General features: G+C 48.7%; 55 protein-coding genes (2 of these 55 running past the window's edge). 50 read left to right on the top strand and 5 right to left on the bottom strand.

What is annotated here, in order from left to right:
• The 11 genes from gyrA to ACT6RZ_RS11910 all read left to right on the top strand — a co-directional run.
• Positions 1-1,022, top strand: the final stretch of a protein-coding gene (gene gyrA, locus ACT6RZ_RS11960) for a DNA gyrase subunit A (protein ID WP_444702325.1). 1,549 nt of this gene lie to the left of the window's left edge; only the last 1,022 of its 2,571 coding nucleotides appear in the window; its start codon lies off the left edge, out of view; its stop codon occupies positions 1,020-1,022.
• Between the two features lie 8 nt (positions 1,023-1,030).
• Entirely contained in the window at positions 1,031-2,110 is a 1,080-nt protein-coding gene (gene serC, locus ACT6RZ_RS11955) for a 3-phosphoserine/phosphohydroxythreonine transaminase (protein ID WP_444702324.1), read from the top strand.
• Between the two features lie 23 nt (positions 2,111-2,133).
• Positions 2,134-3,216: a prephenate dehydratase gene (gene pheA, locus ACT6RZ_RS11950; RefSeq protein WP_444702323.1), complete on the top strand. Its 1,083-nt coding sequence runs from the start codon at positions 2,134-2,136 to the stop codon at positions 3,214-3,216.
• A gap of 26 nt (positions 3,217-3,242) precedes the next feature.
• Entirely contained in the window at positions 3,243-4,364 is a 1,122-nt protein-coding gene (gene hisC / locus ACT6RZ_RS11945) for a histidinol-phosphate transaminase (RefSeq protein ID WP_444702322.1), read from the top strand.
• Positions 4,361-5,443: a 3-deoxy-7-phosphoheptulonate synthase gene (locus ACT6RZ_RS11940; protein ID WP_444702321.1), complete on the top strand. Its 1,083-nt coding sequence runs from the start codon at positions 4,361-4,363 to the stop codon at positions 5,441-5,443. The genes hisC and ACT6RZ_RS11940 overlap by 4 nt, the downstream gene beginning before the upstream one ends.
• Before the next feature lie 298 nt (positions 5,444-5,741).
• Entirely contained in the window at positions 5,742-6,683 is a 942-nt protein-coding gene (gene pqqB, locus ACT6RZ_RS11935; protein WP_444702320.1) for a pyrroloquinoline quinone biosynthesis protein PqqB, read from the top strand.
• A gap of 9 nt (positions 6,684-6,692) precedes the next feature.
• Positions 6,693-7,457 carry a pyrroloquinoline-quinone synthase PqqC gene (gene pqqC, locus ACT6RZ_RS11930; RefSeq protein ID WP_379055577.1) on the top strand — a complete coding sequence of 255 codons (765 nt, stop codon included), beginning with the start codon at positions 6,693-6,695 and terminating at the stop codon, positions 7,455-7,457.
• 29 nt (positions 7,458-7,486) lie between these two features.
• Positions 7,487-7,771 (top strand): pyrroloquinoline quinone biosynthesis peptide chaperone PqqD, encoded by a 285-nt coding sequence (gene pqqD / locus ACT6RZ_RS11925; protein WP_444702319.1) that lies wholly within the window; start codon positions 7,487-7,489, stop codon positions 7,769-7,771.
• A 17-nt stretch (positions 7,772-7,788) separates the two neighbouring features.
• Positions 7,789-8,970, top strand: coding sequence for a pyrroloquinoline quinone biosynthesis protein PqqE (gene pqqE / locus ACT6RZ_RS11920; RefSeq protein WP_444702318.1), 1,182 nt, complete (start codon positions 7,789-7,791; stop codon positions 8,968-8,970).
• A 154-nt stretch (positions 8,971-9,124) separates the two neighbouring features.
• Positions 9,125-10,312 carry a multidrug effflux MFS transporter gene (locus ACT6RZ_RS11915; RefSeq protein ID WP_444702317.1) on the top strand — a complete coding sequence of 396 codons (1,188 nt, stop codon included), beginning with the start codon at positions 9,125-9,127 and terminating at the stop codon, positions 10,310-10,312.
• Between the two features lie 148 nt (positions 10,313-10,460).
• Positions 10,461-11,156, top strand: coding sequence for a hypothetical protein (locus ACT6RZ_RS11910; RefSeq protein ID WP_444702316.1), 696 nt, complete (start codon positions 10,461-10,463; stop codon positions 11,154-11,156).
• A gap of 56 nt (positions 11,157-11,212) precedes the next feature.
• Here the strand turns inward: ACT6RZ_RS11910 and ACT6RZ_RS11905 are convergent, their stop codons facing one another.
• Together ACT6RZ_RS11905 and ppsA are read right to left on the bottom strand one after the other, a co-directional pair.
• Complete coding sequence (locus tag ACT6RZ_RS11905; protein WP_444702315.1) at positions 11,213-12,016, bottom strand: pyruvate, water dikinase regulatory protein; 804 nt, start codon at positions 12,014-12,016, stop codon at positions 11,213-11,215.
• A 33-nt stretch (positions 12,017-12,049) separates the two neighbouring features.
• Entirely contained in the window at positions 12,050-14,422 is a 2,373-nt protein-coding gene (gene ppsA / locus ACT6RZ_RS11900; RefSeq protein WP_444702314.1) for a phosphoenolpyruvate synthase, read from the bottom strand.
• 199 nt (positions 14,423-14,621) lie between these two features.
• Here ppsA and ACT6RZ_RS11895 point away from each other — a divergent pair, with 199 nt between their 5' ends.
• From ACT6RZ_RS11895 to ACT6RZ_RS11855, 9 genes are all read left to right on the top strand, one after another.
• Positions 14,622-15,596, top strand: coding sequence for a beta-ribofuranosylaminobenzene 5'-phosphate synthase family protein (locus tag ACT6RZ_RS11895; RefSeq protein ID WP_444702313.1), 975 nt, complete (start codon positions 14,622-14,624; stop codon positions 15,594-15,596).
• Between the two features lie 139 nt (positions 15,597-15,735).
• Complete coding sequence (locus ACT6RZ_RS11890; protein WP_444702312.1) at positions 15,736-16,629, top strand: NAD(P)-dependent methylenetetrahydromethanopterin dehydrogenase; 894 nt, start codon at positions 15,736-15,738, stop codon at positions 16,627-16,629.
• Positions 16,630-16,637: 8 nt separating this feature from the next.
• The gene (locus ACT6RZ_RS11885) at positions 16,638-17,795 is read left to right on the top strand and encodes an ATP-grasp domain-containing protein (protein WP_444702311.1); all 1,158 of its coding nucleotides are present in this window, start codon (positions 16,638-16,640) and stop codon (positions 17,793-17,795) included.
• Complete coding sequence (gene mch / locus ACT6RZ_RS11880) at positions 17,761-18,735, top strand: methenyltetrahydromethanopterin cyclohydrolase (protein ID WP_444702310.1); 975 nt, start codon at positions 17,761-17,763, stop codon at positions 18,733-18,735. The genes ACT6RZ_RS11885 and mch overlap by 35 nt, the downstream gene beginning before the upstream one ends.
• A 107-nt stretch (positions 18,736-18,842) precedes the next feature.
• Positions 18,843-19,748, top strand: a complete 906-nt coding sequence (locus ACT6RZ_RS11875; RefSeq protein ID WP_444702309.1) for an ATP-grasp domain-containing protein — start codon at positions 18,843-18,845, stop codon at positions 19,746-19,748.
• 22 nt (positions 19,749-19,770) lie between these two features.
• Positions 19,771-20,604 carry a triphosphoribosyl-dephospho-CoA synthase gene (locus ACT6RZ_RS11870; RefSeq protein WP_444702308.1) on the top strand — a complete coding sequence of 278 codons (834 nt, stop codon included), beginning with the start codon at positions 19,771-19,773 and terminating at the stop codon, positions 20,602-20,604.
• Between the two features lie 141 nt (positions 20,605-20,745).
• A complete protein-coding gene (locus tag ACT6RZ_RS11865; protein ID WP_442586379.1) occupies positions 20,746-21,120 on the top strand; it encodes a 4a-hydroxytetrahydrobiopterin dehydratase in 375 nt (124 codons plus the stop codon).
• A 44-nt stretch (positions 21,121-21,164) separates the two neighbouring features.
• Entirely contained in the window at positions 21,165-22,142 is a 978-nt protein-coding gene (gene miaA, locus ACT6RZ_RS11860) for a tRNA (adenosine(37)-N6)-dimethylallyltransferase MiaA (RefSeq protein ID WP_444702307.1), read from the top strand.
• Positions 22,143-22,190: 48 nt separating this feature from the next.
• Positions 22,191-23,213, top strand: a complete 1,023-nt coding sequence (locus tag ACT6RZ_RS11855) for an acyltransferase (RefSeq protein ID WP_444702306.1) — start codon at positions 22,191-22,193, stop codon at positions 23,211-23,213.
• Positions 23,214-23,224: 11 nt separating this feature from the next.
• On the opposite strand, the gene ACT6RZ_RS11850 is transcribed toward ACT6RZ_RS11855, so the two are convergent.
• Positions 23,225-24,532 (bottom strand): undecaprenyl-phosphate glucose phosphotransferase, encoded by a 1,308-nt coding sequence (locus ACT6RZ_RS11850; protein ID WP_444702332.1) that lies wholly within the window; start codon positions 24,530-24,532, stop codon positions 23,225-23,227.
• Between the two features lie 310 nt (positions 24,533-24,842).
• Between ACT6RZ_RS11850 and epsL the strand changes: the two genes are divergently transcribed.
• From epsL to ACT6RZ_RS11705, 29 genes are all read left to right on the top strand, one after another.
• Positions 24,843-26,108: an XrtB/PEP-CTERM-associated polysaccharide biosynthesis outer membrane protein EpsL gene (epsL, locus tag ACT6RZ_RS11845; RefSeq protein WP_444702305.1), complete on the top strand. Its 1,266-nt coding sequence runs from the start codon at positions 24,843-24,845 to the stop codon at positions 26,106-26,108.
• 101 nt (positions 26,109-26,209) lie between these two features.
• The gene (locus tag ACT6RZ_RS11840) at positions 26,210-27,238 is read left to right on the top strand and encodes an SLBB domain-containing protein (protein WP_444702304.1); all 1,029 of its coding nucleotides are present in this window, start codon (positions 26,210-26,212) and stop codon (positions 27,236-27,238) included.
• Between the two features lie 46 nt (positions 27,239-27,284).
• Complete coding sequence (gene epsF, locus ACT6RZ_RS11835) at positions 27,285-28,667, top strand: chain length determinant protein EpsF (RefSeq protein ID WP_444702303.1); 1,383 nt, start codon at positions 27,285-27,287, stop codon at positions 28,665-28,667.
• 16 nt (positions 28,668-28,683) lie between these two features.
• Positions 28,684-29,556, top strand: coding sequence for a polysaccharide biosynthesis tyrosine autokinase (locus tag ACT6RZ_RS11830; RefSeq protein ID WP_444702302.1), 873 nt, complete (start codon positions 28,684-28,686; stop codon positions 29,554-29,556).
• Complete coding sequence (gene xrtB, locus ACT6RZ_RS11825; protein ID WP_444702301.1) at positions 29,557-30,429, top strand: exosortase B; 873 nt, start codon at positions 29,557-29,559, stop codon at positions 30,427-30,429.
• Between the two features lie 2 nt (positions 30,430-30,431).
• Complete coding sequence (gene epsI, locus ACT6RZ_RS11820; protein ID WP_444702300.1) at positions 30,432-31,139, top strand: exosortase-associated protein EpsI, B-type; 708 nt, start codon at positions 30,432-30,434, stop codon at positions 31,137-31,139.
• A gap of 1 nt (position 31,140) precedes the next feature.
• The gene (locus tag ACT6RZ_RS11815) at positions 31,141-32,298 is read left to right on the top strand and encodes an O-antigen ligase family protein (protein WP_444702299.1); all 1,158 of its coding nucleotides are present in this window, start codon (positions 31,141-31,143) and stop codon (positions 32,296-32,298) included.
• A 79-nt stretch (positions 32,299-32,377) separates the two neighbouring features.
• The gene (locus tag ACT6RZ_RS11810) at positions 32,378-32,767 is read left to right on the top strand and encodes an acyltransferase (RefSeq protein WP_444702298.1); all 390 of its coding nucleotides are present in this window, start codon (positions 32,378-32,380) and stop codon (positions 32,765-32,767) included.
• Positions 32,768-33,637, top strand: coding sequence for a glycosyltransferase family 2 protein (locus ACT6RZ_RS11805; RefSeq protein ID WP_444702297.1), 870 nt, complete (start codon positions 32,768-32,770; stop codon positions 33,635-33,637).
• 5 nt (positions 33,638-33,642) lie between these two features.
• Positions 33,643-34,716, top strand: coding sequence for an esterase-like activity of phytase family protein (locus tag ACT6RZ_RS11800; protein WP_444702296.1), 1,074 nt, complete (start codon positions 33,643-33,645; stop codon positions 34,714-34,716).
• A 59-nt stretch (positions 34,717-34,775) separates the two neighbouring features.
• Positions 34,776-35,549 carry a glycosyltransferase family 25 protein gene (locus tag ACT6RZ_RS11795; protein WP_444702295.1) on the top strand — a complete coding sequence of 258 codons (774 nt, stop codon included), beginning with the start codon at positions 34,776-34,778 and terminating at the stop codon, positions 35,547-35,549.
• Positions 35,550-35,569: 20 nt separating this feature from the next.
• Positions 35,570-36,760 (top strand): glycosyltransferase, encoded by a 1,191-nt coding sequence (locus ACT6RZ_RS11790; RefSeq protein ID WP_444702294.1) that lies wholly within the window; start codon positions 35,570-35,572, stop codon positions 36,758-36,760.
• Complete coding sequence (locus tag ACT6RZ_RS11785) at positions 36,757-38,676, top strand: heparinase II/III domain-containing protein (RefSeq protein WP_444702293.1); 1,920 nt, start codon at positions 36,757-36,759, stop codon at positions 38,674-38,676. The genes ACT6RZ_RS11790 and ACT6RZ_RS11785 overlap by 4 nt, the downstream gene beginning before the upstream one ends.
• A 25-nt stretch (positions 38,677-38,701) precedes the next feature.
• Positions 38,702-39,148, top strand: a complete 447-nt coding sequence (locus tag ACT6RZ_RS11780) for a hypothetical protein (RefSeq protein ID WP_444702292.1) — start codon at positions 38,702-38,704, stop codon at positions 39,146-39,148.
• Positions 39,145-39,618 carry a glycosyltransferase gene (locus ACT6RZ_RS11775; RefSeq protein ID WP_444702291.1) on the top strand — a complete coding sequence of 158 codons (474 nt, stop codon included), beginning with the start codon at positions 39,145-39,147 and terminating at the stop codon, positions 39,616-39,618. Before ACT6RZ_RS11780 ends, ACT6RZ_RS11775 begins: the two co-directional genes overlap by 4 nt.
• Before the next feature lie 83 nt (positions 39,619-39,701).
• Positions 39,702-40,868, top strand: a complete 1,167-nt coding sequence (locus ACT6RZ_RS11770; RefSeq protein ID WP_444702290.1) for a nucleotide sugar dehydrogenase — start codon at positions 39,702-39,704, stop codon at positions 40,866-40,868.
• Positions 40,869-40,894: 26 nt separating this feature from the next.
• Complete coding sequence (locus tag ACT6RZ_RS11765; protein ID WP_444702289.1) at positions 40,895-42,340, top strand: lipopolysaccharide biosynthesis protein; 1,446 nt, start codon at positions 40,895-40,897, stop codon at positions 42,338-42,340.
• Between the two features lie 13 nt (positions 42,341-42,353).
• Positions 42,354-43,346, top strand: coding sequence for a polysaccharide pyruvyl transferase family protein (locus ACT6RZ_RS11760; RefSeq protein WP_444702288.1), 993 nt, complete (start codon positions 42,354-42,356; stop codon positions 43,344-43,346).
• A gap of 31 nt (positions 43,347-43,377) precedes the next feature.
• Entirely contained in the window at positions 43,378-44,346 is a 969-nt protein-coding gene (galE, locus tag ACT6RZ_RS11755) for a UDP-glucose 4-epimerase GalE (protein ID WP_444702287.1), read from the top strand.
• Positions 44,347-44,494: 148 nt separating this feature from the next.
• Positions 44,495-45,592: a polysaccharide pyruvyl transferase family protein gene (locus ACT6RZ_RS11750; RefSeq protein WP_444702286.1), complete on the top strand. Its 1,098-nt coding sequence runs from the start codon at positions 44,495-44,497 to the stop codon at positions 45,590-45,592.
• A gap of 70 nt (positions 45,593-45,662) precedes the next feature.
• Entirely contained in the window at positions 45,663-47,081 is a 1,419-nt protein-coding gene (locus tag ACT6RZ_RS11745; RefSeq protein ID WP_444702285.1) for a Coenzyme F420 hydrogenase/dehydrogenase, beta subunit C-terminal domain, read from the top strand.
• 137 nt (positions 47,082-47,218) lie between these two features.
• Positions 47,219-48,631, top strand: coding sequence for a mannose-1-phosphate guanylyltransferase/mannose-6-phosphate isomerase (locus ACT6RZ_RS11740; protein ID WP_444702284.1), 1,413 nt, complete (start codon positions 47,219-47,221; stop codon positions 48,629-48,631).
• Positions 48,618-50,066 carry a phosphomannomutase gene (locus tag ACT6RZ_RS11735; protein WP_444702283.1) on the top strand — a complete coding sequence of 483 codons (1,449 nt, stop codon included), beginning with the start codon at positions 48,618-48,620 and terminating at the stop codon, positions 50,064-50,066. The genes ACT6RZ_RS11740 and ACT6RZ_RS11735 overlap by 14 nt, the downstream gene beginning before the upstream one ends.
• Positions 50,067-50,186: 120 nt before the next feature.
• A complete protein-coding gene (gene rfbB, locus ACT6RZ_RS11730; protein WP_444702282.1) occupies positions 50,187-51,242 on the top strand; it encodes a dTDP-glucose 4,6-dehydratase in 1,056 nt (351 codons plus the stop codon).
• A complete protein-coding gene (rfbD, locus tag ACT6RZ_RS11725) occupies positions 51,239-52,126 on the top strand; it encodes a dTDP-4-dehydrorhamnose reductase (RefSeq protein WP_444702281.1) in 888 nt (295 codons plus the stop codon). Before rfbB ends, rfbD begins: the two co-directional genes overlap by 4 nt.
• A 36-nt stretch (positions 52,127-52,162) precedes the next feature.
• Positions 52,163-53,050: a glucose-1-phosphate thymidylyltransferase RfbA gene (rfbA, locus tag ACT6RZ_RS11720; protein ID WP_444702280.1), complete on the top strand. Its 888-nt coding sequence runs from the start codon at positions 52,163-52,165 to the stop codon at positions 53,048-53,050.
• The gene (rfbC, locus tag ACT6RZ_RS11715) at positions 53,044-53,601 is read left to right on the top strand and encodes a dTDP-4-dehydrorhamnose 3,5-epimerase (RefSeq protein WP_444702331.1); all 558 of its coding nucleotides are present in this window, start codon (positions 53,044-53,046) and stop codon (positions 53,599-53,601) included. The genes rfbA and rfbC overlap by 7 nt, the downstream gene beginning before the upstream one ends.
• A 261-nt stretch (positions 53,602-53,862) precedes the next feature.
• On the top strand, positions 53,863-54,441 hold the full coding sequence (locus ACT6RZ_RS11710; RefSeq protein ID WP_444702279.1) for an FxDxF family PEP-CTERM protein: 579 nt from the start codon (positions 53,863-53,865) through the stop codon (positions 54,439-54,441).
• 37 nt (positions 54,442-54,478) lie between these two features.
• On the top strand, positions 54,479-54,976 hold the full coding sequence (locus ACT6RZ_RS11705; RefSeq protein ID WP_444702278.1) for an FxDxF family PEP-CTERM protein: 498 nt from the start codon (positions 54,479-54,481) through the stop codon (positions 54,974-54,976).
• A gap of 79 nt (positions 54,977-55,055) precedes the next feature.
• Here ACT6RZ_RS11705 and dapC read toward each other — a convergent pair whose 3' ends face one another.
• A complete protein-coding gene (gene dapC / locus ACT6RZ_RS11700) occupies positions 55,056-56,246 on the bottom strand; it encodes a succinyldiaminopimelate transaminase (RefSeq protein WP_444702277.1) in 1,191 nt (396 codons plus the stop codon).
• A 15-nt stretch (positions 56,247-56,261) separates the two neighbouring features.
• On the opposite strand from dapC, the gene ACT6RZ_RS11695 reads away from it, so the two are divergent.
• Positions 56,262-57,164, top strand: coding sequence for a DMT family transporter (locus tag ACT6RZ_RS11695; RefSeq protein WP_444702276.1), 903 nt, complete (start codon positions 56,262-56,264; stop codon positions 57,162-57,164).
• Between the two features lie 4 nt (positions 57,165-57,168).
• Here ACT6RZ_RS11695 and ACT6RZ_RS11690 read toward each other — a convergent pair whose 3' ends face one another.
• A protein-coding gene (locus ACT6RZ_RS11690) for an O-linked N-acetylglucosamine transferase, SPINDLY family protein (RefSeq protein ID WP_444702275.1) crosses the window boundary here: on the bottom strand, positions 57,169-57,671 show its final stretch. 1,270 nt of this gene lie beyond the right edge of the window; only the last 503 of its 1,773 coding nucleotides appear in the window; the start codon falls outside the window, past its right edge; the stop codon is at positions 57,169-57,171.

Below are 57,671 nucleotides of genomic sequence, written 5' to 3'. Positions count from 1 at the left end.
TCGGCGACAAGCGCCGTTCCGAGATCGAGCATAATACGCAGGACTTGTCGCTGGAAGACCTGATCACGCCGCAGGATGTGGTAGTGACTCTGTCACATACCGGCTACGTGAAATCACAGCCTCTGGATGAGTATAGGGCCCAGCGCCGTGGAGGCCGTGGTAAACAGGCCGCAGCGACCAAGGAAGATGACTTCATCGACAAGATGTTTGTGGCGAATACGCATGACTACATCCTGTGCTTCAGCAGCCGTGGCCGTGTCTACTGGCTTAAGGTATATGAAGTGCCGCAAGGTAGCCGCGTCAGCCGCGGTAAACCTATCGTGAACCTGTTCCCGCTGGAAGAAGGCGAGAAGATCAATGCCATCCTGCCGGTGAAAGAATTCGACGAGAACCATTTCGTGTTTATGGCGACCTCTATGGGTACGGTGAAGAAAACCGCGCTGACCGAGTTCTCCAATCCGCGTAAATCCGGCATCATCGCCATCAATCTTGATGATAATGACTACCTGGTCGGCGCCGAAGTGACCAATGGCAAGAATGACATCGTGCTGGTTTCCAATGGCGGTAAAGCCGTCTGGTTCACCGAGGATGATGTGCGTCCTATGGGCCGCGCGACCCGTGGTGTGCGCGGGATGAAACTGGCCACCAAACAGCGGGTACTTTCCTTGCTGATCGCCGAGAATGACCAGCAATCGGTGTTGGTCGCGACTGAAAACGGTTACGGCAAACGTACCGTGCTGTCAGAGTTCCGTCACTCCGGCCGTGGTACGCAGGGTGTGAAAGCCATTGCCATCAGCGAACGTAATGGCCTGGCGGTTGCAGCCAGACTGGTCACTGCGGATGACGAGATCATGCTGATCACTACCGGTGGCGTATTGATCCGTACCCGCGTCAAGGAGATCCGCGATATGGGCCGTGCCGCACAAGGCGTGACGCTGATCAACCTGGGTGAGGGTGAAAAACTTTCTGGTCTGGAAAAAATCGTAGAGACCGACGACGTTGAAGACGAAAACGAAGAATAACTTGAGACATGACTAAGATTTATAATTTTTCTGCAGGCCCGGCAGTGTTGCCGAAATCCGTACTCGAACGTGCCCAGGCTGAAATGCTGGACTGGCATGGCAGCGGCATGAGCGTGATGGAAATGTCACACCGTGGCAAAGAGTTCACCAGCATCCTGGAAAAGGCAGAAGCCGATTTGCGCCAGTTGCTGGCGATCCCGGCCAATTATAAAGTGCTGTTCTTACAGGGTGGTGCCATTGCAGAGAATGCCATCATTCCCATGAACCTGCTCAATGGCAAATCGGCCGACTACGTAGTCACCGGCTCCTGGAGCAAACGCAGCGTGAAAGATGCCAAAGCCTACGGCCAGATCAATATCGCCGCCTCGGCTGAAGCAGATGATTTCACGCATGTGCCGGCATTTGCTGACTGGCAGTTGAATCGTGATGCCGCTTACGTGCACTATTGCACCAACGAAACCATCAACGGTGTCGAGTTTCTGGAGGTGCCGGAAACGCACGGTGTGCCTATTGTCGCCGATATGTCTTCGCATATCCTTTCACGTCCTATCGATGTCTCTAAATATGGCGTGATCTATGGCGGAGCACAAAAGAATATCGGCCCGGCCGGCCTGTGCCTGGTGATCGTGCGTGAAGACCTGCTGGAACAGGCTTCACCGCTCACGCCAGCGGTATTCCACTGGAAGACCCAGGCAGAAAACCAGAGCATGATCAATACACCGCCTACTTACAGCATTTATATTGCCGGGCTGGTATTTGAATGGTTGCTGGCACAGGGCGGGGTAGAGGCGATTGAGAAACTCAATATCGCCAAGGCCAAACTGCTATATGACTATGTGGATCAAACCGATTTTTACTATAACCCTATCCAGCCAGCTTACCGCTCGCGTATGAATATCCCGTTCCGCTTGCGTGACGAGAGCCTGAACGATGCTTTCCTGAAACAGGCCGGCGCACGTGGTTTGTTGCAGTTGAAAGGCCACCGTTCGGTCGGCGGTATGCGCGCCAGTATTTATAATGCCATGCCTATAGAGGGCGTACAGGCACTGGTCACATTCATGCAGGAATTCGAAAATAATAATTCTTAATTAACATTAAGTATAAGTTTTAAATGTCTGATTTATTAAAACAATTTAGAGATAAAATTGATGCCATCGATGCGCAGGTCCTGGCATTGGTGAACGAACGCGCGAAACTGGCACGCGAAATCGGGCATTTAAAGAATGATGGTGTCATCTATAGACCTGAGCGTGAGGCGCAGATCATACGCCGCATGCAAAGCGAGAATGACGGCCCACTGTCAGCTGAAGCGGTGAGCCATATTTTCCGTGCCGTGATGTCCAATTGCCGCGCACTGGAAAAAGAACTGGCGATCGCGTTTTTAGGGCCATTGGGCACTTACAGCGAAGAAGCCGCACTCAAACAGTTTGGCGAAGGCCGCCAGGCAGTGGTGTGTGCCAGTATAGATGAAGTGTTCCGCACGGTGGAAGCAGGCCAGGCAGACTATGGCATAGTGCCGGTGGAGAACTCGACCGAGGGCGCCGTCGGCATCACGCTGGATCTGTTGCTGGCGAGTGCCTTGCAGGTGGTCGGTGAAGTGACTTTGCCTGTACATCACTGCTTGTTGTCTGCACAACAGGATATCACACAGATATCGCACGTTTTCGGTCATGCGCAGTCACTGTCGCAATGCCATGAGTGGCTGAACAAGATACTGCCTAACGTTGAACGCGAGGCCGTGGTCAGCAATGCCCGTGCTGCGCAGATGATACATGAGCTGGTTGCCAGTCAGGGCACGTTCGCCGCGGCCATCGCCAGCAAACGTGCCGCTGAATTATTCGACCTGCATATCCTGGCCGAAAATATAGAAGATGACCCGAAAAACACTACGCGCTTTCTGGTGCTGGGTAGCCATGCGGTCGCCCCGTCAGGGCAGGATAAGACCTCATTGGTCATGAGTGCCCACAATAAGCCGGGGGCGATATTGCAGTTGCTGGAGCCACTGTCACGCCATGGTGTGAGCATGACCAAGCTGGAATCCAGGCCTTCGCGTCAAAACCTGTGGAACTACGTCTTCTTTGTTGATATTGAGGGCCATCAGCAAGCGCCTAATGTGCAAGCCGCACTGGCTGAGCTGGCTGACCGCTCGACTTTTCTCAAAGTGCTGGGTTCATACCCGACTGCTATTATTTAACCATCCCATCTTTAACTGTACACACTATGTCTGATGCATCACGCCTGTCTGAGTTGTCACAATTAGCTCCTGCCAATATCCGCGCCATTGCGCCGTATCAGGGTGGCAAGCCTATCAGCGAACTGGCGCGTGAAATGGGCCTGAACGAAGCAGATATCGTCAAACTGGCTTCTAACGAGAACCCGTTAGGCATGAGCCCCAAAGCGCAAATGGCGCTGGAAGAAGCTATTTACGAGATCGCGCGCTACCCGGATGGCAACAGTTTTGCCTTGCGCGATGCAGTCAGCCACAAGTATGCGGTGCAACCTGAGCAGATCGTGTTTGGTAACGGTTCCAATGACATCCTGGAACTGGCTGCGCGGGCCTTTCTGACCGCAGGCGATGAAGTGATCTATTCGCAGCATGCGTTTGCGGTCTACCCGCTGGTGACGCAGGCCGCTGGTGCGACTGGCGTAGTGGTGCCTGCGATCGAGTTTGCGCATGATCTGGCCGGATTTTTAACAGCCATCACGCCCAAAACCAAACTGATCTTTGTCGCCAACCCGAATAACCCGACCGGCACCCTGATCGCCAAGGCCGAGTTAAAAGACTTTTTACAAAAAGTGCCCAGGCATATCGTGGTGGTGCTGGATGAAGCTTATGATGAGTATCTGTCTGCCGACGATAAATCCGAAGCGATCGGCTGGCTGAGTACATTTGATCATCTGATCATCTCACGAACCTTCTCCAAGGCTTATGGCCTGGCCGGGTTGCGCGTAGGCTTTGGTTTGATGCATGCCGCATTGGCCGATCTGATGAATCGTGTACGCCAGCCTTTTAACGTCAATAGCCTGGCGCAAGTAGCGGCGACGGTATCGTTGCAGGATGAGGATTTCGTGTCGCGCAGTTATGCCGCCAACCAGGCCGGCATGACACAAATCACGCAAGGTTTAACCAAACTGGGCTTGAGCTTTATTCCCTCGTTTGGCAACTTTGTCAGCTTTAAAGTGACCAATGCAGGCGCTGTCAACCAGGCTTTGTTAAAGCAGGGCGTGATAGTGCGGCCAGTGGCCAATTATGAAATGCCGGATTACCTGCGCGTAAGCATAGGTTTATTTAGTGAGAATGCACGTTTTCTGCAAGTGCTGGAACAGATTTTACAGTCATGAACGCTTACGAAAAATTAGCCACCGACGATGTACGGGTGCTTGAGATCAAACCACTGGTCACACCAGCGGAGCTATTGTCACGCCTGCAGGAAAGCACAGTCAGCACCCAGAACATCCTGAAAACACGTACTGCCATCCATCACATACTGCATCAGGGCGATGACCGCCTGGTGGTGATCGTCGGGCCGTGCTCAATCCATGACACTGAGGCTGGCATGGAATACGCCAAACGTCTGCTGGAAGTGCGCAACCGCCTGGGCAATGAGTTGCTGATCGTGATGCGGGTGTATTTTGAAAAACCGCGCACCACCGTCGGCTGGAAAGGCTTGATTAACGACCCGCACCTGGATGGCACTTACGACATCAATGCCGGGCTGGAAAAAGCGCGGCGCTTTCTGCTGGAGGTCAACGAGATCGGCATGCCGGCAGCGACAGAGTTCCTCGATGTGGTCTCGCCGCAATACACCGCCGACCTGGTCAGCTGGGGCGCCATAGGCGCACGCACCACCGAATCGCAGATACACCGCGAACTGGCTTCGGGCTTGTCCTGCCCGGTCGGTTTCAAGAACGGCACCGATGGTGGCGCCAAGGTCGCCATAGATGCGATCAAAACGGCTGCCAGCCCGCATCATTTCCTGTCCCTGACCAAAGAAGGCACGTCTGGCATTTTTGCTACCAGGGGTAACGAAGATTGTCATGTGATCTTGCGCGGCGGCAAATTGCCCAACTACGATGCGCAAAGTGTCGCTGAAGTATGCCAGCAGTTGGCCGATGCAGGTTTGGCGCCGGTATTGATGGTGGATTGCAGTCATGGCAATAGTCAGAAGCTGTACAAGAATCAGATGGCAGTGGTGGCCGATGTTTGCGGGCAGATCGCCAATGGCGATAGCCGCATCATAGGCGTGATGCTGGAATCACACCTCAACGAAGGCCGCCAGGACCATACCCCGGGCTGCAGCCTCAATTACGGCCAGTCTATCACCGATGCCTGCCTGGGTTGGGATGACTCGGTGGTAGTGCTGGAAGCTCTGGCTGCCGCGGTGAAGGCACGCCGCGAGAAGCTGCTAGAGCAGGAGTAAACGGCCATCAGGTCATGCAAAAACCGCACTCTAGCCAGTGCGGTTTTTTGTTTTATGGCCTGCAGGGTAGCTGCTGGAAAACCGGGCTCATGAAAATCATGAGCAGGGAATCATTGTCAGTAGCAGGGTGTTCTTGCAACCCATGCGTATGATGCCAGTCATACCAGAATAGCAGTGGCGAAGTGGCTACAGTTGGTCTTCGACGTCACGGCTGTCACTTGAAGAGTTGTCAACGACCATCAGGTAATTATTGTATGATGACCTGCTAGGTCTATAACCATTAAAACAAGAAGCGATTATGTATATACACGTGTTGGGTGCTGGTGCTGGCGGGGGTTTCCCGCAATGGAACTGTAACTGTGAGAACTGCGATGGCTTGCGTAAAGGCACGATCAAGGCCACCCGGCGTACACAGTCTTCTATCTGTGTCTCAAGCAATGGCGTTGACTGGGTGTTATTTAATACCTCGCCAGATATCCTGCAACAGATACAGGAATTCCCGGCCCTGCAACCTGGCCGCGCCATACGCGACAGCGGCATACAGGGCATTATTCTGATCGATGCGCAGATAGACCATACCACCGGCCTGTTCATGCTGCGTGAAGGCCAGGTGAAACGCGAGATCTACTGTACCAAGATGGTGTATGAAGACCTCACCAGCGGTAACCAGATCCTGAATATCCTGGGACATTACTGCGGCGTCAATCATCACGAGATCGCTATTGACGGCAATGATGTCAGCCACGCCAGCAGCTTTGAGATACCCAATGTGCCTAACCTGCGGTTTACAGCGGTGGCACTCAAGAGTGCCGCGCCACCATATTCCCCACACCGCAATGACCCGCATCCGGGCGACACCATAGGCGTGTTGATAGAAGAGATCTCTACCGGCAAGAAATGCTGGTATTCGCCTGGCCTGGCCGAGATAGAGCCGCACTTGCCGCCGCTGATGAACCAGGCTGACTGCATCATGGTCGATGGCACTTTCTGGACCAATACCGAGATGCTGGACATGGGCTTGATGAGCAAGACTGCGCGCAGTATCGGCCATAATCCGCAATCCGGGCCAGGCGGCATGATAGAAGAGCTGGATAAATTCGGCAGCGAAAAATCAGTGCGTAAGGTACTGATACATATCAACAATACCAACCCGATTTTAAGGGAAGATTCCGCCGAGCGCGCGATCCTCAACGATCACCAGATCGAAGTCGCGTATGACGGTATGGATATCATTCTTTAGGAGAGCTAGATGAACGCAGTGACGCAGGCAAAACTACCCTGGACCCGTGAGGAGTTCGAAGCCAAACTACGTGAAAAAGGTCAGGGCTACCATATCTATCATCCTTTCCATGTGATGATGTATGAGGGCAAGCTGACCAAAGAGCAATTGCAATGCTGGGTGGCCAACCGTTTTTATTACCAGATCGCTATTCCTATGAAGGACGCCGCGATCTTATCCAACTGCCCGGATAAAGAAGTGCGTAAACAATGGATAGTGCGCATCACCGACCACGACGGCGTAGATGACCAGATCGGCGGCATAGAGGCCTGGATCAAGCTGGGCGAAGCCGTAGGCTTGACGCGAGAACAAGTGACCAGCCTGGAGCTGGTATCACCAGGTGTACGTTTTGCGGTGGATGCTTATATCAATTTCGCCAAGCAGCGTAGCTGGCAGGAGAGTGTCTGCTCCAGCCTGACCGAACTGTTCGCACCGCATATCCACCAGCAGCGCATCAGTTCCTGGCCCAGCATGTACCCCTGGGTGAAAGAAGAGGGTCTGATGTATTTTAAAAAACGTCTGACCGAGGCCAGGCGTGATGTGGAGCAGGGCTTGAGTGTCACTCTGGATTACTTTAGCACCTCGCGCGAAATGCAGTTGAAAGCGCTGGATATCCTGCAATTCAAGCTGAATATCTTGTGGGTGATCGCCGACTCAATCATGCTGGCCTCGACCGAGATCAAAACCGAAGGCCGCGATTATCTGCGTCAGCCAGTGATCAAGATAGAAGACTGACTTTAATCAGCAACTTTGAAAGTTTAATGATGGAAAACAATATTCAACACGCCGATATCTATGCGATCGCTTTTCACCACCGCTTTCAATGGGAAGAAGCGCAGCAGAGCTATGTCATCCTGTTTCCCGAGGGCATGGTCAAACTGCATGGCGGCGCTGGCGAGATTCTGAAACGCGTGGATGGCAAGGCCAGTGTGGGTGATATCGTGGCTGAGCTGAAAACGGCTTTTCCTGACGCAGAAGGTATAGAAGCCGATATTCTCGGCATGTTTGACCTGGCAGTAGGTAAAGCCTGGTTACGCAAGGTGAATTGATCCGCAAGGAGAGCAGCATGGCACAATTAAACAATGGCGTGGCAGCAAATGTGACACAGAAGCAACCGCTATGGTTGTTGGCAGAAGTGACTTACCGTTGCCCGCTGCACTGTGCTTTCTGCTACAACCCGACCGATTATGACAAACACACCAAAAACGAGCTGAGCACAGAGCAGTGGATCAGTGCCCTGCGCGATGCGCGTAAAATGGGCGCCATCCAGCTAGGTATCTCTGGTGGTGAGCCTTTGTTACGCGACGATATTGAAGAGATCGTTGCCGAAGCACACAAGCTGGGCTATTACAGCAACCTGATCACTTCCGGCGTCGGCCTTACCGAGAAACGCATACAGGCGTTCAAAGAGGGTGGCCTGGACCATATCCAGCTCTCCATGCACGACGTGACCGAAGACATCAGCAACTTTATCACCGATACGCGCACTTTCGAATTGAAGAAGAAAGTGGCGGCCATGATCAAGGCGCATGGTTATCCTATGGTGCTGAATGTGGTGATACACCGCTACAACATCGACCAGGTGGGCAAGATACTGGAGATGGCAGAAGCACTGGGGGCCGATTATGTCGAACTGGCGAATACCCAGTATTACGGCTGGAGTCTGGTCAACCGCGACCAGCTGATGCCCACCCGTGAACAACTGAACCGCGCCGAAGCTGCCACCAACGCCTTCAGGGAACGTGTAGGCAATAAAATGAAAGTGTTTTTCGTGGTGCCGGATTATTTTGCCGACCGGCCGAAAAAATGCATGAACGGCTGGGGCGAGGTGTTCATGATTGTCACTGCCAATGGCGATGTCTTGCCGTGCCACTCTGCCCGGGTGTTGCCAGGCATGACTTTCCCCAATGTGCGTGAGAATGGCCTGGAATGGGCTTGGAAAGAGTCGCCGGCATTTACCAAATACCGTGGCAAGGACTGGATGAAAGAACCTTGCCGTAGCTGCGATGAGCAGGATAATGATCTGGGTGGTTGCCGCTGCCAGTCCTATCTGCTGAGCGGCGATGCAGAAATGGCCGACCCGGTATGTACCAAGTCGCCTAATCGCCACTTGATCGACGAGGCTTTGCTCAGCTCGCAAAACCCGCTGGTGCGCGAGCAACCGATCATTTTCCGCACCGACAAGAACTCGAAAAAATATGTGGCGGGTGACAAGGAAAGAGTGGAGCAATTTCACGCCTTGCCCTGACCGTAGCAGGCATATGCTTTATAATCAGCAGGCGCAGTTTGCGCCTGCTGTTTTTTATCGTGTCATATTGATAGCCGTTATTTTCCTGGCCTCATTTAACCCATGCCTTTTTTGACATATCCCTTTTTGACATATCGTTAGTGAAAGAGTCTTAGTGCAGCATTCGGTATTACTGGTCTATGTATTGGCAGCCCTGGCTGCACTGGCGCCTTTCGCCATCGATACTTATCTGCCGGCCTTTCACGTCATGGCGGATTCATTGCAGGCCGACCCGCTTGCCATACAGCAGAGCCTGACCTTTTACCTGCTGCCTTATGCGGTGATGACTTTGTGTCACGGGGCAGTGTCGGATGCGGTAGGGCGCATCACGACCATCAAGTGGGGGCTGGGTATTTTTGTACTGGCCAGCATAGGTTGCGCGTTTGCGCCCAATGTAGAGACCTTGTGGCTGTTCCGTGCCTTGCAGGGCATGAGTGGCGGGGCAGGCAACACGGTGGCCCGAGCCATGGTGCGCGATTTATTTGATGGCCCGCAAGCACAGCGTGTGATGGCCACCATGCAGATGCTGTTTGGCATTGCGCCCGCCATCGCGCCTATTCTGGGCGGCGTGCTGCTGGGCATACACTGGCAGGCTATTTTTATTTTCCTGGCTTTGTATGCCGCCTTGTCATTATGGGCGGCGGTGCGCTACCTGCCTGAAACGGTACCTGCCGCGCAACGGGTGCGATTTTCAGTGCAGAACATCACCCAAACTTACGGCAAGATGCTGGGCAACCGCCAGTTTCTGATCCTGACTGCCTGCGTAGGCCTGAACTTTTCCGCTTTTTTTATCTATGTGCTCGCCAGCCCGGTGTTTCTGGTCGAGCATTTGCATTTAAGTAGCCAGCAATTCGGTTTCTTGTTCGTTCCTACCGTTGCCGGCATGATGACAGGCTCGTGGCTGGCGCGGCATACCGCCGGTAAATTGTCGCCTGCCACTACCATACGCTGGGCATTTGCCTGGATGGTGCTGGTTGCCAGCATCAATGTAGTCATACAGGCGATTTATGCCGGCGAACCCTTGTGGTGGATGGCGATATTGCCTATCGCCTTATTCAATGTGGGCATGGCGACGGTGGTGCCTATACTGTCGATCGCAGCGCTGGATTTTTACCCAAAATCACGCGGCACTGCCGCCTCGGCCCAGGCGTTTATACAGATGGTGTGTTCTACACTGAGTTCAGCCGTGGTGGTGCCTCTGGTGTGGCATTCGACCCTGAGCATGTCTAAGGCCATGCTGGGGATGACGCTGGTCAGCGCGCTGCTGATGCTCATGATACACCGCCGCTTTAAATCGGCCTGACTACACCTGCCGTGCACTCAAACTGTGCAAATGTCGCGCCTTTACTGATTTAATCGCGTATTTGAATTCCTACATGCTGCCTTAAGATACTAGTGTAAATAACTGTTCAAACAACAGTATCAACTAGAAAAGCAGATGGGAGTCACCTATGGAAATATCCAGAGAAGAAGAAGCACTAAAGGCCTACGTGAAACTGCTGACCGGGCAGGGTGTCAGCGCACGCATGCTGATACAGCGTGAATTCACCATTATCCGCCTGAGTGCATTTTTAAAAGATATCCCCTGTGCCGGCAACGAATACCGCCAGGCCGTAGACCGTTTTATCGCCAGTATAGATACCGCCGAGATCCCTATGGTGTTGCCGGTGGTGCGCGAGTTTTTCTCTTTCTGGGTGCGCGACATCAAAGCGATCGCTGCCATGAGCCAGGCCAAGGTCTTTAACGGCAATGTGCCTACGGTGACCACCACGCAAGATGAACTTTTCAAACAGTGGTATGACCTGGACAAGACTTTAATGTCCAGCGCCGAGAAAGCTGTGATGGAGGCTTTTCTGAGTGCTTCCGAGAGCAAAGGTTTTGACCAGGCGGCGTTTAAAGAGCGCATGCGCATGGCCAAGTGCCTGTTGGTAGCGCTGCGCCAGGTACCGCACAAGCAATCGCATAGTTACCGTCAAATGGTGGACAGGAATCTGCCACTATTCAATGCGCTGGGTACCCAGCATGCATTTCTGAGTGTTGCGCGTGAGTTTTATTATTTCTGGCGTGGTGATATGTTGAAACCACAACAGGCGCCAGCACACGGCAAATCGCAGCTTAAGACACCAGCGATGGCGATGGCTGCCTAAATAGCCAGCCAGCCTGCGTCCTGTCCAGGACGCATAAGCACATAAAACCGCCAGCCTTAGCGCTGGCGTATTTTTTGCAGGATCAGCGCAGAAAGCTCTTCGATAGAGCGGCTGGTAGAGTCGGCCCAGGTGATGCCATAGCGGCGCATCATGTTTTCGGCCATTTCAATCTCTTTACGGCAGTTATCCAGCGAAGCATAGAAGCTGTCCGGGCGACGCTCGCTACGCACCGAATGCAGGCGCTCTGGCTTAATGGTCAGGCCAAAGATCTTGTCTATGTTTTTTTCTACTGCAGCAGGAAATGAACCGCGCTCAAAATCTTCCGGGATCAAGGGGTAGTTGGCGGCTTTGATGCCGAACTGCATGGCCAGGTAGATGCTGGTCGGCGTCTTGCCACAGCGCGAAACGCCTATCAGGATCACCTCGGCTTCATCAAGCCCGGTATTGGTCATGCCATCATCGTGGTTGAGCGTGAAATTGATCGCTTCCATGCGCTCATGGTAGCTGTTACCCATAGAGCTGTAAGCGATGCTGGCACCTGTCAGCGGCTCCTGGTTGAGCTCAGAGCCCAACGGATAGATAAAGCGGTGGAACAGATCGATAAAATAGGCATTGGCCTGTTTCAGGCGGTTCCTGTGCTCGCCGTTACCGACCGACATGATCACGATAGGGCGTATGCCGTCCTGATCTGCCACTTTCTGGATATGCTCGAAGCCAGCCTGTACCTTTTCATCATTATCGGTGAAGGGCAGGCGGGTGGTGGTAAATTTGGTATTAGGAAAATGCTCCAGCAGCTTGCTCAAGGCACCCGCAGTGATCCCCGTACCATCAGAAATAATAAATACAGAACGGTGATTCATGCGATTGCCTTGAGTTTAAGAGCTTAAAAAGATTTATTTCTTGGTCAGGCGCTGCCAGGTCGCAACCACGGTGTCCGGGTTCAGCGACACAGACTGTATGCCTTCAGCGACCAGCCATTCAGCAAAGTCTTCATGGTCAGAAGGGCCCTGGCCGCAGATACCCACGTACTTGCCCAAACGGTTACAGGTGCTGATGGCCATTTTCAGCAACACTTTGACCGCGTCATTACGCTCGTCGAAGCCATCTGCCAGAATGCCGGAATCGCGGTCCATGCCTAATGTCAGCTGTGTCAGGTCATTGGAACCGATGGAATAGCCATCGAAGTATTCCAGGAACTGTTCAGCCAGCAGGGCATTGGATGGGATCTCGCACATCATGATCAGGCGCAGGCCGTTCTCACCACGTTTGAGACCATTTGCCGCCATGATCTCTGTCACAGCTTTGGCTTCATCCAGTGTACGCACGAACGGGATCATCAACTCAACGTTGACCAGGCCCAGTTCATCACGGACTTTCTTCATCGCCTGGCATTCCATGGCAAAGCACTCTTTAAAGTCTTCTGCCATATAACGCGCTGCGCCACGGAAACCTATCATCGGGTTTTCTTCATCCGGCTCGTAAATGTCGCCACCTACCAGCTTTTTGTACTCGTTAGACTTGAAGTCTGATGTACGCACGATCACCGGTTTCGGGTAGAACGCAGCAGCAATCGTTGCCACGCCTTCAGCTACTTTATCAATGTAGAACTGTTTAGGGCTGGCGTAACCACGTGCACGGTTGTGTATCGTGGTCTGGATCGCTTTAGGCATGGCATCGACGTTCAGGATCGCTTTCGGGTGTATGCCAACCATGTTGTTGATCACAAACTCCAGACGCGCCAGGCCGACACCGTCGTTAGGTGTCTGCGCAAAGGTGAACGCCATATCCGGGTTGCCTACGTTCATCATGATCTTGCAAGGCGGTTTGGACAAGGCAGCGTTGGACTGGGTAGACACTTCAAAATCCAGGGCACCATGGTAAACAAAGCCGGTTTCGCCTTCAGCGCACGAAACAGTCACGATCTCGCCGTCACGCAGCAGGTCAGTCGCATTGACTGAACCGACAATAGCCGGGATGCCTAATTCACGTGCAATGATAGCCGCGTGACAGGTACGGCCGCCACGGTTGGTCACCAGGGCACTGGCGCGTTTCATCACCGGCTCCCAGTTAGGGTCTGTCATGTCAGCGACCAGTACGTCACCTGGTTGTACTTCATGCATTTCTGCCGGGTCGAGCACGATACGCACCGGGCCTACGCCGACTTTCTGGGTCACGGCACGGCCGGCGACCACAGGCACAGAAGAGTGTTTCTGCAACTTGAATGTCTCGGTGACATTCTTGGCTGCTTCCTGCGACTTCACGGTCTCTGGACGCGCTTGCAGGATGTAGAGTTTATTATCCAGACCGTTTTTACCCCACTCGATATCCATAGGGCAGCCATAGTGCTGCTCAATGGTGATGGCGTAACCAGCCAGTTCCAGGATATCGGCGTCGTCTAGTGAATAGCGGTTGGCTTCTGCGGCATCCACAGGCACTGTATGGGTAGATTTACCCGCCTGGGTCGCGTCAGAGAAGATCATCTTGATCAGCTTGGAACCCATGGTGCGACGTACGATCGCCGGTTTGCCCTGGTTGAGCAATGGCTTGTGTACGTAGAATTCATCAGGGTTGACCGCACCCTGCACCACGGTTTCGCCCAGGCCATAAGAGGCGGTGATAAAGGCAACATCCTTGTGGCCGGATTCGGTATCAATAGTAAACATCACACCGGCACAGCCGATATCAGAACGTACCATCTGCTGTACGCCGGCTGAGAGCGCCACGTCGGCATGCACAAAGCCTTTGTGCACACGGTATGAAATAGCCCTGTCGTTATACAAGGAAGCAAATACTTCTTTAATGGCGTGGTTGATGTTGTCCAGGCCATGAATGTTCAGGAAGCTTTCCTGCTGACCGGCGAAGGAAGCGTCGGGCAAGTCTTCTGCTGTCGCAGATGAACGTACGGCAAAGGTAGTGCCTGGCGCCGATTTATCGATCAGTTTTGCATAGTTCTGCGCAATCGCGCTCTGTAAAGCCGGCGGAAACTCCGCTTCCATGATCCACTGGCGGATCTGACTGCCACATTTGGCCAGCGCTTGCGTATCATCAGCATTTAATTTATCAAGCAAGTCATTGATTTTTTTATCTAAACCGTCCTGGGATAAAAATTCACGGTATGCATCGGCTGTGGTCGCAAACCCGGTAGGTACGCGTACACCTTTGGCACTGAGCTGAGAGATCATTTCACCTAAAGAAGCATTTTTGCCACCGACGGACGGCACATCGCTATTTCTGAGATTCTCAAATGGAATAACATGACTTACCATATAAAACCCTTAATTGTTTTAAATCAGATGAAATCTATCGCGGGAAGCAATGGATTGAATTCGAAAGTGAGGCTTAATATTGAGCTTAACCTGTTTCTGGAATTACTTTTCTCCCAGCATTATGCCAAAATCATGTTTTAATGTCACGTCAGCATCACGCTGACATTCCATATTTTTCAGCTTCAGTAAAATTTACCTCATGAATGCAGTGATCTCCGCACAACGTTCGGTCAGCGTGACCACTCATGGCCGCTTACATTTGGGTTTTTTTGATCTTAGCGGGCAGCCCGGGCGACGTTTCGGCAGCGTGGGCGTGGCGATCGCTGCCTACCAGACCGCACTGACCGTGACAGCACGACCGCAGCAGCTTGCTGTCGACCCCTGGGCATCGGCTATTTTGCAACGGCACCTGGAATCCCTGGCACTGGATACCGCGCTGGAACTCAACATACAGCAGGCGATTCCGCGCCACAGCGGCCTGGGCTCAGGCACACAGATGACGCTGGCGGTGGGGGCAGGGGTGAATACCTTGCTGGATCTGCCGGTCAACAGCGCACAGATCGCAGCCGCCCACCAGCGTGGAGCACGTTCCGGCATAGGCATAGCGACTTTTGATCATGGCGGGCTGGTGGTCGATGGTGGCCGTGGCGCCACGACCATAGTGCCGCCTTTACTTGCGCGACATGCTTTTCCGCAAGACTGGCATTTTTTGCTGATCATGGACCAAAGCCGCGATGGTCTGCATGGCAGTGGCGAAAAAAATGCGTTCAAGCAATTGTCGCCGCTTGGCAGTTCAGCCACACGCGACATCCAGCACCTGTTACTGATGCAAGGCTTGCCGGCATTGATAGAACAGGATTTCCAGGCTTTCAGCGAATTTGTTGGTGCGCTGCAAAGTTATAACGCTGATTATTTCGCACCTGCGCAAGGCGGGCCTTATGCCAGCCAGTCAGTGGCAGCTATTCTGCATGCCTTCCAGCAACAGGGTTATCGTGGACTGGGCCAAACCTCATGGGGCCCCACCGGCTTTATATTGCTGCCTTCAAAAGCCGAAGCCATGCAACAGCAAGCGACGCTGTTGCAGCAATATGCCAATGACGCGCATCTGTCGTTTATTGTGACCGCCGCCGTCAATGACCCATCACAGATAACGTTGAATAGTATTGAGAATTAGCCAGCACCTCAGTTAACAATCCATGACATATTCGGGAAAAGTTACTGTTTTTAAGGTCTGCTTTTGATTTTGAAGCTGTGCATGATTGTGTATATTGCTACGTGATACTATTTAGTAAATGGATTCCACAGGGGGAATAATGAAAAAAACCAGTATTATGCATTTGTTCACAGCCGCTAAAAATGCCAGCCCATTCGATGTGAATATGGCGTTTGATGCAGGCTATGAAAAAATTATCTCCTATTCGGATGTCACGCTGAATGAAGTGGTCGCACTGACCCAGGATGCGATCTTCTCGCGTAGTCCCAGCGGTCTTAAACAGCAAGCCTTGTTCTTTGGCGGTCGCGATATCCAGGTTGCACTTGAAATGCAGAAACAGGCCCGTAGCGCCATGTTTAAACCGTTCGAATGCCATACCTTTTCTGATCCTTCGGGTGCTTTTACTACTGCCGCAGCCATGCTGGCGAAAGTCGACTTTTACCTGAAGAAATCCGGCAGTGGCCTGGGCAAGGAAAAAGTCGCCATTTTTGGTGCCAGTGGTACGGTAGGCTCAACTGCGGCACTGATCGCTGCGCGTCAGGGTTCCACCGTGCTGATGGTGGCACATGCGGGTACAGACAGCATGCAAGCCTATGTAGATAAATTATCCAGCAGCTACGATGTGAAACTGCAAGTGGTGGATGGCAGCTCAGAAGCGGCCAAGATCGCTATCCTGAATGAAGCCACCGTTGCTCTGTGCGCCACGCCTGCCGGCATACGTGTACTGGAGACCCGTCAGTTTGCTGATTCCAAATCATTAAAAGTCGTTGCTGACGTGAACGCAGTCCCACCTTCCGGCATTGAAGGGGTAGATACCTTCTCCAATGGTGGCCTGATCGAAGGTACGCAAGTGGCCGGCTTTGGTGCGTTGGCGATAGGCCAGCTCAAGTATGTGACACAGAATAAATTGCTGGAGCAAATGCTGCAAAGCGAGTCTCCCATGCATATTGATTACCATCAGGCGTATGAATATGCCTGTGCCCACGTGGAGTAATTGCATTCTTGCGGTTGGCTATCCTGTCACAAAGTGCCCGCATCTATGCACAAATGGCGCGAAGTGCAGGGTTTGAAGTATTGGCAATAGATGCTTTTGCTGATGTGGATACGCAGCAGGCCGCACAGCAGGTATGGCGATTACCGGCGTTGGCCGGGCAGTTAAGTGCAGAAGATGCCCATGCCTTATTTGAAAAACTGGATAGCTGGCAGCCCGAAACCTTACTGATAGGCTCGGGTTTTGAGGCCAGCATCGCGTTGTATCAAAGCCTGTATCAGCGCTATGCATTGGCAGGCAATACACCCGCACTGCTAGCGCAAGTCAAAAATCCATACTGGTTGAGCAATTATTGTGCAGCGCATGGCGTGATGACACCGTCAGTGCAAGCACAAGCCCCGCAACAAGGGCAATGGTTATATAAAGTAGCAGGGCAGAGCGGCGGGTCACATGTTTTAAAGTGGCATCAGGCCGCAGTTGCCAGCCCGGCCGCACAAGCTTACTGGCAAAGGCTGCAACCCGGCTTGGCCGTAGGTGCACTGTTTGTGGCAGAGCCAGGCCCAGTGAAAGACCAAGGCTCAGTAAAAGACCAAGGCTCGGTGAAAGACCCTGGCTCAGTGACATTGCTAGGTGTGCATGCACTCAAGCAACGTCCGGGAAACTATACTTATGCAGGCGCTACACGTTTGCATGAACCCCAGCTGATCGCTGCCATGCAGGCGTTGCTGGAGGCGCTGCTGCCTGATCTGGGTCTGGTCGGCATCAACAGCCTGGATGCGATCTGGCAGGATGGGCAGTTGCATCTACTGGAGATCAACCCCAGGTTAAGTGCCAGCATGCGGTTGTATGCTGACTTGCCGCTGATACACGCCCAGCTTGCCAGCTGCCAGGGCACGCTGATGCCTGAGCTGGTTGCAAACAGCAACTATGCCAGCCATTGCATTTTGTATGCACGGCAGGCCATAGAAACAGAATATATGGATTTTCCAGCCTGGCTGGAAGATAAACCAGAGGGCGGCAGCATCATTGCCGGGCAACCATTATGCAGCCTGTATGCAGAAGGTGCGACCAAAGACGAATTACAGCAAGCATTGCAAGACAAAAAAACACAATTAGAGAAACTATGGGGGACTTATGTCTGTGAACGTATCGAATTCAACATCCATTAGCGTACAACAATACAGCGCACCTCTGGTCGCACATCTGATCGCTAACGCGCCAGCCCTGGGCTGTCTGGTCACTACGCATGCCAGCGGCGCCACTATCATTGATGCCGGTATTCAGACCCCTGGTGGTCTTGAAGCCGGACGCATCATTGCCGAGATCTGCATGGGCGGCCTGGGTGGTGTCAGCTTGCAGCAAGTACCGCAATTTGCCAACTGGCCACTCAGTGTGGTGGTGACGGCCAAACAGCCTGTCATTGCCTGCCTGGGTAGCCAGTATGCCGGCTGGGCCTTATCGCATGAGAAATTCTTCTCACTGGGCAGCGGCCCGGCGCGTGCCATCGCCCAGCGTGAAGAGGTGTTCAAAGACATCAATTACAGCGATAAGGGCGAGCAATCGGTATTGGTGCTGGAAACCGACAAGGTACCGCCAGTAGAAGTGATAGAAAAGGTCGCCAGGGATACCGGCTTGCCGGCCAGCAAGCTGACATTTATCCTGACACCTACGCGCAGTATCGCCGGCTCACTGCAAGTGACCGCGCGCGTGCTGGAAGTGGCGCTGCATAAATGCCATACCCTGCATTTCGATCTGAATGCCATCGTCGATGGTTATGGCGTAGCGCCGGTGCCAGCCCCTTCACCAGACTTTATCACCGGCATGGGCCGTACTAACGATGCCATCCTGTTTGGCGGTTTTGTGCAATTGTTCGTCAATGCTGAAGATGCTGCCGCAGAGCAACTGGCACAACAATTACCTTCTTCGGCTTCTAAAGATTATGGCCGTCCGTTCGCCGAGGTGTTTAAAGCCGTGAACATGGATTTCTACCAGATAGACCCTATGCTGTTTTCACCAGCCAAAGTCAGTGTCACCAACCTCAAGTCTGGCAAGACTTTCTTTGCCGGGCAATTCAATGAGGCACTGTTAAACCAGTCTTTCGGTGGGTAAACATAAAGTAAAGTGCAGCGGCATGCCATAAAAGCGTTAATGTGCATTGTGTACATAAGCTTTTGCATAGCCACTGACACTACCCCTGCAGCCATTTCCCAGAGTGTATGAAAGTCGTTCCTATCTTTACTGATGAAGTCGCCCAGGCGGGCGGCTGGCATGGGCAGGCCTTGGCGCAGGCGTTTGAGCGCCAGGGCTGGCAAGCGCATATGGTCTGCCTGGATAGTTGCCATGTCAGCATCGTGGATCAGCGTGTGCAGGTGCATATCCCAGGCTTGCCAGCGCCGGCAACGATCGCCTTTGTGCGTGGTGTGGCTGCCGGGACCACCCAGCAGATCATCACGCGCATGAATATACTGCATACCCTGCAGCGGCAGGGCATGACCATTTATAACCATGCCCGCGCCATTGAAACCACCGTAGATAAAAGCCTCACCACCCAGCTGCTGGCCGAGCATGGGGTGTCTACACCGAATACCTGGGTGTGTGAATACCGGCAGCAGGCACACCCGCTGATGCAGCAGGCACTGGATAACGGTAAGACACTGGTGATCAAACCTTTGTTTGGCTCGCAGGGCAAAGGCGTGCGTTTGATCGAACATGCGCAGCAGTTCGCCTTGCCACAGGATATGTTCGTGGATGGTATTTATTACCTGCAGGAGAAGATCGATTGCGGCGCAAACCAGCATGATTACCGTGTGTTTGTCGTCAATGGCGAGCCGGTGGCGGTGATGCGGCGCCAGGGCGATGGCTGGCTGCATAATGTGGCACGCGGCGCACGCTGCACCGCCAGTCACGAGATGGATGTGGCTGAGTTAGGTGTGCAGGCAGCTGCCGCCATAGGCATCAATTACGCCGGGGTGGATCTCATGCGCGACAGGCACGGCAAGCTGTGGGTGATAGAAGTCAACAGTATTCCTGCCTGGCGCGGCCTGCAAACCATCACGGACCTGAATATCGCAGATATCCTGGTGGCTGACCTGCTACGCTTTGCCGATGAACAGCCATGCTGACCAAACCATACCGCGCTCAACCATGAACGTACAAAGTGCCTATTCAAATGCCTGCCTGGCCGAGCTGGAAGCACTCAAGCCCGGCAATGTGCATATCTTTGCCGATGGCCATGGCATGCAGGTACAGCACTTTATCGCCAGCGCCGAAGTCTCGGCGCCACTATTATGTGACGATACACTATACGGTGATCGCAGCCTGGGCCAACGTATCCTGGCGGCGCTGGAGGTCACCTACGCCAAAGTCGCCTGTAATACCAATCTGGGTATCATCTTGTTGGCCGCGCCTGTCGTGCAGGCTAGCCTGCGCTATCCGCATCTGCCTTTGTCAGCCGGCCTGGCGCAAGTGTTAAATGAAACCACGCTGGAAGACGCAGCGCTGGCCTACGCCGGCATCCGGCTGGTGAGCCCGGCAGGCATGGGCGAGCGCAATGAGCACGATATCTCGCAAACACCACAGATCACCCTGCTAGAAGCCATGCAACTGGCAAGTGCGCACGACATGGTGGCGCGCCAGTATAGCGAAGGGTATGCGCAACTTTTTTCCCAGGCGCTGCCCTTATATAAAACCTGTGTAGAACGCTGGCAGCGCCCGGCCTGGGCATTGACAGCGGTATATCTGTATTGGTTATCTTGTGTGCCGGATAGTCATATCGCCCGCAAGTATGGCGCAACTGTCGCGCTGGAGGTGCAGCAGCTTGCCAGCCAGCACGCGCAGGCTTTTATGGCACTCGACAACCCAAAACACTATATGGCGACCCTGCTCAAATGGGATCAATCGCTCAAGCAAGCGCGGCTGAACCCAGGCACCAGCGCCGACCTGACCGTGATCACGGCCATGCTGGCAATGCTGAGCTGATTCCGGCATCCGGCTGGCCCAGCCAGACCCAAGCCAGACCCAAGCCAGACCCAAGCTGCGGCAGATTGCTACAAATGGCTTGCAGGGCTAAGGTATACTGCCTGTTTAAATGTTGCCCATTATATTTATCAGGAGAACGCCATGACTGAACAGGTTTTGACCGAACAGGAGATCCAACAACATTTCGCTGAGTCTTTACCACACTGGTTTTACGAAGAAGGCTGGATACGCCGTAAATACAAAACCAATAGCTGGAAGGGCACACTGATGGTGGTCAATACGGTAGGGCATCTGGCCGAAGCCGCCTGGCACCACCCGGACCTCACCGTTTCCTACGCATTCGTGATCGTCAAGCTGTGCACGCATAGCGCCAAAGGCATCACCATGAAAGACATAGAGCTGGCGCGCAAGATCGAAGAAGTGATCCAGTGGCAACCGAATGCGCAAGCGGGGTCAGCCCTGGAAGGCACGCCGCAAGATGACCTGCGTTTCAGTTACGTGAAATATGACAAATAAACTGCTTGCGAGTCATCGTTACTATCCATTATTTCTGAAGTTGTATGACTGCTCCAGCTCAAGCCTCACTGCTTAAAGATTCATTACCGCCCGCGATTTTCCTGATGGGGCCGACTGCCAGCGGTAAAACCGCGGCCACGATAGCCTTATATCAGGAGTTTCCGCTGGAAATCATCAGTGTCGATTCTGCACTGGTCTATAAAGGCATGGATATAGGCACCGCCAAACCCGATGCCGACACTTTGCGCCAGGCACCGCATCATTTGATAGATCTGATCACGCCGCTGGAACAATATTCAGCAGCGCAATTCGCCAAAGATGCGCTGGCACTCATGCATGCAGCCACCGAAAAAGGGCGGGTACCTTTGCTGGTAGGCGGCACCATGTTGTATTTCAATGCTTTGCAGCATGGCTTGAGCCAGCTGCCCGAAGCCGACCAGGACGTGCGGGCCGAGATCGAAGCCGAAGCCGCAAAGTCAGGCTGGCCCGCCATGCATGCGCAACTGGCAACGATAGACCCCGCTGTCGCTGCAAAAATACAGCCTAATGATACGCAAAGGATAGAACGGGCATTAGAAGTCTACCGCATCAGCGGCCAGTCCATGAGTGCCTTGCGTGCGCAATCCAGCAAGCATGAGCTGCCATTTAATATCCTTAAGATCGCCCTGGTGCCGAGTGAACGCGCCGTCTTGCATCAGCGCATCGCAGACCGTTTTCAATTGATGCTGGAACAAGGGTTTATCGAAGAAGTGCGCCAGCTGTTGGCGCAATACCCACAACTGACTGCTGAAAGCCCAAGCATGCGCTGCGTCGGCTATAGGCAAACATTGGCTTACCTGCAAGGTGAGATCGACCTTAAAACACTAGGCGAGCAGGGCGTTTTTGCCACGCGCCAGCTTGCCAAGCGCCAGCTGACCTGGTTGCGGGGCATGAGTGATGTGCAGGTGTTGAATTGCTTGAGCAATAGCTGGATCAACGAATTGGCAATTAAAATACGAACCAATTGTCTAGATCATTCATGAGGTGAAAGTAAAATCCTAATGAACTAAATCAGCTAGGGAAGGTGCAGAATGAGTGAACGAATAGGCTATTTTGATGTGCTCAGAGGTTTGGCTATCATAGGCGTGGTTGCCATCCATGTTTCTGGTTCAGGAACTCAGGTCATGCATGCAGCCAGTGATGTCTACTTGACCATTTTCTGGAGAAATTTCTGGAATTTTTCTGTTCCCTTATTTCTTTCAATCTCAGGCTACTTTTTAGCCAAGAAAACCTTCACTAAACACGGCGACTATCTAAATTTCTTAAGTAAACAGGTTCCCAAAGTTTATTTGCCATTTCTTTTCTGGTCGTTTATTTGCCTTTTATTAGCGGTTGCGACTAAATCAGCAGTTTCTTCGGAACTGTTTAAGCTGCTGACCTTTCAGTCTTCAGGCCCGTATTATTTTATTGCATTAATTATTCAGTATTATTTATTGCTTCCAATACTCAAGCATCTGGCTAATTTAAAAGGGTTGATCGCGAGCGTCGCAGTCAGCCTCACTGCCACTTATTTCATATTTCATCTCAGATATATAAGTGGCATAGACCTGCCGCTGATTATTTATGCGGGTAACTTTGTGACCTGGCTTATGTTCTTCGTATTCGGGATTTATATAGGGTCGACAAACAGGATCACAGTCTCTAATACGGTATTGCTGAGTGCCATTGCAGGTTTTTATTTATTGTCGTGTCTGGAAACCTTTTTGCTCATTGAATGGTTCAATCAGCCTCAAGCAGCCGTTACCGCGATCAAGCCCTCATCTTTCCTTTACTCATTGGCCCTGATTGCTTATTTGTTCAAGAATATGAATATTTTTCATTCGGAACTATTGAAGAGATTAGGCGGCATTTCGTTTGGGATTTACCTCATCCATATGCTGGTTCTGAATATTGAATCCCGCATATTGCATAAACTGCTGCCGGCATGGGTAGAGGGCTTGTTTCTCTATCAGGTAATGCTTACCAGCCTGGTGGTACTGACTTGTGCTTTCGGCATTACCTTGATCAATAAACTGTTATCGGATAGACAAAGTTTATTGATTGGTTTCAAATAGATTCGCTATGATCAATAAGCGCTGTCCTGGCCAACTGCCGTTAGCCAGACTGTTTTAGCCACGATCAGCATATCCAGGCGTGGGCTCCAGTTGCGCAGGTATTCCAGGTCATAATGCACACGCTGTTCCATTTTTTCCAGCGTATCCGTTTCTCCCCTGAAGCCGTTCACCTGTGCCCAGCCGGTAATGCCTGGCTTCACCTTATGGCGCACCATATAGCCTTTGATCAGCTTGCGGTATTCTTCGTTGTGCGCCACGGCATGCGGGCGGGGGCCTACGACACTCATGCGCCCTTGCAAGACATTGATGAACTGCGGTAACTCATCCAGGGAAGTCTTTCGTAAAAAAGCACCGAACGGCGTGATGCGCTGGTCATTTTTAGTCGCCTGTGTCACTTTGCCGCCATCTTCAGTCACGGTCATGGAGCGGAACTTATAGACCAGTATCTCCTGACCATCCAGGCCATAACGGCGTTGCTTGAAAATAATGGCGCCTGGCGAACTGAGTTTAATACCAATGGCGATCACCAGTAAAATCGGCGAGATCAGAATCAACACAAACAGTGAAAACAACACATCTGCCGTGCGTTTGATAAAGCCATCCATGCCGGTGAATGGCGTGTCGCAGACTGAAACCACCGGTATGCCGTTCACTTCAGACACGCGGCCCTGTATCAGATCCGTGACAAAAATGTCCGGCACAAAATAGATAGAGGTGGTGGTGTCTTTCAGGTCATCCAGCATTTTCAGGATACGTGGATGGCTGGACATAGGCAGGGCGATGTACAGCTTGTGCACGGTATGCAATTGCAGGTAGGTGCTCAGCTCATTTAAGCTGCCAAGTACCGGGTAGTCTGCCTGCTGTTCCAGGCGTGCAGGCGAGCGGTCCTCAAAAAAGCCCAGCACATTGATGCGCTGGTAGTAATCCTCTTTCAGGTTGTCAGCCAGCAAAATACCCTGTTCATTCAAACCTACGATCAAAGTGTTTTGTGGCGGGCCTTGCCACTGAATCAGCTTGGGGCTCACGCACTTTAGCATTTGCAATACGGCAATCTGGGCCAGTGGCGTAAGCACTAGCCAGAGCAGTATCATTTGCTCGCTATAGAGTGTGATATAGCGTGTCACGTAAGCAAAAATCAGGACGAAAGTAGCGATCAGCAACCACTGCGCGACCACGTCGCGACACATTTTAACAAAGCCTTTACGGATCTTTGCACCACTGGGGAATGTGATCGAGAACAACACGATAGACACGATAAATATCGACATCGGAATCTGGTTCTCGGTGTAGATAAAAAGTCCCCATAGCACGAACACCATCACTAAAGGCTCAACAATGGATTCTAAGAGATAAAGTGGACTATTAGCACCAGTGGAGAGGCCGGAGAGGGTTCTGATGGGAGGTTTCTTGGTGGCCATATATTACTTATAATTTGATTTACATGAATTTTAACGCATCTACGATATTTGCACCAATCAAACAATAAAGCAATCATCCCATGGGGTAGGTGGCAGATTGAAGTTTACATGTTAATCTGTCACAAAAATGTCAGAATTGGCAAGCATTATGACTCCCCTGGCGTATTATGTAATACAGGTTAAGAGTTGAGAATAGTTCTTGTTTTCCTGCATGGCTTTAGCATTTGATAGTAGAATACATATTGGCGTAAATGGCCTTATTAATTCAGGGTGGCTCATGCCTTCAAGATATAACAATAGAAAAGTACCACTATTAACGCACAAGCTTCTTTGGTGCTGCTGTTTTTTCAATTTCATCCCTGGCCTGACAATGGCTGATGAACTGGATACCATTCAATTGAGAGCAGGCGTTAATAAAAGCTTTGATAGTAATGTTTTAAGGCAAAGCAGCAACGAAGTATCAGACCAGATCACCGCTAAAACGGTGGGCGTTAAATATGACAAGACTTACTCGCTGCAAAGAGTCATATTTGATGTTAACTATAACGATTTCAGCTATCAAAAGTCTGACTTTTTAGACTACCACGCCACTAATTACAATGGTACCTGGCTGTGGTCTCTGACGCCCAATCTGCATGGCAATTTGTCTACTAGCAAAGTCGAGACTTTAATCAGTTTTCGCGACCTTCTAACTCCAACAAAAAACATGAGAACCACGAAAACGAATACTTTTAGCTTTGAGTATTCACCGCACCATGTATGGTCGCTGATAGGTGGGATAAGTGAGATCGATAATAGCAATAGCAGGCAATTTACTGCTCAAACAGGTTCAAGCACTACCGTATATGAATATGGGGTTAAATATATATTCCCGTCAGGAAGCAACATTTCCTTGCTCGGTCGTCAAAAAGACGGGAAATTTGAAGGCAGGGAGTTGAACCCTGCATTGAAATTCGATAACGGATTTGAAGAAAAAGAATACGACATTACGTTCGAAAAAGATGTAAACGGCAAAAGTACCATTAATGCAAAGCTTGGTTATCTGTCACGAGAGTACGATAACTTCAGTGAGCGTGACTACAGCGCCATCGTAGGGAACGTGGACTGGTTATATATAGTGACCGGGAAAATCAAAGTCGACCTGAACCTGAGCAGGGGAGTCAATGTCTTTGAAACAGCAAATAGTACCTATACCGTCACAAATGCGATCAGAACCGGATTGTTCTATGATGTCACCAGCAAGATCCAGACCGGTTTGAACCTGCGAGTATCCTCACGTGATTTTGAAGGTCGCGGAGAGTTTGATACCAGCGGTCGCCTGGATAAGGAAAGGTCTATCAGTGCTTTTGCAACGTGGAATCCATTGCAGAATGCTGCTTTCACGGTAAGAACAACAAAGTCACATAGAAATTCTTCAATTGATCGGTTCGATTTCGATGATGTTCTGACTTATGTGAGCGTGGACCTGTCTATATAAGCTGACTTAGATGGTCGAACGCTTTCAGTTAAAGTGTTCACAAATGATTTTTATACATGTAAGCAACATAAAAACAAAGAGTAGAAAAGGTGTTTTAAATTATGGCTAAGTTCATGAAGGCTTTTTTTGTACTGCTAACCCTGTTTTTCGCTAGCGTTGCCAGTGCTGAATACACACTGGGCACAGGAGACTTTGTTCGTGTCATCGTTTACGGTGATGCAGAACTCACTCGCGATCTACGGATATCAGAAAGCGGCGTTTTATCCTTCCCTTTAATTGGTGAGGTTAAAGTCGGCGGCGCGACCACGTTAGAAGCTGAAGAGCGTATCGCCAGCTTACTGAAAAAGGGCGGTTTTATTGCTAACCCGCAAGTTTCTGTCTCTGTTTTAGAGTTTTTAAGCAAAACCGTCTCACTGCTAGGCGGGGTCAATAAGCCAGGCCGATATTCAATCATACGGCCGACTGATATCGCAGATATTTTAGCCGAGGCTGGCGGTCTGACAGTCGAGGCTTCCGAAATAGTGACTGTCATCCGTGGGTCTGTGCGCAAGCAATATAATTTAAACGAGATCATTGAACGTAATAATTTAAATGACAATGATTTGCGTCTGTATGGTGGTGAAGCTATTTACATCAATACCAGAGATGTCACTGTTTCTGGCCAAGTACAACGTCCGGGCAAGTATGGCATTCAAGGCGGCAATCAAAGAATCAGTGATTTTGTGGCACTGGCCGGTGGCCCGATTGAAAATGCGGGCGAAGTCTTGTTATTCACTACTCAGCGTTCAGGCACTCAGGTAACTGAAGAGATCAACATAGATGAGTTGTTCAGAAACCCTTCCAGCACCGTGAATAAACAGCTGGCACCTAGTGATGTGGTTTATGTACCTAAAGCGCCGCAAGTATATGTCTACGGAGAAGTCCAACGCCCTGGCATGTATAAAATCGATAAAAATATGACGGTGATGCAAGCGATTGCAAAATCCGGCGGATTAACAATCAGAGGCACACAGAGATCCGTAAAGCTTCACCGCAAGACAGAGTCTAATCAAATTGTTAAAACAAGCCCGAATCTGACTGATTTCCTTAAAGATGAAGATGTTTTATATATTGAAGAAAGTCTGCTTTAAATAAACTTGTCTTCTCTACATAATTTTAGATGCTGAAGGGTATCAAATGAGTTTTTATCAGTTTTATCTGGCAGTAAAGTCGAGGGCAAAGTTAGTTTTGTTTTTGACCCTGGGGTTTTTTATCATTGCGCTGGGCGTGAGTCTGGTTTTACCAAAAAACTACACTGCAACTACGTCTATGGTGATCAATTACAAGGGTATAGACCCGGTGACCGGTATGTCTATGCAAGCGCAATTGATGCCTGGATTCATGACTACGCAGATGGAAATCATAGCCAGTCATGCAGTTGCCCTTAAAGTGGTAAAAAATCTGCATCTGGATGAAGCTACTGTGATCCAGAACCAGTTCAGAGAAGCCAAGCACGAAAATACCACCCTTGAGGATTGGTTGGCCAATTTGCTGGTTAAAGGTTTGAAAGTAAAGCCATCCAAAGAAAGCAGCATCATTGAGATCTCTTACACTGGCTCAGATCCGCAGTTTTCTTCGACGATTGCCAATGCGTTTGCCGATGCCTACCAGGAGATCAGTTTAAGACTGAAGGTAGAACCTTCGAAAAAAGCGTCTGAATATCTGTTATCACAGTCTAAGGTTTACCGTGATAAGTTAGAAAGTGCTCAATCAAAACTTTCAGAATATCAACAGCAATCCGGCCTAACCAGCATCACTGAAAACCTGGATGTTGAAAATGCCAAATTGAATCAGGTAGCTAATCAACTGATCGCTGCCAGGGCACAAGCAACAGAGTCTTCCTCAAGGCAGACCAGCGCTTTATCTCAGGGTGACTCATCACCAGATATCGCATCTAACCCCATCATTCAGAACCTTAGAATGTCGCTGGCTCAAACCAGTACAAAACTCGCCGAAGTCAGCAATAAATATGGCGTCAACCATCCCCAGTATTTATCTGTTGCGGCAGAGCTGGACAAGTTGAAAGCGCAATTAAATCTGGAGATCTCACGATTAGGCGCCAGTGTCAGCAGCAATGCCAATATCTATAACCAAAGTGTAGCTAAGCTGACGCATGAATTGGCTGCGCAGAAACAAAAGGTGTTGGACCTGAACCGATCCAGAGATCAGTTGGCAGTGTTGCAGCGTGACGTAGAGAGTGCCCAGCTGACATTCAATACCGTGAATCAACGCTTAAATCAAACCAGCATCGAAGGTAAAGCCAATGAGAGCGATATCTCGATCTTGAACCCTGCGATCGCGCCAGAAGCTTACTCTAGCCCTAATCTGTTGATCAACTCTGCATTAGGTATCTTCCTGGGCCTGCTTTTCGGTATTTTAATCGCTTTCATCCTTGAGGTTAAAAATAGAAAAATCAGGTCAATTGAAGATCTATACGAGTTTGTAGATATTCCGGTTCTGGCATTGATCAATAATAAGTCTATCGTAAATAAAAGACTCAACTTTTTCCCTATAAAGTGATCTAGTAAGGCAGCATATGACAATTAAACACCATATTATTGATACGCTTCCCAAGCATCCTATCTCCAGGATAGGCAAGTGCCTGGTGGAGATGGGAAAAATTTCAATTGAAGATACCGAAAAGATTCTCAAAAAACAGAATGAAACCGGACAGCGTTTCGGCGATGCCGCAATCAGCCTTGGCCTGGTTTCTGATGAAGACATCAAAGTAGCGTTATCCCAGCAGTTTGAGTATTCATTCATCACACCGGCGAACAGCACCTACCATAAGGATTTAAGAGCTGCCTACGACCCGTTTTCGAATCAAGTCGAATCTTACCGTGGATTGCGCAGTCAGCTTTTGTTCAGGTGGTTCAATGAAGGCTTTAAAGCGGTATCGTTTATCTCCAGCAATAGAGGTGAAGGCGCCAGCTATTTGGTCTCTAACCTGGCCGTGACTTTTGCCCAGCTTGGCAAAAAAACCTTGCTTATTGATGGCAATCTCAGACATCCAAGAGTGCACGAGATATTCAACTTGAAGAATAAGTTTGGTCTGTCCGATATTCTTGTGGATAGGGTATCAGTGATAGATGCACTTCAGCATTTGCAGGACATTCCAAACTTGTCAGTACTTTCTTCTGGTACTGTGCCACCCAACCCTCAGGAATTGTTAGGCCGCTTGACTTTTAACCAGATCATCAAGAATGCAAGCACCGTTTTTGATGTTATTTTGATCGATACTCCGGCAATTTCAGACTGTTCTGACTCGCAAATCTGGTCATCATTAACCAAAGGTGTGGTGATGGTAAGCAGGCTTCATCATACGTCTATAGAAGATCTCAAAGTGTTAAAAAGATCTGTAGATCTAACTGATGCGTCTGTGATCGGCGCCGTTGTAAACGAGTTTTAAATGAATGCACTGTCTTTAAAAAGCAATATTGTAGGCTTTACGAAAAGCCACTATGCAATTCTAGCTCTGATCTTTCTGTTATGCGGCTCTATCCATAGACTGAATGAATATGTCTGGAGTTTAAGTGACTACAGTCAGGGGCCTGTCGTCCTGTTTATCCTTTGCTATTTGTTTTTTGCAAAAGCAAAGGAAATGGATGGATATGCTACAAACAGCACCCCCTTGGCATCGGTTTTTTTTTGGGCACTGCTGGGCCTGGGCATCATCAGTTACATCATTGGCCGCTCTCAATTCATCAATTTTCTTGAGATCTTCTCTTTCTGTCTGCTGATACCCGCAGTTGTCGGTCTGGTGTATGGGGAAAAAAATCTTAAAAAATTGTGGTTCCCGATTTTTTTCACTATCTTCTTGATCCCCTTGCCAAGTTTTTTTGTGGCATCGATCACGATGCCTATCAAAATCGCAGTTTCTTCTGTCACAGCAGATATTTTGTCCTTCTTAGACTACCCTGTGGCACAAAGTGGAGTCATCTTGCAGATAGGTCAGTACAAGCTGTTCGTTGCTGATGCATGTGCGGGTATGAATACATTATTCACGCTTGAGGGCTTGGGTCTTTTTTATCTGAACATGGTAAAGCGTGACTCCCTGGCCAGAAATATCTTGCTGACTATTTTGATTATTCCTATTTCATTCCTGGCGAATGTATTCAGGGTACTGGCTATCTCCCTGATCACTTACTATTTTGGCGATGAGATGGGGCAGGGCTTCTTACATGGTTTCGCAGGTATATTCATGTTCATGGTAGCTTTACTTTTGATTATCTCAATTGATGCATTTTTTGAAAAATTCCTAGATAAAAAGAAAAGCCACTAAAAATGAGTACTAATACAAAGACTCAGATTTCACTGACCGTGATTATGCTTTTGAGTTTTTTAATTTGCATACCTATGCAACCTAGTAAATTCTATAAAGATGACCACCAGTTTTCGTCGCTTAAAGAGATCGTTCCTACCAGCTTTGAAGACTGGGTAGAGATGGATCTTTCCAATTCTGGTGGCATTGTCGACCCGACATCAAGCTCATTAGTCAATCAGATCTACAACCAGACGCTTTCAAGAACCTATGTCAATAAAGTCACCCAACAGCTGATCATGCTTTCTATCGCCTATGGTGAAGATCAGTCTGATAGCCGTGAGTTGCATATTCCTGATGCCTGCTATCCGGCACAAGGTTTCCTGCTGAGTGAGAAAAGCGATGTTGTCCTTGATACTACGCGCGGTCAGATCAAGGCCAGAAAACTGCTGGCTACCCAAAGCGGCAGAGTAGAGCCACTGATCTACTGGATAACAATGTCGGACAATCAGGTCAGAAAAGGCTACGACTCCAAGTTGACCCAATTAAAGCTTGGCTTGCAGGGATATATCCCTGATGGTTTCGTTGTCAGAGTCTCAACCATTACCGACAACGTTCAGGATGCTTATCAACTGGAAGAGCAATTTATCAACTCCCTGTTGCTAGCCCTCAAGCCGAATGATTTAGTCAGGTTGACCGGCCTGAAGCCTGACGCAAGTGGTAACAAATAAAATGAGAAACCTTGATATCTCTTTTGATCAAAAGATGTTTCGATTTTTTTTTGCATTCTCAATGGTTGTCACCTTATTGGGCTTGCACTATGTCTTTAATTTTGTAAACACCAATCCTTTTGAAAGAGGCTTGCTGATCATTGCAGCATTTTTCCTGTTTAAAGCCCAGCCTAAAGCTTCTATCCAGGGGTTTTTTGGTCTTATCCTGATTACATTCGCGATTTTCTTCTTTGGCTACTTCACCAGTTTTCATCAATTCTCCTGGGGAAGGCTGCTTAACGCTTATATCGCATTAATTGCATTACTATTATTCTATGTGATTCAACCCAGTGAGGATAACAGGCTCTTTATACTTAAATGGATATCGAGAATAGCCCCGTTCCTGGTGTTCTATGGTTTTTTTCTCATGATATTCGGCCGCAGCGTATTCATGCAGGACCATACTGGTGCCATGCGCTATGGCGGCGGGACTATTCCTGCCTATATGGCGGCAGCATCGTTTGCATCTTCGGTTGCGTTTGCCATGCTGTATAGGCATACGGGCAATATTAAATATTTTGCCATGGTGTTCTTTTGCCTGGTCTGCGCTATTTTGTCAGGTAGCCGCATGCCTACCGTGTGTATTGTTCTTTCTGCGTTCCCGATCTTGTTTTTCAGTATCAAAAAATTTGAGAGCAAAGTTTATTTTATTTTGTTTTCATTGATATTTGGTTTACTGGCGCTCGTGACTGTGGGTGATCAGCTGATGATGCGTTTCGAATCGCAAAGCAGCAGTGGCCGCGATAAATTATGGGACTCAGTCATTATGTGGATTAAATTCTATCCGAATACTGGCGTTGGATACGGGCATCACCCCCTGATCATTCCTGAATACATCAAGATATTTACTAAAACCCAGGCGGTTCATAGTGAATACATAAGAGTTGTGGGCGAGTTGGGCTACTTTGGCGCAGCTATATTCCTGATAGGCATTGTTCTCGTTTTCAATGGCGCATTCATCAAAAAGAACTTTGAAGATGTCGTGTTAGTGTTATGTATACTGACTTCCTTCGCCCTGTTTTCTTACAGTGACAATACTTTGTTAAGTAGTTACTGTTCAATCATGCCTTTAGCTTACGCGATGGGCACAGGCCTTAAAAAGGCGCATAGCCATGTTTAGTCTAAAATATTCATCTCTGACTAAAGTCAGGTCAGTTTTACAAGAGTCCTTGAAATTTGTATACAAACGTATATTCAAAATGGATATTCACGACTCGGTCAAATTCAGCCTTTCAGCAAAGTTTGATAAGACTAATCCTAAAGGCGTCCATGTCGCGGAAAATACCTACATCGCGTTTGACGTTGCCATTCTGACCCATGACTTTACCCGTGGAGTCAGAAGGCATACAAGAATAGGCCGCAATTGTTTTATTGGTGCACGCAGTATCATCCTGCCTGGCGTTGAGATCGGTGATGGTTCCATCGTGGCGGCCGGATCTGTAGTCGTCAAGAATGTGCCTGCAAACTCTATCGTGGCTGGTAATCCGGCAAAAGTGATCAGAGAAAATATAAGTGTCGGGGCCTATGGTCGCTTCCTGAATGCAGATGAAGTACAACAGCAGGAAAGTTTAGAAAATGGATTCAATTAAATGATAAAAAAAGACTTTATTCTTTTGACTACATGCGAACCTGGCAATGAAGCAAGAGTCGCTGAACTAAAACGTTTAATGGACTCTGTAGATAAGTCTTTTAATGCTGATGGCATCAGTTTCATTCATGTGATCCTTTTGCAGAGTACCACTCAGATACCATTTGAAACTGAACCATATTTGCAAACGAGTGCCAGGCACTTTCTGACCATAGATCATAGGGTTTCTTTATCCAAGGCCCGCAATATCATGATTGAGTTCGCCATCAGTCATTCCTTGTTAGATCAGACCGAGCTGTGTGCTTTCCCTGATGATGATGCCTGGTATCCCGATGGCTTTCTGAAGCAAATAACCAATTATTTTTCCTCGCATAAAAACCAGGATATTTTAATCACCAAATACGGGAGTAAGCCAATCAATCAGCCAAAGTTTGATGATCTGAAAAAGACGGTCACGATACAGCCTTCAAGCTTTATCCGAAATACCTCATCCAATACCTTGTTTATCAGAACAGAACTGGTTAAAAGGGTGGGGTTGTTTGATGAGAAACTGGGGCTGGGAGCTGAAATTAACGGCGGCGAAGACCTGGACTATGGATTAAGGGCCTTTTGCCTGAGCAATAAGCCGATCGCATTTTTCCCGGAAGTACTGGTTGGTCATCGTGACCCCATGCGCTGGGTGGTGTCTAAATATTACTCTGGCAGCTTGTATGCTATCGGAAAAAGCGCAAGCTCCAGCCCCAAACTGGCGTATCAATTTATCAGGAAAATCGCAGTCGGTATTTATCTTGTGATAACCCGTCAACTGGCGTTCACTGAGTTTAGAAAAGGCACTACCCAGGCAATTAAAGCAGTGGTGAATAAAGGCTAGTTATTTTGCATAAAGGTTGGTTGCGTTCACGCTTTGCCTGGTTTTTGTTTTTTTGCTGTGTTTGTATCGCTGCTTTTTACACTCTGCTTGAAAACATCATCAGCAAACCTAATGCCAGCCCTTATCTGAATGGACGAACTGTTGAAATAAGCGTCCTGACCGATAAAAAGGCCTCATTAAAAGAATTACTCGGCGATAGTTATTTCATTAACCATCACCTGAAATTCATATCAGGCTGTGAGCTGCAAAGCGAGCTGGATTTTTTTGGCGGCTGGTCTGGCATGACATTTATAGGCAGCTCACTATTGCTGGTAAGCGACCTCTCGGCCTGGTTGCTGATAGCAGACCCGTTGAGTCTGTGCGAAAAACGTCATGTCACTGGCACAATAGGCTGGCTGTTCAATTCAAACAAAAAGTCTCTAAGAGCTGCGGGTTACGGTGATATAGAGGCAGTGTCATATAGTAAGCGGCAAAACCAATTACTGCTGTCACACGAGTCATATAGCTCTGGCATCTTTGTCGGTGATTTAAAAAATGACGATATCAGTAGTGTGCCTTTTAAACTATTAACCGATGTGCCCAGGAAATTGCACGACCTGCCTAAAGGTAGAGGACTGGAAGCCATATCCTGGGTAAATGTTAAGAAGAATAGGCCATTGATACTGGCGCTGGCAGAACGTGATCCCGAAAAGAATAGGGAAGCAGTACCTGGCTGGATACTGGACGCAAATGGCAAATCAGTTCAAGCGTTTAGCTTTGCAGTTGAACCAGGCTATGATGTTTCCGATATGGCATATGAAGAAAACTGTGGTTTATTCGTACTGGAGAGAAAACTGAGTTGGCTGGGCAGGTTTTTCGTTAAACTGAACCGTGTTGACATAGATGGATCGCTGGTAAAAAACGAATGGCCATCTGAAACAATATTTGCCGGGGATTCCAGTGGCAGCCTGATAGACAACATGGAAGGTATCGCTGTAAGTTATAATGATAATGAATGTAAAGTGGCTATCGTATCTGATTCAAACTTTATCAAACTCCAGAAAACCACTTTGTTAGTGTTTTCCTTTTCTCCCAAATAAGGTGTTATTAGAGACTCCTCATTGGCCATGTATTTAGTGTTTAAAAGTTAGCCTCTACTATGCTCAAGATATTCATCATTTCTTTAAAACGAGATGAAAAGAAACGTCAGGAAATTGAAAAGAAACTAAACTCGCTGGGCTTGGGTTTTTCTTTTGTGGATGCGATAGATGGAAAACTCTTATCTGCATCCGAGATAAGTCATTTAAATTTCGCAGGTAAGATCAAACAGCGCGCGTTTGATCCGACCTTAGGTGAGATCGGCTGTGGTTTAAGTCATTTGATTGCGTACCGGCAGTTTGAAAGTACGTCTGATGAATGGGCTTGTATCCTGGAGGATGATGTAATTCTCGACGAACGCTTCTCCTCTTTTATTAAAAACTTTAATGCACAAGAATTATCAGGGCATCAGGATTGTCTATTTATTCTGGGCGGGCAGGATGGCCTGGAGTCTAGACGACTGATCTCAAAAAGCCTGTTTAATTACATCAAAGTCGCAGGTCAGGTTTTTAGAAAGATAGTTGGCGGTGAGCGACACGTTTACCGGGCCTGCTGTTATTTGGTCAGCCGTAAAATCGCTAATAACTTGTTATCTGTTTCAAAAGAGTCATTTTTCCTGGCGGATGACTGGCTTTATCTAAAACAGAGCAATGTTTTCCAGCAGATCTTTATATCTGATTTCGTGGCTCATCCTATTGATTTGAGTAACAGCACCCTGGAACCAGAACGGCAGGCATTACAATCAAAAGTGTTCGCAGAACCTCCCCAGCTGCTTAAAACTATAAAATATTTCATAAAGGTAGTGATTGCAAAATTGCGAAGCTGCTTTTTATAACTTATGTCGAGATGGCCGTAATGAAGAAAGTCGTATTTGTATTTGAAGATTTGCCGATCGAGAACGGTAACGGATATTCTACGTATAATCGCGCATTCATTTCATGTATCAATGATGCAGAGTATTCGGTAAGCCTTATTATCACTGGCTCTAACCATCGCTCGTATATCTACAGCCCGCAAAAGGTTTTAAACTTAAACGTTTCTTCAATTAAAGTAATCAACTCGCTGCTAAGTAGCCGCCGGCTTTGTATCCCTTCTATCAAGGGAATATTAAAACTCTTGTATCGCAAGTTTCTTAAAGGCCGCGTGAAAGTCGGTGATGACAAACTGGTTAAGATAGGCCGCTGGCTTACCGGTCGTGAGCGCGCCGCTGTTTCAAATGAAATACTGAAAATAAAGCCCGATGTCGTATTCGTTGATACCATCTTTAGGTCTTTTGATTTTAAAACCTTGGCACCGGGTTGCAAGACTGTATTGATCGGGCACGATGTGTTTTTTGAACGCTGTGCCTCAATGATTTCAACCGGGCTGACGCCTTCGCCCATGATCACGCAAGAGTTGGAAATCGGTGTCATCAGCCAATATGATGATGTCATCGCGATCACAGACCACGACGGGGCTATTTACCAAAGCAACCATATAAAGAATGTACATGTGCTTGCATCGCCTATCAGCAAAAGAGCGTCTGTTCCGGCAAAGTCTCAAACAAAAGATTTATTCTATCTTGGCAGCCGGGCTCACCATAATGTCAGTGGACTGTTATGGTTCTTGAATGAAGTCTGGCCATCTATCCTGGCTACTGACCCGCAAGTCACACTCTATGTCGTAGGCAGCGTATGCGAGCTCATACCCAAGACCTTCAGCAATGTTAAATTGCTAGGTATGCTGGATGACTTTACCCAAATCTGTGATGTTTCTGCAGTAGCGATCAACCCTGTGCTGAGCGGTAGTGGACTGAAAATCAAGACACTGGATTACCTGGCGAATGGCTTGCCATGTATCACCACCGAGCTAGGTGCGGAAGGGTTCAGGATGGGCAGTGAAGATGGCCCTATATTGATTGCAAACAATGCTGAGGACTTTTCCAGAATTATATTGTCTCTAATACACGATGGTGAAAAGCTAAGTTTGTTATCGACGGAAGCGCTTAAGCTAGCTGATCACTTTTCTTTCGATGGATTCAAAGAAAGGTTAGGGAAAATCCTGTGATAGCCAAGCCGTTTTACCTCAAAGTAAGTTTTTTATTCACCCAGGCGCTTTTTCTTGTGCTTTGCCTTCATTCAGTGCAGTCACTGGCGAATGATGTGCAAGAGGAGCTTTATTCCACAGTCTTCCATGGCGTACGCTTGCCTGAAGAACACTGGCCTGAAGCAAAGTCCAAAGTCACTAGCGGGGAGTGGAAGACCTGGTACGAAAAAACCAAGAAAGATGTAGATTACTGGATCAGGAACTCAACTGAACAACACGCTTCGACAGTAGGTTGGGCGCACGATTACATTGACGTCAAAACCGGCAAGTTTCTATACTGGAACCCCACCTCCAAGGCACCAACCAACGCTTCAGACAAGATCGTGAATGCCTGGCGTTACCATGTACGTACCTACAACATTCAGATGATGCTTGATGCAGCAAAGCTGTATCGCCTGACTGGCGATGACACGTATCAAAAATGGGTATTGGATCAATTAAAGAAATACAGCGAAAGCTACACCCAGCTACCGTTAAATACATGGAATGGCAGCGCCCAGCTATTTAATCAATCACTGGACGAAGCGGTCAATGTTTTTCCACTGTTAGAGGCTTTAAGGATTTTGGGCGACCAAGTCAACGCGGCTGATCGCAAAAGTATTCATGAAAACCTGTTTGTGCCTATGTCTGTCAATCTGACCAAAGCCTACAAAGGGCTGAACAATATCTCGGTATGGCAAGCATCTGCGATCACAGCGATAGGCCTGGAGTTCTCCAATGACAGTCTGCTGGATTATGGGCTGAAGTCGCCACATGGCGTCGTTGAGCTTTTTAATCGCTGCGTCAATGAGAATTTCTGGAACGAGCTTTCATTCCAGTATCAAGACTATGTAGTGAAGGCAGTAAGCGAGTTGATATATGCTGCAAAAATAAGAAATATTTCAAACCCGGAGATCGACAATCTGGCGGTCAAAAATTTCAAATTAATGATTTCTCCGGCGCTTGTTGGTTTTAAAAATGATGAAGCACCTATGCTTAACGACAGTCAGGGTAAACGAAAGGCACCGAACTACTCGCTTTGGGCATCGCTATTCCGCATCTATCCCACCTATTGGGGATCTGCGCTCAATAAAGACACCAAAAGTTGGGATGTCCTGATAGATACACCACCAGCAGCATCGGAGCCGGTGACATTGCCCACACCAAAATCCACGGATCTTGGCGGATTACTAGCGGCTCAACTGGTGGATGGCGATTGGCATATCCTGGAACGCTATGGCCAATACAGCAGCTTTCACGCACATCAGGATGCCTTGTCTTATGATCTGCAATATAAGGACGACTGGGTCTTTAAAGATCTAGGGACTGTAGGTTATGGCGCGCCTTTGCACACGAACTTCTTCAAGAGAGCGCATTCTTCAAATGCACCTATCGTGGATTATGACGGCCAGTCACCATGGCCATCACGTGCAAAAACGACTAACGTGTCTATTGCAGACAAGTCATCAGAAATCTTTTTTGAGAATTATCGAAAAAATGTAAATTTAACGCGTACACTAAAGATAGAAAACGACAGTGTCAGCGATAAGATCCGCTTTGAATCAGGCCAGCCGCACACTTATGGCGTTGTTTACAACACCGCCTGCGAAGTCGTGCCCAACTCAGGTTTGAAAGAAGCAGTAGAAAACAGGGATCTATCTCAAGGGCCATTCAAATACTGGAAAGTCTCTCATGTCTACCAGCTTGATCAGCCTGCAGACCTGACGCTGAATTGTAACAATAGCCGTTTTTCATTGAAATTCTCTTCAGCCAACCTGAAACGCCTGGTGATCGCTAAAACACCGGACACTCAAGGCAGTGAGCGAAATGGGATTTATATTGAAACATCCTCGACCCAAACAACCGATTTAACCATCACCTTAAGTATTAAAAAATAGAATCTGTTTTAAGGACACATTAATTATGAAGAAAGTTGTAGCCGTAGCTTCAGGCGGCGGTCACTGGGTGCAGTTACTCAGGATCAGACCGGCGTTTGAAGGGATGTCCGTTCAATTCATCTCCACCAATGCAGGATACGCCTCCCAGGTCGACCAGCCCTTACATGTGGTGACTGATGCAAACATGTGGGAAAAGCTGAAGCTGGTTAAAATGTTCTTCGAGGTCGCTTATATTATTTTTAAAGTGAAACCTGACTTCGTCATCACGACCGGGGCGGCTCCAGGCTACGCTGCCATCATGTTTGGCAAGCTGTTGGGGGCCAAAACCATTTGGATCGATAGTGTGGCTAACTCTGAAACATTATCAAGTTCTGGCAAGCGCGCCAAAAGATGGGCGGATGTATGGTTAACGCAGTGGCCTCATCTGGTAGATGAAGCGAATGGTTTGAAAACCTGGGGTAGCGTTTTATGATATTCGTAACAGTAGGCACACAACTTCCCTTTGATAGATTAATTAAAACTGTAGATACATGGAATGCAGCAAAAGAGGTAGAACTGTATTTACAAGTAGGTCCATCAGAATATCAACCGCAAAATGCAGAGTTTTCTGCGTTTCTCGAGCCAGCTAAGGCTGATCAACTATTCAAACAGGCTGAGATCATTATTTCTCATGCCGGAATGGGATCGATACTGACGGCATTACGCTATCAAAAACCCATCATCATCATGCCGAGGTTGGCTGCCCAGGGCGAACACCGTAACGACCATCAGCTGGCGACATGCAAGTGGCTAGGTAACAAGACTGGTATCCATGTCGCACAGAACGAGACGGAATTACTCGCGTTTCTCAAGGATTACCAGTCTTTAAAAGGCGGTGACGGAATCAGTAATTTCGCATCGCCAGAGTTGATTGATAATCTAAAAACTTATTTTAGTGCATAAAAGAAAATACGCTCAAAACAGCACAAACACTCAATTTAGATCATTGGTGTCTATCAGATTTCTATAGTTTTAAAGGATGTTGTATGAAAATTGCAATTGCTGGTACAGGCTATGTGGGCCTTTCGTTGGCAGTTTTACTCGCTCAAAAAAATGAGGTGGTCGCTCTGGATATTATTCCGGAGAAAGTCGCGATGCTTAATCAAAAGAAATCTCCGATTTCTGATCATGAAATCGAGAACTTTCTAAGCAACAAACAGCTGAATTTCAAAGCCACCACCGATAAGAATGAGGCTTATAAAGATGCCGAGTTTGTGGTGATCGCGACCCCGACAGATTACGATGCTGAGACTAACTACTTTAATACCAGGTCTGTAGAGGCGGTGATCAAGGATGTGATGGCGATCAACCCGAATGCAGTGATGGTCATCAAGTCCACCATCCCGGTGGGTTACACTGAAAAAATCAGCGCTGAACTCAAGTGCAATAACCTGATCTTCTCTCCTGAGTTCTTGCGCGAAGGTAAAGCGCTCTACGACAACCTGTATCCATCCCGTATCGTGGTTGGCGAGGTGTCAGAAAGGGCGCAAAAATTTGCCAATTTGCTGAAAGACAGTTGCCTTAAGCCAGAGGTTGCCGTGCTGCTGACGAATAGCTCTGAGGCCGAAGCTATCAAACTGTTCGCCAATACCTTTCTTGCAATGCGAGTGGCCTATTTCAATGAGCTGGATACTTATGCCGAAACACATGGCTTAAATACACGCCAGATCATTGAGGGGGTTTGCATGGACCCACGTATCGGCAATCACTACAATAATCCATCATTCGGCTACGGTGGCTATTGCCTGCCCAAAGATACTAAACAGTTGCTGGCGAACTATTCTCAAGTGCCACAAAATCTGATCAATGCCATCGTTGATGCGAACACAACGCGCAAAGATTTTGTTGCCATGAGTATCATCAAAAAAGAACCCAAGGTGGTTGGTATTTACCGGCTGATCATGAAAGCCGGTTCAGACAATTTCAGAGCATCTTCCATCCAGGGGATTATGAAACGCATCAAGGCGCGTGGTATTCAGGTTGTCGTTTATGAGCCTGCTCTGACTGAGCCGGAGTTCTTTAATTCGACTGTGATGCGGGATCTGGATGAGTTTAAGAAAATATCAGACGTGATCATTTCAAACCGGCACGCTGCAGAACTTGATGACGTGCTAACCAAAGTCTATTCGAGAGATTTGTTCGGTTCAGATTGATAAAGAATTACGATATTGGTATTTAAATGACAAATGATTTAATCAAGCAATCTAAAAGAGGTGTTTTCACCCTAATTTCAGGTCAGTTCTTTCGATTTCTTGTTCAGATAGCAGCCATAGTCATCATGTCCAGATTGCTTTCTGCGGATGACTATGGCTTGACTGCGATTGTGCTTTCGGTAGTGGGGATAGGCGAGATATTCCGTGACTTTGGCTTGTCCTCGGCTGCGATCCAGGCCGAAAGTTTATCGCAAGCAGAAAAAAGCAATCTTTTCTGGTTGAACACACTGATAGGCTTGATACTTTCGGTCGTGCTATTTTTTTCCAGCTGGCTGATCGCGGATTTCTTTCATGATGATCGTTTAATACCGATCTCTCAGGTCCTGGCAGTTGTTTTTGTCATCAATGGTATAGCGACACAATTTAAAGCGGGCTTGAATCGTGACTTGAAATTAAAAGAAATCACCGTCAGCGAATCAGTCGCGCAATTCATTAGTACAGTAGCTGCCATTGCCCTGGCCGCTTACGGCATCGGCTACTGGGCCGTGGTGTACCAGCAAGTGATCAACTACTTGCTGGTGCTTGTACTTTTTGCGTTTTATCATGGCTGGATGCCGAGTCTGCCATGCTTCAAAACAAACGTGACTCACTTTTCGAAGTTTGGGTTAAACATGTTAGGCGCGCAGCTACTGAGCCAGGTGATCCGATCTGCAGACACATTTATTATCGGCAAGTTTTTTGGTACCGATGTACTGGGGATTTATAACAGGGCACAGCAGATAGTGCTCATTTCGCTCAACCGTATCAACTCGCCTTCCACAACGCTAGCGCTGCCTGTTCTGTCACGGTTAAAGAATAATAATATCGAATATTATAAATTTCTTAACTATGGCCAATCGGTACTGTTACAGGCGGTATCGTTTACGTTTTCAATGCTGGCGATCAATGCTAAATGGATAGTACTGGTCGTTTTAGGGGCAAAGTGGGATTCTGCGGTTTATATTGTTCAGGCATTGTGTGTGGTTGCAATCATTCAAGTTGCGTCTTACTCGCACTTTTGGATATGCCTGTCAAAAAACTTGATGGGTAAACGGTTTTTGTTCTCTATTTATACCTTGCCGGTATTCGTTACTTTTATTCTGATAGGTGCTGCCTTGGGCTCGCTGGAAACGACACTGATCGGTTTGGGATTAAGCAATTTGTTATTGTGGCTGTTCTCTATTGTTTTCTTGAGAAAGAACGGCATTGAAACCAATGAAATCACGCATTCTCCGTATGTGATTTGTTTCTTTTACATGACTGCGATTCTGAGTCTGATGGCGATCGGTCACTATCTGAACGTTAACACTGTCATCAAGCATGTTATTTTGAATCTGCTGTTAATCTCTGCGGTTGTTTCCATGTATGTATTTTCTGATGCGTTCAGAATGTCCATAAAAAACATCATTAATTTAAAAGCCAAGGCACGATAATCAACGAGCGAACATGCAAGAAAATACCGTTGTTATCGATGCCCAGATCCATAAGCTTGAAGAAATACTGGGCTTATTTGTCAATAGTGGCGATCACTACGCGTTAATAGACTTTCCTGACCATTCGAATGTAGGGGATAGCGCCATATGGTTAGGGGAGGTCATTTTATTAAAACGTTTGACCGGGAATCTCCCCAGCTATGTTTCAGACTTGCATAGCTTTGATGCTGATGAACTGCTAGCTAAACTACCAGAGGGCGTCATCTTCATTCATGGAGGGGGAAACTTTGGTGACCTTTGGCCGCAACATCAGGTTTTTAGAGAAAATATAGTATCCTTATTTCCTGATAGAAGAATTATTCAGCTACCCCAGTCTATTCATTTTTTAGATTCAAATAATCTTCATAGAGCGGTAAAGATTTTTAACCATCATCCAGACTTTCATCTGCTGGTTCGTGATCAGAAAAGTTATGATTTTGCGGCACTCAACTTCAAATCCAGCCTGATACTATCCCCGGATTGTGCGTTTGGTCTGGGTGTTCAGGCCAGGCTCAGAACCGATTCCCGGCATCTGTATCTGCTTAGGACTGACGATGAGAAAAATCAAAGTTACTCATGGAATGAGTTAATGCTGGACAATAAACACTCTGTGACTTGCGATTGGTTAGATGACGGCAAGTTTTTTAAATGGAAAGCTGCTGCACTGGCAGTCATTGACGGTATAACGACTTGTTTTAAGCTGGGTTTCAAGTTTCACTATTTTCAAGCCAAGGCAAAAATTAGAGTGAAACGTGGATTAAGGATACTATCCAAAGGGCAGGTGGTCATTACAGACCGCCTGCATGCTCACATCCTGTCCGTATTATTAAATACACCGCATTACGTATTGGATAATAGTTACGGGAAAATAAGTGCGTATATAGAATGTTGGACTAAGGATTACCCCTTGCTTAAGCAAATACATTCCTTAGCCGAGATCAAAGCGCAGATGCAAAATAAAGAGTGATGGATTTAACTGTTATTGGAAACATGCAATCATGAAAGTTCTTGTTGTAGGTGGTGCAGGCTATATAGGCTCCCATATGGTAAAAATGCTGCTGGGTGCAGGGCATGAGGTGATCACCCTGGACAATCTGTCTAATGGGCATCGCGATGCAGTGCTAGGTGGTACTTTTATTGAAGGTGACCTGGCTGACACCAGATGTCTAGCCCAGCTGTTCGAGCAACATCGTCCTGAAGCGGTGATGCATTTTGCTTCTTACATACAAGTGGGTGAGTCGGTACGCAAACCTGATATTTATTATCAGAACAATGTGAGCAACACATTGAATCTGCTGGATGCCATGCTGAAGTTTGATGTGAAGAAGTTTATTTTCTCATCGACAGCTGCGGTGTTCGGTGAGCCGGATTATGTGCCTATCGATGAGAAGCACCCGCACAGGCCCATGAATCCCTACGGGCGCTCAAAATGGATCATGGAACAGATACTGGCTGATTATGATCAGGCTTTTGATTTCCGTTCTGTCTGTTTGCGCTATTTCAATGCGGCCGGTGCCGATCCAGAAGGGCAGTTGGGGGAGCGGCATGATCCGGAAACGCATCTGATCCCGCTGGTGTTACAAGTGGCCTCTGGACGACGCGCTGACATTCAAGTGTTTGGCAGCGATTACGATACGCCGGATGGTACTTGTGTACGCGACTACATCCATATCACTGATTTATGCTCTGCACATTTAGCGGCCCTGGAATACTTGAACAAAGGTGGCGAAAGCGACCGTTTTAATCTGGGTAACGGGGTAGGCTTCTCGGTACAGGAAATCATTGATACAGCAAGAAAAGTGTCCGGAAACGAGATCACTGTATTGACTGCCGCGCGGCGTGACGGCGATCCGGCCCGCTTGGTCGCAGACTCGAAACGCGCAAAGTCGGTTCTGAACTGGACTCCCCAATACACAGAGCTAGAAACGATAGTTTCACATGCCTGGCAATGGGAAATGAAGCATTAAAATTATTTTAACCGCCATGCGTGTTTGTGCATGGCTTTGGATGCTGATGTAAATAATGTCACTGTGCTCATGTCGAATAAGCCAGTTTGAATAATTATTCTTCTGCATTCACCTTTTTTGTATATCTTCAGGAAGTCTTGTGATTCAAATGAAAAAAGTCGGAATATTAACCCTGCCCTTGAATGATAATTATGGAGGTCTTTTACAAGCAGTCGCGCTATCCGGTTTTCTTTCTCTGCAGGGTTTCGAAGTCGTATTTCTGAGAAATGAATATTTCAAGAACAAATGGAAATCATTGGTATGGTCTGCCATCGCAAGAGTCCCTTTCCAGAATGTGAATGGGGCAAGATACGCCCATAAGAAAAGGCTGCTGCATAAAGCTTTTATCAAAGACTATATTCCGCGGCGCACGCGCACCCTGAGATCCATCGAGGATTTTAAGAGTGTCGTTAAACAGGAAAAACTGGATGCGGTCATTGTGGGTAGTGATCAGGTCTGGCGCTGGGATTACATCCTGGATGGATTTGAAAGATATTTCCTGAGTTTTGTTGATGGCAGTAAAACACGCAAGGTTTCTTACGCGGCATCATTCGGCAAACCTCAGTGGCAGGCAGCTGAAAAGATGGATCAGGTATCCAGCCTGCTGGCCGACTTCCATGCAGTTTCAGCGAGGGAGTCTGATGGGGTGACCATCTGCCAGGAGCTTGGAAGAAAAGATTGCCAGCTGGTAATAGACCCGACGCTGCTGGTGAACAGGCATTTTTATGATCAGTTCTTAGTCAAACCAAAGCATACTTCTCAGCAGAAAACCTTGCTCACCTATGTGCTGGATGAGCAGGGCAAGAAAAAAGAGTTTATTGATGCAGTCTCTGCCAATTTAGGCGAAGATTATGTGACCAAATCTCTTGGTCTGCAGTCGAATATGACGGCACCAGAGTGGGTGACTGCCTTTCACGATGCCGATTACGTGATCACTGACTCTTTTCATGGCATGGCATTCTCTATCATGTTTAATAAGCCATTTATCGTTATCGGGAATAGCCATAGAGGCGTGAGTCGATTCACCTCCTTGCTACAACAACTCGATCTTTTGTCCAGAATGGTAGATGAGACTAGCCTGGATAATTACTCAGTAAAAGAGTTAGTTAGCCATAAAGTTGATTACAATGAAATAAATACTAAATTGCAATTGCTTAGGGAAAAGTCGTCCAACTTTTTGATTAACGCTTTAGAAGTAACGCCTTGAATGGTTACCTCTGATATTCAAAAACTGAATGCGACATGTTTGCATTTTCAATAGAAGCAGAATTCGCAATATGAATATAACTAACCTAAATGAAAACTCAATCTCCCGCACGCAGCCATTCACTATCGTTAATGTGGCTCAGCAGGGCTTATGCGTAGGATGCGGCGCTTGTGCGGTTGTCGATCAGAATGTAAAGCTGGTTAGAAACAAATTGGGTGCAATGGTCGCTGATTTTTCATCGGTGGCTGATTTAGCCAACAGCCCATCCGACTTGGTATGTCCATTTTCGGATAATAGTCAAAATGAGAATTTTATAGGCGACCTGATCTATAAAGAGTCAGAGCACTATGACCAGAGGGTAGGCTATTACTCAACGATATATTCCGGGCGCAGGGTCAGTGAAGATACCTTGCTGAACAGCAGCTCTGGCGGTTTGACCAGCTTGGTTGCGACAGAGTTACTAAAACAGGGGCATGTAGATGGCATTATTCATGTAGGAAAAAATCAATCCGCAGACAATGATGCGCTGTTTTCCTTTGTAGTATCCTATTCTGAGGCCGAGGCTGATAAACATAAGAAATCACAATATTATTCCTTAAGCTTTGATGCTGTGCTTAAGCAGGTGAGAGGTGATGGCAAGAGATATGTTTTTGTGGGGGTGCCATGTTTTATCAAGGCATTACGCAATATCGCCTTACATGACGAGGTGCTTGCCAAACAGATCACCTTCACGCTGGGTCTGGTATGTGGTCACTTAAAGTCTTCAGCGTTCGCTGAATTGCTGTCATGGCAATTGGGGGTCAAGCCTGAGGCGCTCCAGGCTGTTGATTTCAGAAAAAAGAACAAAAGCTCAACAGTCAATGCCTATGATTTCATGGCGACTGACCATGCCGGGAATAGTTACTCAAAAACCTCGGCCAGAATGTTTGGTGGTGGATGGGGTTATGCAACCTTCCAATTGGAAGCTTGTGATTATTGCGATGATATTTTTGCCGAAACCGCCGATGCTGTGTTTGGCGATGCTTGGCTGCCACAATTCAATACCTACTGGCAGGGAACCAATATTGTTTTAGTGAGAAACAAGGTCATAGACAGCATTTTGAACAAGTCAAAGATATCCAGGCAAATCGTGCTCGAAAACCTGACACTTGATGATCTTTGTCTATCCCAGCAAGGAAACTTCCGCCATCGCAGAGAAGGCCTGGCTGTGCGTTTGAATGACGATGTACATGCCGGAAAGCCTATTCCGCGCAAGAGAGTGGATTTAGATACAATCAAAACCATCGCCAAGAAAAGAATCGCACTAGTGCGCTTGCGCAGGACGATGGCACGTGAAAGCCATGCTTTTTTCTACGAGGCTAAAAAGCTGGGTGATTTGAATTACTTTATTAGCAAAATGACGCCATTAAAAGACCAAATGGATCGTTTTTATAAACCGAATCTGATTATCCGCGCTTACCGTAAAGCTAAAAGAATACTTGGTATTTAGAGCATATCGCGCTCACGCAAGTTATAGTTATTCATAGACTACGAAATGATCGCCCCGGCTTATTGATAGCCGGTGCATGAATAGTTTTGTGGTTGGCAATATTTCAAGCTTATTATTTAATTAAAATGGTGTTTCAAATGAAAGTTATCCCGGTAGTTCTTTCAGGTGGCTCTGGTACCCGTTTGTGGCCACTTTCGCGCGCTGTACTCCCCAAGCAGTTATTGCCTTTGGTGACTGATAGCACCATGCTGCAGGAAACATTGACCAGGCTATCCAGCTGGGCAGATGTAGCTGACCCTATCGTGGTCTGTGGCAATGACCATCGGTTTCTTGTGGCTGAGCAGTTGCGCCAGATCAATTTAAACCCTGAAGCTATTGTGCTGGAACCTATCGCGCGTAACACTGCGCCGGCGATCGCAGCGGCAGCCATCAGCCTGAAAGATAAAGACGTGCTGATGCTGGTGTTGCCAGCCGATCATGTGATCACGGATGTGGCTGCTTTTGAGGCAGCGGTGCGTAGCGCCAGTGTAGCGGCAGAGCAGGGCAAGCTGGTCACTTTCGGCATAGCACCTACGCATGCGGAGACTGGCTATGGCTACATTCAATCCGGCAATGCTTTAAATAGCGCTGCAGGTGCTTTTGAAGTGGCCAGGTTTGTAGAGAAACCGAATGCCGAGACTGCCCAACAATATGTGGATGCCGGTAATTTCTACTGGAATAGCGGCATGTTCCTGTTTAAACCGGCGGTATTCCTGAGTGAGCTGGAGCAGTATGCGCCCGCCATGCTGAGTGCCGTTTCAGAAGCAGTGGCGCAAAGCTACAAGGACCTGGATTTTGTGCGTTTGCATGAAGCTTCATTTGCCGCTTCTCCTTCGGATTCTATCGATTATGCGGTGATGGAAAAAACCAAACTGGCGGCGATAGTGCCGGCCAGCATGGGCTGGAATGATGTGGGTTCTTGGACGGCATTGAAAGAAGTGCAGGCTAATGATGCCGATGGCAATGCCACACGCGGTGATGTTTTCCTGAAGGATGTAAAAAATACCTTGGTCCGTGCTGAAAGCCGTTTTGTGGCAGCGGTGGGCGTAGATGATTTGCTGATCGTGGAAACGGGTGATGCGGTTTTGGTTGCACACCGGGATAGGGCACAGGATGTTAAAAGCATCGTCGACCATCTCAAAGCCAGCGGCCGTTCCGAACACCAGATGCATCCACGTGTGTACCGCCCCTGGGGTTGGTACGAAAGTATCGACATGGGCGAGCGTTTCCAGGTGAAACGCATCATGGTCAAGCCGGGCGAAAGACTGTCGCTGCAGATGCATCATCATAGAGCCGAGCATTGGGTGGTGGTCAGCGGCTCTGCCATGATCACAGTGGATGATGTGAGCAAGCTGTATACCGAGAATGAATCGACTTATATCCCTATTGGTTCCACGCACAGGCTGGAAAACCCGGGCAAACTGCCTTTGCATCTGATAGAAGTGCAGTCAGGCAGCTATCTGGGCGAGGATGACATCGTCCGTTACGAAGATACCTATGGCCGTAGTTAAGGTGGCCGATATGCCGGTATTACAAACTGTGATGCAGCAGAGCGGGGTGGCATTTGGCACCAGCGGTGCGCGTGGCCTGGTGGTGGCCATGACCGATGAAGTGTGTGCTGCTTATACTGAAGCTTTTATCAAGACAGTGCAAAACGCATTTAGCTTTAAACAGGTAGCCATCGCGGTAGACCTGCGCCCGAGTAGCCCGCGCATTGCCGAAGCCTGTGCAAAAATGCTGCGTCAGCTGGGGCTTGAAGTGATCTTCTGTGGTGCTATCCCCACACCTGCCTTGGCCCTGTTTGCCCAGACACGCAGCGTGCCGGGCATCATGGTCACTGGTAGTCATATCCCTTTTGACCGCAACGGCCTCAAGTTTTACCGGCCGGATGGCGAGATCACCAAGTCTGATGAAGCCGCCATGCTGGCCAGTGAACTGCAGCCATTATCCGCAACGGCCAGCAGTTTGCCTGAAGAAAACCCTGTGGCCAGGGCCGAGTATATTCAGCGCTATAAGGATTTACTCGGTGATCAGGCGCTCGCGGGCTTAAAGCTGGCTATCTACCAGCACTCAAGTGTGGCGCGTGATGTATTGCATAGTCTGTTGGGTGATCTGGGCGCTGAAGTCGTCTGCCTGGAACGCTCGGATATCTTTGTGCCTATCGATACCGAAGCTGTTTCGGCGGAAGATACACAACGCGGCCTGGATTGGGCGGCGCAATATCAGGTAGATGCGATCATTTCTACCGATGGTGATGGTGACCGGCCGCTGATCAGTGATGAACAGGGTCACTGGTTGCGCGGTGATATTGTCGGTTTACTCACCGCGCAGGCACTGCAGGTCTCCCATCTGGCGGTACCTGTGAGCTGTAATACCGCGATCGAAGCCAGTGGCTTTTTTCACAAAGTAGCGCGCACCCGTATAGGTTCCCCCTTTGTGATCGCCGGCATGGAAGCCTTGCAAAAAGAGGGGGCGCCCAGCGTGGCCGGGTTTGAGGCGAATGGTGGTTTTCTATTGGGTAGCCGTATAGCAAACGCACCGACACTACAGCCATTGCCAACGCGAGATGCAGTATTGCCAGTGGTGACGCTGCTGGCGCAGGTAAAAGCGCAGGGCAAACCGCTGTCACAACTGGTGGCAGCTTTACCGCAGCGTTTTACCGCCAGTGACCGCCTGCAGGATTTCCCAACCGAGAAAAGCAAGGCATTGCTATCAGGCTGGACTGCCCAGCCTGCGGACATGTTGAAATCCCTGCAGCTTGCAGAGCAGTTGTCGCATATAGACAGTACTGATGGTTTAAGGGCCACCCTGCAATCCGGCCGCGTGGTGCATTTACGGCCTTCCGGCAATGCGCCCGAGTTCAGGTGCTATGTGGAAGAAAACAGCCAATCAGCGGCACACTCATTACTCACGCATGTGATGACGCAGCTTAAGCAGTTCGCATAAGCCAGGCTTTAAGGCAGATTCAGATTCACGGTCTATATTCATACTAAAATTGTCGTTATCGCAAAAACGTTCTAATATGCCTTTTTGCTATCTGAACACTAAAAAAAGGTTATTGATTAAATGATTTTTGTTACTGGGGGCGCCGGTTTTATCGGCAGTAATTTTGTATTGGATTGGCTGGCACAGTCGGATGAGCCTGTGGTGAACCTGGACAAGCTGACTTATGCAGGCAATCTGGATAACCTGTCCTCTGTTAAAGATGACCCACGCCATATTTTTGTGCAAGGTGATATTGGCGACTTTGAACTGGTCAGGCGCTTGCTGGCTGAATATCAGCCCAGGGCGGTATTGAATTTTGCTGCAGAGTCGCATGTGGACCGCTCTATTCATGGCCCGGAAGACTTTATTCAAACCAATGTGGTCGGCACCTTTCATCTGCTTGAGGCGGTGCGCGCTTACTGGGCTGGCCTGCAAGGCGATGCAAAAGCTGACTTCAGGTTGCTGCATGTGTCTACTGACGAAGTTTATGGCTCTTTAGAAAAAACCGATCCGCCTTTTAACGAAAACAACCGTTACGAGCCCAACAGCCCGTACTCTGCGTCCAAGGCCGCTTCTGATCATCTGGTCAGAGCTTATCACCACACCTATGGCTTGCCGGTACTGACCACTAATTGCTCGAATAACTATGGCCCCTACCATTTCCCGGAAAAGCTGATCCCGCTGGTGATACACAATGCCCTGCAAGGCAAGCCGTTGCCGATTTATGGTGATGGGCAGCAGATCAGGGACTGGCTGTATGTCAAAGACCACTGTACGGCGATCCGTCGTGTATTGGCTGCCGGGCAACTGGGTGAAACCTATAATGTGGGCGGCTGGAACGAGAAACCTAACATTGACGTGGTGAATACCATCTGCACGATATTGGATGAGCTGAAACCACGTGCGGATGGCGTGTCCTTCAATACGCAGATCACCTATGTCAAAGACCGTCCTGGCCATGACAGGCGCTATGCGATCGATGCCACCCGGCTGGAAAAAGAGCTGGGCTGGAAACCGGCAGAAACCTTTGAAAGCGGCATCCGCAAAACAGTGCAGTGGTACCTGGATAACCCCGCCTGGGTAGAAAACATCACCAGCGGCCAGTACCGGCAGTGGGTAGAAAAGCAGTATCAATGAAATTGCTGCTGACAGGATGCAACGGCCAGGTAGGCTTTGAACTGCAACGCAGCCTGGCGCCTGTGGCCGAAGTGATCGCCATAGGCAGATCTGACTGTGATCTGGCCGATGCGTCTGCGCTACGGGCACTCATTCAAGAGATAAAACCAGATGGCATCATCAACCCTGCGGCTTACACCGCAGTGGATAAGGCCGAGTCAGATGCCGAGCTTGCCCGAAAAATCAACGTTGATGCGCCACGCATCATGGGTGAAGAAGCCTCTAAACTTGGCGCCTTCGTATTTCATTATTCAACGGACTACGTCTTTGAAGGTGTGGGCGAACAGTTTTATCGAGAGACTGATGCGACAAATCCGCAGAATGTCTACGGCCACAGCAAAATGGAAGGCGAACAGGCTTTATTAAACGCATGCCCACGCAGCCTGATCATGAGGACCAGCTGGGTGGTAGGCGCACATGGCGGCAATTTTGCCAAGACTATGATAAGGCTGGCCAGCGAGCGGGATAGTTTGAGTGTGGTGGCTGACCAGTTTGGCGCACCGACCTCTGCGGCGCTGCTGGCTGATGTGACTGCGCAGCTGATCGCGCGCATCAAAAGCCAGGGTGGGGCAACATTCCCTTATGGCTTGTATCATGTAGCCGCTTCCGGGGTGACCAGCTGGCATGAATATGCCCGCTTTGTGATCGCGCAAGCGATCAGCGCCGGCAAACCGATCAAAGTAAGCCCGGCCATGGTGAAACCCATCAGCAGCGCGGATTACCCGGTGCCGGCAAAACGTCCGGCTAACTCCAGGCTGGATACCACATTGTTCCAGAACACATTTGATTTGCGCCTTCCTGACTGGAAGCAGGGCGTGGCGCATGTGTTACAGCAAATTTTATAAGGCGTACTTTTTAAGGCGTACGTTACAAGGTGAACTATGGCAAAAAATAGAAAAGGCATTATTCTGGCAGGGGGCTCCGGCACACGCCTGTATCCGGCCACCCAGGCAGTTTCCAAGCAATTGATCCCGGTGTATGACAAGCCCATGGTCTATTACCCGCTGACGACGCTCATGTTGTCAGGGGTTGAAGATATTCTGCTGATCTCTACGCCGCAAGACACGCCCAGATTCGAACAGTTGCTGGGCGATGGTTCACAGTGGGGTATCAATATCCAGTATGCTGTGCAGCCTTCACCAGATGGGCTGGCCCAGGCATTTATCATAGGCCGGTCTTTTATCGCCAACTCGCCGAGCGCGCTGGTACTGGGCGACAATATCTTTTATGGACATGACCTGGCGACCACGCTGCAGCAGGCCAATGAAACGCAAACTGGAGCGACCGTATTTGCTTACCCGGTCAACGATCCTGAGCGTTACGGCGTGGTTGAGTTTGACCCACAGGGCAAAGCCATCAGTCTGGAAGAAAAACCAGCGCAGCCTAAATCACGTTATGCCGTGACCGGTCTGTATTTTTACGATAACCAGGTCAGTGATATTGCCAGCAACCTGAAACCCTCGCCCAGAGGCGAGCTGGAAATCACCGATGTGAACAAGCATTACCTTGCCCAGCAGCAGCTGAATGTCGAAGTCATGGGCCGTGGTCACGCCTGGCTGGATACCGGCACCCACGAATCATTGCTGGAAGCCTCGCTGTTTATTCAAACCATAGAAAATCGTCAGGGCCTGAAGATCGCCTGCCCGGAAGAGATCGCATTCCGCATGGGGTACATCACGGCCGAAGCATTGCTTAAGCAGGCCGAGCTGTACAAGAAAAACAGTTATGGACAGTATTTGCTACAGATTGTGAATGAGAAGGTATTTTAGTGATTGCGCATCAGACTACACTCGCCGATGTTTTAGTGTTCGAGCCAAAAGTATTTGGCGATGACCGGGGCTTTTTCTATGAAAGCTTCAACGAAAATGTGTTTGCCGAAGCGACCGGGTTACGCCCACGCTTCGTCCAGGACAACCATTCAAAATCGGCAAAGAACGTGTTACGCGGCCTGCATTATCAGATACAACAACCGCAGGGCAAACTGGTGCGCGTGACACTGGGGGCGGTATTTGATGTCGCGGTGGATCTGCGCGCAAACTCGCCCACCTTCGGCCAGTGGGTCGGTGAGGTGCTGAGCCAGGAAAATAAAAAAATGCTGTGGGTGCCAGAAGGATTCGCGCATGGTTTCCTGGTTTTATCGGAGAGTGCGGAGTTTTTGTACAAAACAACAGACTTTTATGCCCCGCAACATGAGCGCTGCATCGTCTGGAACGATCCCACCCTGGATATCGCGTGGCCGATCGAGACTGCACCCGCATTATCTGCCAAGGACGCTCAGGGCAGTCATTTTATAGACGCCGAAAAGTTCAGTGCGCTTTGATCGCGAATTAAGCGCTTGAAATCATTTACATTTATGCTTCAATAAAAAGCGTTTTTTGTCACTTATTTGACACAATGCTTTGCTATTTTGTATGAAAATAGATAATATGCGATGCAATAGATTGGTGCATTTGGTGCATATTGGTTAGATTTTTGGTGCAATACACGCAGCACCTGTATTTATGACCGCAACATGTACAACAAAATCAAAGGCTTACAATCAATTTAATTCTGGACTGGTTTTTGCTTTAATAGAACAGAATTGAATTGGCAGCCGCTAGCCCGTATGGGCTATATAAAAATAAAGCCAGTAAATAATAAAATAGTAGTTAATAAAAACTTTGAGGAGAAAGCCATGTTCAAGCAATGGTTAAAAATAGCACTCATTCCAGCTTTTGCTTTCGCTGGTACTTCTTATGCCGCTTCACCTTTAAACTACGGTCTCAATGAAGAGAGAATCACGGTTAGTCGTGGAACGTCTGATCTTGGTTCGTTTAGTTTTGAAGAGATATTCACTCTGGACTTGAGTGAAGCAAAATACATCACTGCGACAGTCACTGAAGACAAAAGATTTTCCTATTACAACATTGACGACAACTCACTGAGTCTTGGTCTCTACTTTGAAAACCAGCTCATTGACCTCAATGACAATACCTTTTATGCGCCAGGCGCGTATGAAATAAGAGTGCGTGGCATTGCAACAGGATCTGCCGGTGGGCAATTCTTTTTGAATGTCAACGTTGCAACTACTCCTGTACCTGAGCCAAGTTCAGGTATGGTCATGCTATTAGGTATTGGTTTACTTGGTGTTGTATCAATTCGCAAGTCGAAGTCTTTGTAAAATAAAATTTTGTATTTTTTAAACTTAAGGAGAAGATATGAAAATATCTAAATTTGCAGGCGCAGTTGCTTTTGCTTCAGCACTAGCTTTTTCAGGCGTAGCGTCAGCTACAGCTACAACAACCACCTTTAGTGGTTATGATCGTCCTTTTTCAACAGAATCTAGAACAGAAAAAATTGATATTTCTTTCTCAGGTGGCAGCTTCAATCTGACTGGTATCCTGGATCCAATTCTGTCTACTTTGAATGGTGCTAACACTGGCTTGTTCTTGGGCGCTTCCTTATACAATGGTCTGGATGCAGATGCATTGTTTACCTGGGCACCAGAGGGTTTGAATTTAGCTAGATTTACATTCAGTGCTACAAACCTGGCAGCTGGTGATTACACTCTGAAATTCAATTTGCTGGGTGGTGGTTTTTACACTGGTAGCTATACAATTACAGCAGTTACAGCTGTTCCTGAACCAGAAACCAATGCTTTGATGTTAGTTGGCTTGGGCATGATCGGTTTGATCGCTCGCAGAAAATACTCTTAATTTTCTAAGCTTTAAAAAAAGCCGCTATGCATATGCATAGCGGCTTTTTTGTTTATGGCGCTGTGTTTATTGCAGTGGTTTATTTGCAGTGCGCTACGATGCGTTGCGCGGCCGCGAGGGTCTCTTGCGGTGAGGCGACCAATGCCATGCGGATAAAGCCTTTGCCAGGATTGATATTGTGCGCTTCTCTGGCCAGGAAAGAACCAGGCAAGACCGTGATATTTAAATCCCTGTAGAGTCGTATGGCGACGGCGGTGTCATCCTGTTGTGTATCTATCCACAGGTAGAACGCGGCGTCAGGCAGTCGTGTCTGTGGCCAGACCTGCTTCAGCAACGGTGTGACAGTGTTGAATTTCTCGCTATACAAGCTTCTATTGTCGATCACATGCGTTTCGTCATTCCAGGCAGCGATACTGGCCGCTTGCACGGCAGGGTTCATGGCGCAGCCATGGTAGGTGCGGTATAGCGCGAATTTTTCTATGATGGCTGCATCACCCGCCACAAAGCCCGAGCGCATGCCGGGCACATTTGAACGCTTGGATAATGAGCTGAACATCACCAGGCGGCTAAAATCCCTCCCCAATTGATGTGCTGCCTGCAGCGCACCCACTGGCGGGCTGGCTTCATCGAAGTAGATCTCCGAATAACACTCATCCGAAGCAATGACAAATCCATACTGGTCTGATAATTCAAACAGGGTCTTCCAGGCCTGCAGATCCATGACCTTGCCAGATGGGTTGCCAGGGCTACACACGAATACCAATTGTGTACGTTTGAGTATCTCCACCGGCACCTGTGACAAATCCATGCCATAGTCATTTTCTGCTGTGGTGTTGATAAAGTAGGGCGCTGCACCTGCCAGAAAAGCGGCACCCTCATAAATCTGGTAGAAAGGGTTAGGCGAAATGACCACCGGTTGTTGCGACACACTGGTGTCTACCACTGCTTGCGCAAAAGCAAATAAGGCTTCGCGGCTGCCGTTGACCGGCAGAATAGCTGTTTCAGTATTGAGCGCAGGGATCTGATAGCGCCGTTGCAGCCATTGATTAATGGCTACACGCAAGGCCGGTATACCGATTGTGGTAGGATAGCTGGCCAGCCCGCCCAGATTAGCCCTCAGGGCTTCGCTAATGATTTCCGGCGTTGCATGCTTGGGCTCGCCTATGGATAAATTGACCGGCGCAAAGCCAGGATCAGGGGTGATGCCTGCAAACAAGTCACGCAAGCGCTGAAAAGGGTAAGGCTGGAGTAAATTTAAATGTGGATTCATAGGGTCGTATTATAAGTGAGCCTTGCGCATAAACAAAAAGCCCATCAGCAAAAATATTTTGCCCTGGCAGCACTGATCTACGGTGCCATCAGCTGGGGGCTTATCTGGTACCCCTATCGATTACTCAACGACAGTGGCCTTGCCGGCGTGCAATCCAGCGTATTGAGTTACTCACTGGCATTACTGATAGGCGGGGTCTTATTCTGGCGTCGCTACCCAGCGATCGCCACAGTCCCGGCATCGGCTTACTGGCTAAGCCTGGTGGCCGGCTGGACCAACCTGGCTTATGTGCTTGCCATCATTGATGGCGAAGTCATGCGCGTCATGCTGTTGTTTTACCTGTCACCACTATGGACCTTGCTACTGGCAAGAATATGGCTGCATGAGCGCTGGCAGCGGCCGCAGTTGCTGGCCATAGCTTTATCCCTGATAGGGGCAGAACTGATGCTGACAGATGGCCGTTGGGGGCTGCCGTGGCCGCAGTCAACCTCGGACTGGCTGGCACTTTCCGCTGGCATTGGCTTTTCGATCACCAATGTCATTACGCGCTTTTCCACCCACCTCAGCGTTGCTGCCAAATCCGTGCTGGTCTGGCTGGGGGTGTTTTCTTTATCGGTCATGGTCCTGCTGTGGCAGGAAGGCGTGGCTGGCTTTAGCATGCTGGGCACGGTCAACTTACCTGAGATGGGCCTGTTGCTCATTATCGCGCTGATGATCACTTCTGCGACCTTGCTGGTGCAATATGGCGTCACCAAGATACCGGCTATCCAGGCTTCAGTGTTATTTATGTTTGAACTGATCGTGGCGGCGGTGGCGGCCTATTTTCTGGCTAATGAAGCTATGTCAGTGATAGAAATGGCAGGCGGTCTGTGTATCGTCGCTGCCGGCTTATTGTCGGTCTGGTACAGCAGCGACTAAGGCGCTACTGCAGCAGTTGGTGATAGACCTGCTCAAGATGACGGCAAAAGCTTGACGGATCAAATAGCACCCTGGCCTGTAGTTGTACTTTTGTTTTAAGCGCCTGCATAGCCACTGCATCATTTGCCAGCGCGATAGCCCGCTTTTCCAGCTGCGCCCAATCAGCACAGATACATTCAGCCAGACCACTGCCATGCAAAAGGCTGGCGCTGACGCGGGCGGCAAAAGTCTCTCCGGCGACCGTCAACAGGGGGATACCCAGCCACAAGGCGTCGCTGGCGGTGGTATGTGCATTGTAAGGGCTGGTATCCAGCATCAGGTCTGCATGTTGCTGCCTGGCGATATGCTGATCCACACTGGTGCGCGGTGCAAATATCAGCCGTTCTGGCAGCACGCCAGCCAGCTGTGCCGCCTGTTGAAGATGGCTGGTGGCCCATGGATTACACGCTTGCAACCACAACACACTTTCCGGCACTTGCTGCAAGAGTCGCATCCAGCAGGCAAACA

Origin of the sequence: Methylophilus sp., from assembly GCF_052437885.1 — a bacterium.
Taxonomy (GTDB): domain Bacteria; phylum Pseudomonadota; class Gammaproteobacteria; order Burkholderiales; family Methylophilaceae; genus Methylophilus.
The sequence above is the reverse complement of the archived record's forward strand: the minus strand, read 5'-3'. Positions and strand labels throughout refer to the sequence as shown.

Coding starts and splice junctions, on each gene's coding strand:
- serC (WP_444702324.1), top strand. CDS start 1,031: ATGACTAAGATTTATAATTTTTCTGCAGGCCCGGCAGTGTTGCCGAAA.
- pheA (WP_444702323.1), top strand. CDS start 2,134: ATGTCTGATTTATTAAAACAATTTAGAGATAAAATTGATGCCATCGAT.
- hisC (WP_444702322.1), top strand. CDS start 3,243: ATGTCTGATGCATCACGCCTGTCTGAGTTGTCACAATTAGCTCCTGCC.
- ACT6RZ_RS11940 (WP_444702321.1), top strand. CDS start 4,361: ATGAACGCTTACGAAAAATTAGCCACCGACGATGTACGGGTGCTTGAG.
- pqqB (WP_444702320.1), top strand. CDS start 5,742: ATGTATATACACGTGTTGGGTGCTGGTGCTGGCGGGGGTTTCCCGCAA.
- pqqC (WP_379055577.1), top strand. CDS start 6,693: ATGAACGCAGTGACGCAGGCAAAACTACCCTGGACCCGTGAGGAGTTC.
- pqqD (WP_444702319.1), top strand. CDS start 7,487: ATGGAAAACAATATTCAACACGCCGATATCTATGCGATCGCTTTTCAC.
- pqqE (WP_444702318.1), top strand. CDS start 7,789: ATGGCACAATTAAACAATGGCGTGGCAGCAAATGTGACACAGAAGCAA.
- ACT6RZ_RS11910 (WP_444702316.1), top strand. CDS start 10,461: ATGGAAATATCCAGAGAAGAAGAAGCACTAAAGGCCTACGTGAAACTG.
- ACT6RZ_RS11905 (WP_444702315.1), bottom strand. CDS start 12,016: ATGAATCACCGTTCTGTATTTATTATTTCTGATGGTACGGGGATCACT.
- ppsA (WP_444702314.1), bottom strand. CDS start 14,422: ATGGTAAGTCATGTTATTCCATTTGAGAATCTCAGAAATAGCGATGTG.
- ACT6RZ_RS11895 (WP_444702313.1), top strand. CDS start 14,622: ATGAATGCAGTGATCTCCGCACAACGTTCGGTCAGCGTGACCACTCAT.
- ACT6RZ_RS11890 (WP_444702312.1), top strand. CDS start 15,736: ATGAAAAAAACCAGTATTATGCATTTGTTCACAGCCGCTAAAAATGCC.
- mch (WP_444702310.1), top strand. CDS start 17,761: ATGTCTGTGAACGTATCGAATTCAACATCCATTAGCGTACAACAATAC.
- ACT6RZ_RS11875 (WP_444702309.1), top strand. CDS start 18,843: ATGAAAGTCGTTCCTATCTTTACTGATGAAGTCGCCCAGGCGGGCGGC.
- ACT6RZ_RS11870 (WP_444702308.1), top strand. CDS start 19,771: ATGAACGTACAAAGTGCCTATTCAAATGCCTGCCTGGCCGAGCTGGAA.
- ACT6RZ_RS11865 (WP_442586379.1), top strand. CDS start 20,746: ATGACTGAACAGGTTTTGACCGAACAGGAGATCCAACAACATTTCGCT.
- miaA (WP_444702307.1), top strand. CDS start 21,165: ATGACTGCTCCAGCTCAAGCCTCACTGCTTAAAGATTCATTACCGCCC.
- ACT6RZ_RS11855 (WP_444702306.1), top strand. CDS start 22,191: ATGAGTGAACGAATAGGCTATTTTGATGTGCTCAGAGGTTTGGCTATC.
- ACT6RZ_RS11850 (WP_444702332.1), bottom strand. CDS start 24,532: ATGGTGTTCGTGCTATGGGGACTTTTTATCTACACCGAGAACCAGATT.
- epsL (WP_444702305.1), top strand. CDS start 24,843: ATGGCTTTAGCATTTGATAGTAGAATACATATTGGCGTAAATGGCCTT.
- ACT6RZ_RS11840 (WP_444702304.1), top strand. CDS start 26,210: ATGGCTAAGTTCATGAAGGCTTTTTTTGTACTGCTAACCCTGTTTTTC.
- epsF (WP_444702303.1), top strand. CDS start 27,285: ATGAGTTTTTATCAGTTTTATCTGGCAGTAAAGTCGAGGGCAAAGTTA.
- ACT6RZ_RS11830 (WP_444702302.1), top strand. CDS start 28,684: ATGACAATTAAACACCATATTATTGATACGCTTCCCAAGCATCCTATC.
- xrtB (WP_444702301.1), top strand. CDS start 29,557: ATGAATGCACTGTCTTTAAAAAGCAATATTGTAGGCTTTACGAAAAGC.
- epsI (WP_444702300.1), top strand. CDS start 30,432: ATGAGTACTAATACAAAGACTCAGATTTCACTGACCGTGATTATGCTT.
- ACT6RZ_RS11815 (WP_444702299.1), top strand. CDS start 31,141: ATGAGAAACCTTGATATCTCTTTTGATCAAAAGATGTTTCGATTTTTT.
- ACT6RZ_RS11810 (WP_444702298.1), top strand. CDS start 32,378: ATGGATATTCACGACTCGGTCAAATTCAGCCTTTCAGCAAAGTTTGAT.
- ACT6RZ_RS11805 (WP_444702297.1), top strand. CDS start 32,768: ATGATAAAAAAAGACTTTATTCTTTTGACTACATGCGAACCTGGCAAT.
- ACT6RZ_RS11795 (WP_444702295.1), top strand. CDS start 34,776: ATGCTCAAGATATTCATCATTTCTTTAAAACGAGATGAAAAGAAACGT.
- ACT6RZ_RS11790 (WP_444702294.1), top strand. CDS start 35,570: ATGAAGAAAGTCGTATTTGTATTTGAAGATTTGCCGATCGAGAACGGT.
- ACT6RZ_RS11780 (WP_444702292.1), top strand. CDS start 38,702: ATGAAGAAAGTTGTAGCCGTAGCTTCAGGCGGCGGTCACTGGGTGCAG.
- ACT6RZ_RS11775 (WP_444702291.1), top strand. CDS start 39,145: ATGATATTCGTAACAGTAGGCACACAACTTCCCTTTGATAGATTAATT.
- ACT6RZ_RS11770 (WP_444702290.1), top strand. CDS start 39,702: ATGAAAATTGCAATTGCTGGTACAGGCTATGTGGGCCTTTCGTTGGCA.
- ACT6RZ_RS11765 (WP_444702289.1), top strand. CDS start 40,895: ATGACAAATGATTTAATCAAGCAATCTAAAAGAGGTGTTTTCACCCTA.
- ACT6RZ_RS11760 (WP_444702288.1), top strand. CDS start 42,354: ATGCAAGAAAATACCGTTGTTATCGATGCCCAGATCCATAAGCTTGAA.
- galE (WP_444702287.1), top strand. CDS start 43,378: ATGAAAGTTCTTGTTGTAGGTGGTGCAGGCTATATAGGCTCCCATATG.
- ACT6RZ_RS11750 (WP_444702286.1), top strand. CDS start 44,495: ATGAAAAAAGTCGGAATATTAACCCTGCCCTTGAATGATAATTATGGA.
- ACT6RZ_RS11745 (WP_444702285.1), top strand. CDS start 45,663: ATGAATATAACTAACCTAAATGAAAACTCAATCTCCCGCACGCAGCCA.
- ACT6RZ_RS11740 (WP_444702284.1), top strand. CDS start 47,219: ATGAAAGTTATCCCGGTAGTTCTTTCAGGTGGCTCTGGTACCCGTTTG.
- ACT6RZ_RS11735 (WP_444702283.1), top strand. CDS start 48,618: ATGGCCGTAGTTAAGGTGGCCGATATGCCGGTATTACAAACTGTGATG.
- rfbB (WP_444702282.1), top strand. CDS start 50,187: ATGATTTTTGTTACTGGGGGCGCCGGTTTTATCGGCAGTAATTTTGTA.
- rfbD (WP_444702281.1), top strand. CDS start 51,239: ATGAAATTGCTGCTGACAGGATGCAACGGCCAGGTAGGCTTTGAACTG.
- rfbA (WP_444702280.1), top strand. CDS start 52,163: ATGGCAAAAAATAGAAAAGGCATTATTCTGGCAGGGGGCTCCGGCACA.
- ACT6RZ_RS11705 (WP_444702278.1), top strand. CDS start 54,479: ATGAAAATATCTAAATTTGCAGGCGCAGTTGCTTTTGCTTCAGCACTA.
- dapC (WP_444702277.1), bottom strand. CDS start 56,246: ATGAATCCACATTTAAATTTACTCCAGCCTTACCCTTTTCAGCGCTTG.